Annotated in this window: 54 protein-coding genes and 2 pseudogenes (1 of these 56 cut by a window edge); 26 read left to right on the top strand and 30 right to left on the bottom strand. The window is 67.4% G+C overall.

The window, feature by feature from the left end; translation table 11 throughout:
- Together FFS62_RS22330 and FFS62_RS22325 are read right to left on the bottom strand one after the other, a co-directional pair.
- Nucleotides 1-812, bottom strand: the 5' portion of a protein-coding gene (locus FFS62_RS22330) for a glutamine synthetase family protein (protein WP_137975066.1). Its footprint begins 556 nt before the window's first position; 812 of the gene's 1,368 nt are visible here — the first part of the coding sequence; it begins with the start codon at nt 810-812; its stop codon lies beyond the left edge, outside the window.
- Between the two features lie 51 nt (nt 813-863).
- Nucleotides 864-2,351 (bottom strand): amino acid permease, encoded by a 1,488-nt coding sequence (locus FFS62_RS22325; protein ID WP_137975065.1) that lies wholly within the window; start codon nt 2,349-2,351, stop codon nt 864-866.
- A gap of 384 nt (nt 2,352-2,735) precedes the next feature.
- Here FFS62_RS22325 and mpl point away from each other — a divergent pair, with 384 nt between their 5' ends.
- The 3 genes from mpl to FFS62_RS22310 are packed head-to-tail and all read left to right on the top strand — an operon-like array spanning nt 2,736 to nt 5,070.
- A complete protein-coding gene (mpl, locus tag FFS62_RS22320; RefSeq protein ID WP_137975064.1) occupies nt 2,736-4,088 on the top strand; it encodes a UDP-N-acetylmuramate:L-alanyl-gamma-D-glutamyl-meso-diaminopimelate ligase in 1,353 nt (450 codons plus the stop codon).
- 56 nt (nt 4,089-4,144) lie between these two features.
- A complete protein-coding gene (ubiX, locus tag FFS62_RS22315; RefSeq protein WP_137975063.1) occupies nt 4,145-4,777 on the top strand; it encodes a flavin prenyltransferase UbiX in 633 nt (210 codons plus the stop codon).
- Complete coding sequence (locus tag FFS62_RS22310) at nt 4,777-5,070, top strand: YceK/YidQ family lipoprotein (protein ID WP_137975062.1); 294 nt, start codon at nt 4,777-4,779, stop codon at nt 5,068-5,070. The genes ubiX and FFS62_RS22310 overlap by 1 nt, the downstream gene beginning before the upstream one ends.
- Here the strand turns inward: FFS62_RS22310 and FFS62_RS22305 are convergent, their stop codons facing one another.
- From FFS62_RS22305 to FFS62_RS22290, 4 genes are all read right to left on the bottom strand, one after another.
- Nucleotides 5,071-5,682: a class I SAM-dependent methyltransferase gene (locus FFS62_RS22305; RefSeq protein ID WP_137975061.1), complete on the bottom strand. Its 612-nt coding sequence runs from the start codon at nt 5,680-5,682 to the stop codon at nt 5,071-5,073.
- Complete coding sequence (locus FFS62_RS22300; RefSeq protein ID WP_137975060.1) at nt 5,682-6,323, bottom strand: oxidoreductase; 642 nt, start codon at nt 6,321-6,323, stop codon at nt 5,682-5,684. The genes FFS62_RS22305 and FFS62_RS22300 overlap by 1 nt, the downstream gene beginning before the upstream one ends.
- Nucleotides 6,324-6,391: 68 nt before the next feature.
- Nucleotides 6,392-8,095 (bottom strand): C13 family peptidase, encoded by a 1,704-nt coding sequence (locus tag FFS62_RS22295; RefSeq protein WP_137975059.1) that lies wholly within the window; start codon nt 8,093-8,095, stop codon nt 6,392-6,394.
- Nucleotides 8,096-8,187: 92 nt separating this feature from the next.
- Nucleotides 8,188-8,643 carry a MaoC family dehydratase gene (locus FFS62_RS22290; protein WP_137975058.1) on the bottom strand — a complete coding sequence of 152 codons (456 nt, stop codon included), beginning with the start codon at nt 8,641-8,643 and terminating at the stop codon, nt 8,188-8,190.
- 162 nt (nt 8,644-8,805) lie between these two features.
- On the opposite strand from FFS62_RS22290, the gene FFS62_RS22285 reads away from it, so the two are divergent.
- Genes FFS62_RS22285 through FFS62_RS22275 form a run of 3 tightly spaced genes read left to right on the top strand, consistent with a single transcriptional unit; the run spans nt 8,806 to nt 10,482 of the window.
- Entirely contained in the window at nt 8,806-9,168 is a 363-nt protein-coding gene (locus FFS62_RS22285; protein WP_137975057.1) for a CidA/LrgA family protein, read from the top strand.
- A gap of 2 nt (nt 9,169-9,170) precedes the next feature.
- The gene (locus tag FFS62_RS22280) at nt 9,171-9,881 is read left to right on the top strand and encodes an LrgB family protein (protein ID WP_137975130.1); all 711 of its coding nucleotides are present in this window, start codon (nt 9,171-9,173) and stop codon (nt 9,879-9,881) included.
- A 10-nt stretch (nt 9,882-9,891) separates the two neighbouring features.
- Entirely contained in the window at nt 9,892-10,482 is a 591-nt protein-coding gene (locus FFS62_RS22275) for an LON peptidase substrate-binding domain-containing protein (protein ID WP_137975056.1), read from the top strand.
- 89 nt (nt 10,483-10,571) lie between these two features.
- On the opposite strand, the gene FFS62_RS22270 is transcribed toward FFS62_RS22275, so the two are convergent.
- Complete coding sequence (locus FFS62_RS22270) at nt 10,572-11,888, bottom strand: bifunctional DedA family/phosphatase PAP2 family protein (RefSeq protein WP_137975055.1); 1,317 nt, start codon at nt 11,886-11,888, stop codon at nt 10,572-10,574.
- A 2-nt stretch (nt 11,889-11,890) separates the two neighbouring features.
- The gene (locus FFS62_RS22265; protein ID WP_137975054.1) at nt 11,891-12,586 is read right to left on the bottom strand and encodes a DNA-3-methyladenine glycosylase; all 696 of its coding nucleotides are present in this window, start codon (nt 12,584-12,586) and stop codon (nt 11,891-11,893) included.
- 172 nt (nt 12,587-12,758) lie between these two features.
- Between FFS62_RS22265 and FFS62_RS22260 the strand changes: the two genes are divergently transcribed.
- The 11 genes from FFS62_RS22260 (at nt 12,759) to lipB (ending at nt 22,907) form a co-directional block, all read left to right on the top strand.
- Nucleotides 12,759-14,024, top strand: a complete 1,266-nt coding sequence (locus FFS62_RS22260) for a glutamate-5-semialdehyde dehydrogenase (RefSeq protein ID WP_137975053.1) — start codon at nt 12,759-12,761, stop codon at nt 14,022-14,024.
- Entirely contained in the window at nt 14,024-14,674 is a 651-nt protein-coding gene (nadD, locus tag FFS62_RS22255) for a nicotinate-nucleotide adenylyltransferase (RefSeq protein ID WP_137975052.1), read from the top strand. The genes FFS62_RS22260 and nadD overlap by 1 nt, the downstream gene beginning before the upstream one ends.
- Nucleotides 14,675-14,681: 7 nt before the next feature.
- On the top strand, nt 14,682-15,041 hold the full coding sequence (gene rsfS, locus FFS62_RS22250; RefSeq protein WP_137975051.1) for a ribosome silencing factor: 360 nt from the start codon (nt 14,682-14,684) through the stop codon (nt 15,039-15,041).
- 9 nt (nt 15,042-15,050) lie between these two features.
- Complete coding sequence (gene rlmH / locus FFS62_RS22245; protein ID WP_137975050.1) at nt 15,051-15,518, top strand: 23S rRNA (pseudouridine(1915)-N(3))-methyltransferase RlmH; 468 nt, start codon at nt 15,051-15,053, stop codon at nt 15,516-15,518.
- 10 nt (nt 15,519-15,528) lie between these two features.
- On the top strand, nt 15,529-17,454 hold the full coding sequence (gene mrdA / locus FFS62_RS22240; protein WP_137975049.1) for a penicillin-binding protein 2: 1,926 nt from the start codon (nt 15,529-15,531) through the stop codon (nt 17,452-17,454).
- On the top strand, nt 17,451-18,599 hold the full coding sequence (gene rodA / locus FFS62_RS22235; RefSeq protein WP_137975048.1) for a rod shape-determining protein RodA: 1,149 nt from the start codon (nt 17,451-17,453) through the stop codon (nt 18,597-18,599). The genes mrdA and rodA overlap by 4 nt, the downstream gene beginning before the upstream one ends.
- A complete protein-coding gene (gene mltB, locus FFS62_RS22230) occupies nt 18,596-19,612 on the top strand; it encodes a lytic murein transglycosylase B (protein ID WP_371920173.1) in 1,017 nt (338 codons plus the stop codon). The genes rodA and mltB overlap by 4 nt, the downstream gene beginning before the upstream one ends.
- A complete protein-coding gene (locus FFS62_RS22225) occupies nt 19,609-20,619 on the top strand; it encodes a septal ring lytic transglycosylase RlpA family protein (protein ID WP_137975046.1) in 1,011 nt (336 codons plus the stop codon). The genes mltB and FFS62_RS22225 overlap by 4 nt, the downstream gene beginning before the upstream one ends.
- A 91-nt stretch (nt 20,620-20,710) precedes the next feature.
- The gene (locus FFS62_RS22220) at nt 20,711-21,886 is read left to right on the top strand and encodes a D-alanyl-D-alanine carboxypeptidase family protein (RefSeq protein WP_137975045.1); all 1,176 of its coding nucleotides are present in this window, start codon (nt 20,711-20,713) and stop codon (nt 21,884-21,886) included.
- Between the two features lie 125 nt (nt 21,887-22,011).
- Complete coding sequence (locus tag FFS62_RS22215; protein WP_137975044.1) at nt 22,012-22,290, top strand: DUF493 domain-containing protein; 279 nt, start codon at nt 22,012-22,014, stop codon at nt 22,288-22,290.
- Nucleotides 22,290-22,907, top strand: a complete 618-nt coding sequence (gene lipB / locus FFS62_RS22210; protein ID WP_137975043.1) for a lipoyl(octanoyl) transferase LipB — start codon at nt 22,290-22,292, stop codon at nt 22,905-22,907. Before FFS62_RS22215 ends, lipB begins: the two co-directional genes overlap by 1 nt.
- 72 nt (nt 22,908-22,979) lie before the next feature.
- Here the strand turns inward: lipB and lipA are convergent, their stop codons facing one another.
- The 3 genes and pseudogenes from lipA to FFS62_RS23750 all read right to left on the bottom strand — a co-directional run.
- Nucleotides 22,980-24,032, bottom strand: coding sequence for a lipoyl synthase (gene lipA / locus FFS62_RS22205; RefSeq protein ID WP_137975042.1), 1,053 nt, complete (start codon nt 24,030-24,032; stop codon nt 22,980-22,982).
- 201 nt (nt 24,033-24,233) lie between these two features.
- A pseudogene (locus FFS62_RS23755) lies at nt 24,234-24,668 on the bottom strand (methyl-accepting chemotaxis protein); the annotation flags it as partial.
- 105 nt (nt 24,669-24,773) lie between these two features.
- Nucleotides 24,774-25,460, bottom strand: a pseudogene (locus tag FFS62_RS23750) (PAS domain-containing protein); the annotation flags it as partial.
- A gap of 227 nt (nt 25,461-25,687) precedes the next feature.
- Between FFS62_RS23750 and FFS62_RS22195 the strand changes: the two are divergent.
- Nucleotides 25,688-26,575 carry a DNA-3-methyladenine glycosylase gene (locus FFS62_RS22195; protein ID WP_137975040.1) on the top strand — a complete coding sequence of 296 codons (888 nt, stop codon included), beginning with the start codon at nt 25,688-25,690 and terminating at the stop codon, nt 26,573-26,575.
- 67 nt (nt 26,576-26,642) lie between these two features.
- Here the strand turns inward: FFS62_RS22195 and FFS62_RS22190 are convergent, their stop codons facing one another.
- From FFS62_RS22190 to leuS, 5 genes are all read right to left on the bottom strand, one after another.
- The gene (locus FFS62_RS22190; RefSeq protein WP_137975039.1) at nt 26,643-27,938 is read right to left on the bottom strand and encodes a lytic murein transglycosylase; all 1,296 of its coding nucleotides are present in this window, start codon (nt 27,936-27,938) and stop codon (nt 26,643-26,645) included.
- A gap of 96 nt (nt 27,939-28,034) precedes the next feature.
- Complete coding sequence (gene arfA / locus FFS62_RS22185; RefSeq protein ID WP_137975038.1) at nt 28,035-28,202, bottom strand: alternative ribosome rescue factor ArfA; 168 nt, start codon at nt 28,200-28,202, stop codon at nt 28,035-28,037.
- Nucleotides 28,203-28,359: 157 nt separating this feature from the next.
- On the bottom strand, nt 28,360-29,394 hold the full coding sequence (holA, locus tag FFS62_RS22180; protein ID WP_137975037.1) for a DNA polymerase III subunit delta: 1,035 nt from the start codon (nt 29,392-29,394) through the stop codon (nt 28,360-28,362).
- Between the two features lie 54 nt (nt 29,395-29,448).
- The gene (lptE, locus tag FFS62_RS22175) at nt 29,449-30,060 is read right to left on the bottom strand and encodes an LPS assembly lipoprotein LptE (RefSeq protein WP_137975036.1); all 612 of its coding nucleotides are present in this window, start codon (nt 30,058-30,060) and stop codon (nt 29,449-29,451) included.
- 73 nt (nt 30,061-30,133) lie between these two features.
- Nucleotides 30,134-32,746 (bottom strand): leucine--tRNA ligase, encoded by a 2,613-nt coding sequence (leuS, locus tag FFS62_RS22170; protein ID WP_137975035.1) that lies wholly within the window; start codon nt 32,744-32,746, stop codon nt 30,134-30,136.
- A gap of 192 nt (nt 32,747-32,938) precedes the next feature.
- Between leuS and FFS62_RS22165 the strand changes: the two genes are divergently transcribed.
- Both FFS62_RS22165 and FFS62_RS22160 read left to right on the top strand, forming a co-directional pair.
- On the top strand, nt 32,939-33,388 hold the full coding sequence (locus tag FFS62_RS22165; RefSeq protein WP_137975034.1) for a hypothetical protein: 450 nt from the start codon (nt 32,939-32,941) through the stop codon (nt 33,386-33,388).
- Nucleotides 33,389-33,412: 24 nt separating this feature from the next.
- Complete coding sequence (locus FFS62_RS22160) at nt 33,413-34,180, top strand: YdcF family protein (protein ID WP_137975033.1); 768 nt, start codon at nt 33,413-33,415, stop codon at nt 34,178-34,180.
- A gap of 105 nt (nt 34,181-34,285) precedes the next feature.
- Here FFS62_RS22160 and lnt read toward each other — a convergent pair whose 3' ends face one another.
- The 5 genes from lnt to miaB form a co-directional block, all read right to left on the bottom strand.
- Entirely contained in the window at nt 34,286-35,824 is a 1,539-nt protein-coding gene (lnt, locus tag FFS62_RS22155; RefSeq protein ID WP_137975032.1) for an apolipoprotein N-acyltransferase, read from the bottom strand.
- Between the two features lie 238 nt (nt 35,825-36,062).
- A complete protein-coding gene (locus tag FFS62_RS22150; RefSeq protein WP_137975031.1) occupies nt 36,063-36,899 on the bottom strand; it encodes an HlyC/CorC family transporter in 837 nt (278 codons plus the stop codon).
- 27 nt (nt 36,900-36,926) lie between these two features.
- Nucleotides 36,927-37,385: an rRNA maturation RNase YbeY gene (ybeY, locus tag FFS62_RS22145; protein WP_137975030.1), complete on the bottom strand. Its 459-nt coding sequence runs from the start codon at nt 37,383-37,385 to the stop codon at nt 36,927-36,929.
- Complete coding sequence (locus FFS62_RS22140; protein ID WP_137975029.1) at nt 37,378-38,379, bottom strand: PhoH family protein; 1,002 nt, start codon at nt 38,377-38,379, stop codon at nt 37,378-37,380. The genes ybeY and FFS62_RS22140 overlap by 8 nt, the downstream gene beginning before the upstream one ends.
- Before the next feature lie 96 nt (nt 38,380-38,475).
- Nucleotides 38,476-39,804: a tRNA (N6-isopentenyl adenosine(37)-C2)-methylthiotransferase MiaB gene (miaB, locus tag FFS62_RS22135; RefSeq protein WP_137975028.1), complete on the bottom strand. Its 1,329-nt coding sequence runs from the start codon at nt 39,802-39,804 to the stop codon at nt 38,476-38,478.
- A 130-nt stretch (nt 39,805-39,934) separates the two neighbouring features.
- On the opposite strand from miaB, the gene FFS62_RS22130 reads away from it, so the two are divergent.
- The gene (locus tag FFS62_RS22130; protein ID WP_137975027.1) at nt 39,935-40,258 is read left to right on the top strand and encodes a DUF1820 family protein; all 324 of its coding nucleotides are present in this window, start codon (nt 39,935-39,937) and stop codon (nt 40,256-40,258) included.
- A 10-nt stretch (nt 40,259-40,268) separates the two neighbouring features.
- Here FFS62_RS22130 and FFS62_RS22125 read toward each other — a convergent pair whose 3' ends face one another.
- The 5 genes from FFS62_RS22125 to FFS62_RS22105 all read right to left on the bottom strand — a co-directional run bounded on the left by FFS62_RS22125 (nt 40,269) and on the right by FFS62_RS22105 (nt 44,334).
- Complete coding sequence (locus tag FFS62_RS22125) at nt 40,269-40,871, bottom strand: tetratricopeptide repeat protein (RefSeq protein ID WP_137975026.1); 603 nt, start codon at nt 40,869-40,871, stop codon at nt 40,269-40,271.
- Nucleotides 40,872-40,962: 91 nt separating this feature from the next.
- Complete coding sequence (locus FFS62_RS22120) at nt 40,963-41,592, bottom strand: hypothetical protein (RefSeq protein WP_137975025.1); 630 nt, start codon at nt 41,590-41,592, stop codon at nt 40,963-40,965.
- Entirely contained in the window at nt 41,592-42,875 is a 1,284-nt protein-coding gene (hemL, locus tag FFS62_RS22115) for a glutamate-1-semialdehyde 2,1-aminomutase (protein WP_137975024.1), read from the bottom strand. The genes FFS62_RS22120 and hemL overlap by 1 nt, the downstream gene beginning before the upstream one ends.
- A gap of 15 nt (nt 42,876-42,890) precedes the next feature.
- On the bottom strand, nt 42,891-43,526 hold the full coding sequence (gene thiE, locus FFS62_RS22110; protein WP_137975023.1) for a thiamine phosphate synthase: 636 nt from the start codon (nt 43,524-43,526) through the stop codon (nt 42,891-42,893).
- Nucleotides 43,527-43,536: 10 nt separating this feature from the next.
- Entirely contained in the window at nt 43,537-44,334 is a 798-nt protein-coding gene (locus FFS62_RS22105) for a hydroxymethylpyrimidine/phosphomethylpyrimidine kinase (protein WP_137975022.1), read from the bottom strand.
- Between the two features lie 186 nt (nt 44,335-44,520).
- On the opposite strand from FFS62_RS22105, the gene FFS62_RS22100 reads away from it, so the two are divergent.
- The 4 genes from FFS62_RS22100 to FFS62_RS22085 all read left to right on the top strand — a co-directional run bounded on the left by FFS62_RS22100 (nt 44,521) and on the right by FFS62_RS22085 (nt 49,790).
- A complete protein-coding gene (locus tag FFS62_RS22100) occupies nt 44,521-46,908 on the top strand; it encodes a hybrid sensor histidine kinase/response regulator (RefSeq protein ID WP_137975021.1) in 2,388 nt (795 codons plus the stop codon).
- Between the two features lie 107 nt (nt 46,909-47,015).
- Nucleotides 47,016-47,651 (top strand): TetR/AcrR family transcriptional regulator, encoded by a 636-nt coding sequence (locus FFS62_RS22095; RefSeq protein WP_137975020.1) that lies wholly within the window; start codon nt 47,016-47,018, stop codon nt 47,649-47,651.
- Between the two features lies 1 nt (nt 47,652).
- The gene (locus FFS62_RS22090) at nt 47,653-49,302 is read left to right on the top strand and encodes an acyl-CoA dehydrogenase family protein (protein WP_137975019.1); all 1,650 of its coding nucleotides are present in this window, start codon (nt 47,653-47,655) and stop codon (nt 49,300-49,302) included.
- Nucleotides 49,303-49,358: 56 nt separating this feature from the next.
- Nucleotides 49,359-49,790: a PaaI family thioesterase gene (locus FFS62_RS22085; protein ID WP_137975018.1), complete on the top strand. Its 432-nt coding sequence runs from the start codon at nt 49,359-49,361 to the stop codon at nt 49,788-49,790.
- A 1-nt stretch (nt 49,791) separates the two neighbouring features.
- On the opposite strand, the gene FFS62_RS22080 is transcribed toward FFS62_RS22085, so the two are convergent.
- Both FFS62_RS22080 and FFS62_RS22075 read right to left on the bottom strand, forming a co-directional pair.
- Nucleotides 49,792-50,457 carry a YoaK family protein gene (locus tag FFS62_RS22080; protein ID WP_137975017.1) on the bottom strand — a complete coding sequence of 222 codons (666 nt, stop codon included), beginning with the start codon at nt 50,455-50,457 and terminating at the stop codon, nt 49,792-49,794.
- A gap of 213 nt (nt 50,458-50,670) precedes the next feature.
- Nucleotides 50,671-51,387 (bottom strand): hypothetical protein, encoded by a 717-nt coding sequence (locus FFS62_RS22075; protein WP_137975016.1) that lies wholly within the window; start codon nt 51,385-51,387, stop codon nt 50,671-50,673.
- Between the two features lie 154 nt (nt 51,388-51,541).
- On the opposite strand from FFS62_RS22075, the gene amn reads away from it, so the two are divergent.
- Nucleotides 51,542-53,008: an AMP nucleosidase gene (gene amn / locus FFS62_RS22070; protein ID WP_137975129.1), complete on the top strand. Its 1,467-nt coding sequence runs from the start codon at nt 51,542-51,544 to the stop codon at nt 53,006-53,008.
- Nucleotides 53,009-53,238: 230 nt separating this feature from the next.
- Here the strand turns inward: amn and FFS62_RS22065 are convergent, their stop codons facing one another.
- Entirely contained in the window at nt 53,239-53,718 is a 480-nt protein-coding gene (locus FFS62_RS22065) for a GNAT family N-acetyltransferase (protein WP_137975015.1), read from the bottom strand.
- The gene (locus FFS62_RS22060; RefSeq protein WP_137975014.1) at nt 53,715-54,740 is read right to left on the bottom strand and encodes an NAD(P)-dependent alcohol dehydrogenase; all 1,026 of its coding nucleotides are present in this window, start codon (nt 54,738-54,740) and stop codon (nt 53,715-53,717) included. Before FFS62_RS22060 ends, FFS62_RS22065 begins: the two co-directional genes overlap by 4 nt.
- Between the last annotated feature and the right edge of the window lie 149 nt (nt 54,741-54,889).

Genomic DNA, 54,889 nt, shown 5'->3' with positions numbered 1-54,889 from the left:
CCGTCGAGGCTGAACAGCGAGTTGTGGATGTGGCTGCTGGAGCCGGCCAGGTTGTAGTTCCACTTGGCCATGAAGGTGACGGCCTTGCCCTGCAGCAGGGCGATCTCCTTGCAGGCGTGCTTGATGATGCTGTGCCGGTCGGCCATCACCAGCGCCTCGGCGTAGCGCACGTTGATCTCTTCCTGGCCTGGCCCCCACTCGCCCTTGGAGTTCTCCACCGGGATGCCGGCGGCTTGCAGGTGCTTGCGGATGGCGCGCATCACCGGCTCCTCGCGGATGGTCTGCAGGATGCTGTAGTCCTCGATGTAGTAACCCGCGGTCTTGGGGTTCTGGTAGTGCTGGCTATGGATGTCCTCGTAGCTCTGGTCGAACAGGTAGAACTCCAGCTCCGAGGCGAACATGCCCTTGTAGCCGCGTTCGGTGAGGCGGGCGATCTGCCGCTTGAGGATGCCGCGCGGGCTGTGCGGCAGGTCGTGGTGGTGATGGTCCTGCACGTCGCACAGCACCAGAGCCGTGCCTTCCAGCCAGGGCAGCACGCGCATGGTGGACAGGTCGGGCTTGAACACGAAGTCGCCATAGCCCTGCTTCCAGCTGGCGGCGGCGTAGCCGGGCACCGGCTCCATGTCGATGTCGTCGGCCAGCAGGTAGTCGCAGCCGTGGGTCTCCTCGTAGGCGCTGTCGAGGAAGAACTCGACCTGGAAGCGCTTGCCGATCAGGCGGCCCTGCATGTCGACCATGCAGGCCAGGACGGTGTCGATCTTGCCGGCCACGGCGAGCTCGCGCAGGCCGGCCAGGGTGAGGTGGGCAGTCATCCGTTGGTCTCCGGAAAAAGTGGCCGCGCCTGCCGGCGCGGCCGGGGCTCATCAGTTATTGGTCTTGTCTTTTTCGCGCTGCTCCATGGCGAACTCCTCTTCTGGCGAGAGGATCAGGCGATGGCGGCCGACGATGGCGAAGTAGGTGATGCCGATGGCGAACCACACGGCCACCCAGAACACGCCGAGGGTGTAGGCCGGGTCGCCGGTGAGCTGGAAGTACAAGGTCACGGCGGCGATCAGCATGGTCAGCACCGCGCCGGGCACGCCCAGCGGGCTGCGGTAGGGGCGCTCGATGTCGGGCATCTTGCGCCGCAGCAGGATGAACGACAGGGCCTGCATGAAGTACGAGAACATGGCGCCGAACACCGCCATGTTGAGCAGGGTGCCGCCGATCACCGCGCCGCCCTTTTCCTCACCGAAGATGAACCACAGGGTCATCATCACCGCCAGCGCCATCAGGCTGCCGATCAGCATGGCCACGTGCGGCGTCTTGCGCTGGCCGTGGGTGATCGACAGTTGCGGCAGGAAGTAGCCGGCGCGGCTCAGCGAATAGATCTGCCGGCCCATGGCGAAGATGATGGTGTGGAAGCTGGCCACCAGGCCGAGCACCGCCACCAGGGCCAGCAGCTTGGCGATGTCGTCACCGTAGATGGCCTTGAAGCCGTCCAGCAGCGGCTCGCCGGAGGAGCCCAGGGCGTGCGAGCCGACGCCGCTCACCGCCGGGTTCAGCCAGAGGATCATGAAGGCCGAGAGGATCAGGGTGAACATGCCGAGGATGATGCCCTTGGGCATGTCGCGTTTCGGGTCGACCGACTCTTCCGCCGCCAGCGGCAGCTGCTCGATGGCGAGGAACAGCCAGACCGCGAAGGGCATGGCCGCCAGTACGCCGAGCAGGCCGTTGGGCAGGAACGGACCATTGCCTTCCGGCAGCTCGACGCCGCCCGGGCCGACGTTCATGGCGAAGCGGTTGAAGTCGATGTGCGGCAGGGCGCTGATCCAGAACACCACCAGGCAGGCCAGCGCCAGCAGGGTGACCACCAGGGTGACCTTGAACGACAGCTCCACGCCGATCACGTTGAGCCAGATGAACACCACGTAGAAGCCGATCCACCACAGCGGCTGATACTCGCTGGGCGTGCCGAAGATGCTGCCCATGTAGCTGCCGATGAAGAACACGATCACCGCCGGGGTGAGCACGTACTCGACGTTCTCCGCCAGGCCGGTGAGGAAGCCGCCCCAGGGGCCCATGGCGCTGCGGGCGAAGGAGTAGGCGCCGCCCGTGTGGGGCAGGGCCGGTGACATCTCCGCCAGGGAGAAGGTCAGGCCCAGGTACATGATGGCGATGATGATGGCGGCGATCAGCATGCTGCCCCAGCCATTGGCCAGGCCGAAGTTCCAGCCGGAGAAATGGCCGGAGATCACCGCGCCGACGCCCAGCGCCCACAGCGACCAGACGCCGGCATAGCGGCGCAGGCCGCGTTGTTCGAAGTAACTCTTGTCGACCGTGGTGTAGCTGACTCCCGATTGCTGCTTCATGGTCCTCTCCTGCATTTCGCGTTGGCTCGGGTTCTTGTAGGAATTGCGGCCTTGCTTGAAACGGGATGGAGCACAGCGGCTGACAGCGGGAGGATGCACGGAGGAGAAGCCCGGACGGGCTCGAGAGCCATGCGCGCATGGCGGGTTTGTTGCTCCCCCGGATGCCGGGAAAGTTTCCCGGCGATATCGAAGCGCAGACGGACATCCGGTCGCTGACAGCTTGCGGGCATGGACAACGAGGAACCTCATGCCGTCCCGGTGTTCCGAGACTCCTGACACTCTAGTCGAGATTTCGCGGGGCGGTGCGGCAGCCTGTCCGGTGCCGCCCTGTGCTACCCTGCGCCCAGTTCTGCCGGGGCTTCCCGGTTCTTTTCGAGGTCATCGATGCACATCCATATTCTCGGTATCTGCGGCACCTTCATGGGCTCCCTGGCGGTGCTGGCCAAGGAGCTGGGGCACCGCGTCACCGGCTCCGACGCCAGCGTCTATCCACCCATGAGTACCCAGCTCGAAGCCCAGGGTATCGAGCTGATGCAGGGCTATCTGCCCGAGCACCTGCAGCCGGCCCCCGACCTGGTGGTGATCGGCAACGCCCTGAGCCGCGGCAACCCGGCGGTGGAATACGTGCTGAACCAGGGCCTGCCCTACGTCTCCGGCCCGCAGTGGCTGGCCGACCATGTGCTGCAGGGGCGCTGGGTGCTGGGCGTGGCCGGCACCCACGGCAAGACCACCACCACCAGCATGCTGGCCTGGGTACTGGAGCATGCCGGCATGAGCCCGGGCTTTTTGATCGGTGGTGTGCCGCAGAACTTCGGCGTCTCGGCGCGCCTGGGCGGCACGCCGTTCTTCGTGGTCGAGGCCGACGAGTACGACAGCGCCTTCTTCGACAAGCGCAGCAAGTTCGTCCATTACCGCCCGCGCACGGCGATCCTCAATAACCTGGAGTTCGACCACGCGGATATCTTCCCCGACCTGGCCGCCATCGAACGGCAGTTCCACCACTTGGTACGCACCGTGCCGGGCGAGGGCCTGATCATCCATCCGCAGGCCGAAGAGGCCCTGGCGCGAGTGATCAAGATGGGCTGCTGGACCCCGGTGCAGACCACCGGTGCCGGTGGCCAGTGGCAGGCGCGCCTGCTCAGCGAGGACGGCTCGCGCTTCGAGGTGGTGTTCGACGGCAAGGTCGAAGGCACCGTGGAGTGGGAGCTGACCGGCCAGCACAACGTGGCCAACGCCCTGGCCACCCTGGTCGCCGCGCGGCATGTCGGCGTGGTGCCGGAACTGGGCATCGCCGGCCTGTCGAGCTTCAAGAGCGTCAAGCGGCGCATGGAGAAGGTCGCGGAAGTGAAGGGCGTGACCATCTACGACGACTTCGCCCACCACCCGACCGCCATCGCCACCACCCTCGACGGCCTGCGCAAGCGCGTCGGCGACGCGCCGGTGATCGCGGTGATCGAGCCGCGCTCCAACTCGATGAAGCTCGGCGCCCACCGCGACGGCCTGCCGGATTCCGTGGTGCAGGCCGACCAGGTGTTCTGGTACGCCCCGGCCAACCTGGGTTGGGACCTAGCCGCTACCGTGGCCGGCTCCAAGGTGCCGACCCAGGTCTGCGATTCGCTGGAGTCCATCATCGAAGGTGTGAAGGCGCACGCGGTGCCTGGCACCCAGGTGGTGATCATGAGCAATGGCGGCTTCGGCGGCCTGCATGGCAAGCTGGCGGAAGCGCTGGCTGAGTAGATGGTTGACTCCCTCTCCCAGGGGGAGAAGGGAAGCATGCACTCCGAGGAGACTTCATGAACGGCCCCGAACGCATCACCCTGGCCATGACCGGCGCCTCCGGCGCCCAGTACGGCCTGCGCCTGCTCGACTGCCTGGTGCAGGAAGACCGCGAGGTGCACTTCCTGATCTCCAAGGCCGCGCAGCTGGTGATGGCCACCGAGACCGACGTCACCCTGCCGGCCAAGCCCCAGGCCATGCAGCAGTTCCTCTCCGAATACACCGGTGCCGCGCCCGGGCAGATCCGCGTGTACGGCAAGGAAGACTGGATGGCCCCGCCGGCGTCTGGTTCCGGTGCGCCGAGTGCCATGGTGGTGGTGCCGTGCAGCACCGGCACCCTGTCGGCCATCGCCACCGGCGCCTGCAACAACCTGATCGAACGCGCCGCCGACGTGGTGCTCAAGGAGCGTCGCCAGCTGATCCTGGTGCCGCGCGAGGCGCCGTACTCCAGCATCCACCTGGAGAACATGCTCAAGCTGTCCAATCTCGGCGTGACCATACTGCCCGCGTCCCCCGGCTTCTATCACCAGCCGCAGACCCTGGACGACCTGATCGATTTCGTCGTCGCGCGCATCCTCAACTGCCTGGGCATTCCCCAGGACATGCTGCCGCGCTGGGGCGAGCATCACCTGATCAGCGGCGACGATTGATGAAAACCTATCTCTACGGCAGTGTGCTGCTGTTCTGCGCGCTGCTGCCCGGCTGCGCCAGCGTGCGCACCCTGGATGCGGCCAAGCCCGGCGCGCCGATCATCTATTCCGGCACCCGTCTGGACTGGTATTCGCTGCGGGGCGGTTGCTGCCCGGTGGATCGCTTCGGCGCCGAGGCGCCCAAGTACGCCGGTATCGACCTGCCGTTCGCCGCGTTGCTGGAGACCCTGCTGCTGCCCTTCGCCGTGGCTGCCGAGCTGGGGATTGGGCTCGGCGTCAGCGGCGGCAACTGATCAGCTGGCCCAGCCGCGCCAGACCCAGGTCATCGGTCGCGGGCCCGGCAGGTAGCTGCTCTGCACTTCCCTGATGTGGAAGCCGCCGGCGGCGAGCAGGGCGGGGATGTCGCGGTTGAGGTGGCAGCCACCGGCCAGCGGTTTCCACAGCGGGGTGATGCGGTCCTGCCACACACGCACCTTGGCATCCGGCGCACGACCATGTTCGCTGAACAGCAGCTTGCCGCCGGGCTTGAGCACCCGGCGCATTTCCTTCAGCGCGGCCAGCGGGTCGGGGATGGTGCACAGGGTGAAGGTGCAGACGATGCTGTCGAAGCTGGCATCGGCGGCCTGGATCTGCCCCAGTTCCAGGGCGACCATCTCCACCGGGATGCCGATGTCTGCGGCGCGCTGGCGGGCCAGGGTCTGCATCTGCGCGGCCGGGTCGACGCCGACTATGGCGCTGACCTTGGCACGGTCGTAGAAGCTCAGGTTGAGGCCGGTGCCGATGCCGATCTCCAGTACCCGGCCTTCGGCCAGCGGCACGACCTGGGCGCGGGTCTTCATCACCTGGCCCATGCCGCAGGCGAAGTCGATCAGACGCGGCAGGATCTTCTCGTCGTAGAACTTCATCAGCGCCCGAGGCGCCGTAGTTCGTCGGATTCGACGATGCGAATGCCGTCGTTCTCCTCCAGCGCCAGGCGCCACAAAGCGCGGGCCAGGGCGGCGACCTCGATGCCGCGATACTTGCCGGGGATCCAGCGCAGCAACGGCGCGGCCAGGCGCTCGCCGAGGCGGAACTCACGGCGTGGGCCGAGTAGCAGGGACGGCCGGACGATGGTCAGCTGCGGCCAGTCCATCGCCTTGAGCGCCTCCTCGGTCTCGCCCTTGACCCGGTTGTAGAACACCGAGGAGCTTGGGTCGGCGCCCAGGGCGCTGATCACCAGCAGGTGGCGGGTGCCCAGCTCGCGGGCGCGGCGGGCGAAGGCCAGCACCAGTTCCTGGTCGACGGCGCGGAAGGCCTCCTGCGAGCCGGCCTGGCGAATGGTGGTACCCAGGCAGCAGAAGGCCGCATCGATCTGCCCGTCGAGCTGCGGCAGCAGATCGCGCAGCTGGCCGACCGGGTTGTCCAGGTGCGGATGCTCGGCCAGCGGGCTGCGGCTGGGGGCCAGCACGCGGCTGATGGTCGGCTCGCTGAGCAGGCGGTCGAGCAGGTGTTCGCCGGTGAGGCCGGTGGCTCCGGCGAGCAGTATGTGCTGGGGCGTCAGGTACATGCTGGTCCTCCGCTGTTACTTATCAGCTTAGAGCGAATCGGCAGAAGCGTCCTGAAATTGATCGCCAATCACTGAGCTTTCGTCGCTGCGGTCAGCGCCTGCTCGGCTTGCTGCTTGCGCAGCCGTTTCCAGTGTTCCAGCACCGCCTGCGGTGCCCATAGCTGCGGCTCGGAAGGCTCGAAGTCGTCGGCCTCCTCGCGTTCGGCGACCTTGGCCTTGGCCAGTTCGAAGGCGCGGCTCAGGTCGTCGGTCTCGTTCAGCGCATCGGCGAACAGGGCGCGGCCGAAATAGGTGAAGTCGTTCTCCTCGGAGCAGCCGAAGGACACCCGATCGGCCCTGGCCGCCGTCATCACCAGGGTCTTGTCATTCTTCAGCGGTGGGATGAAGCCACCGGAGTAGCAGGCCGAAATCACCACCACCTTGTGGCGGTCGCGCAAGGGTTCGAGCAGCGCAGCGAACTCGCTGGCCGGTAGATCGGCCAGCTGCAGGCGCGGCTGGTCGATGCTCAGTTGATGGTCGCTCGAGCCATGGCTGGTCAGGTAGAGGAACACCAGGTCCTCCGGACCGCTGCGCTCGGCCAGCGCCTGTACGGCGCGGGTCAGGCTCTCGCGGGTGGCCAGCGGGCGATCGGCCAGGTGGTCACGATGGTTGGTCAGGGTGACGTTGCCGCGGGCGCCGAAGCGCTCGCGCAGCAGCTTGCTGACGTAATCGGCCTCGCGCAGGAACACGCTCTGCTTGCCATCGCCGGCCAGGGTCAGGCTATAAAGCTCGACGGCTGGGGTGGAGGCGGGCAGGGCATCCAGCGCCTGTTGCAACAATTGACCCTGCTGCAGCAGACCGAGTTCCAGCGGGTCCGGTCGGGCCGCGCCATCGGCCTGGCGGATCAGCTCGCCGCCGCGCCAGGTGCCCGAGGTGCGACTGCCGTCCAGCGCGGTCAGCTCGCCCGCGCCGGCGTACTGGCCGTTGGCGAACTGGCCCTGGTAGACACTGCCGTCGGCCAGGCTCAGCTTGCCCTTACCGTGGAACTGCCAGTGGCGGAACTCGCCCTCGTAATGGCGGCCGTCGGCGCCGCGGAATTCGCCCTTGCCGGTCAGCCCGCCGTTCTCGAAGCGCCCGCTCCAGACTTCGCCTTCGCCGTTCTGGTAGCGGCCCTTGCCATGGAACAGGTCGTTGCGGAAGCCGCCGCTGTAGCGCTCGCCGTCCTCACCCTGGTAGCTGCCTTCGCCTTGCAGCATGCCGTTCTTGAAGGTGCCGCTGAACTGGCCCTCGGCGTTCTTGCGCACGCCCTCGCCCTGCGGCTCGCCGCGCACGAAGCGGCCCTGGTAGCTGCTGCCATCCGGCCATTCGAGGGTGCCGAGGCCGTGGTAGAGATCGTCGCGAAACTCGCCGCGATAGCTGACGCCGCCCTGCTGCAGGTGGCCTTCGCCGTGCATGTTGCCTTGCTTGAATCCGCCCTGGTAACGGGTGCCGTCGCCGTAGACGAATTCGCCCTGGCCCTCGAACAGACCGAGATGAAAGTCGCCCTTGTAGCGCTCGCCGCTGGCGCCGTGCCATTCGCCGGGGCCTTCGAGCAGGCCATCCTTGAAGCGGCCCTGGTAGTAGGTGCCGTTGGCGTAGTCGATGCGGCCCTCGCCCTGCAGGCGGCCGTCGATCACCTCGCCGCGATAGCGGCCGCCATCGGGCAGCACGGCATCGGGTGGCAGCAGGGGTTCGCCATCGCCGCAGGCGGCGAGCAGCAGGGCGAGGGAGAGCGGGGCGAGGCGGCGGAGCATGGCGGACGTCCTGGTCGGGGCATGCGCCGAGTATGCCAGCGCACAATGCAAACGGGGCGCCTGAGCGCCCCGTTTCTGCGATGCCGGTCAGATCAGACGAAGCACAGCGACAGCGACTCGGCGATATAGGCGGGTTTTTCCTCGCCTTCGATCTCCAGGGTGGCCTCTACCTTGAACAGCCACTGGCCGGGACGCTTCTCGGTGATGTCGAGCACCTTGGCGGCCAGGCGTACCCGCGAGTCGACCTTGACCGGCTGGATGAAGCGCACGCTGTCCAGGCCGTAGTTGACCGCCATCTTCAGGCCTTCCGGCGCGAGCATGAGCTTTTCCATCAGTACCGGGATCAGCGACAGGCTGAGGAAGCCGTGGGCGATGGTGGTGCCAAACGGGGTGTGCTTGGCCTTGACCGGGTCGACGTGGATGAACTGGTGGTCGCCGGTGCATTCGGCGAACTGGTTGATGCGTTGCTGATCGATGGTCAGCCATTCGGAACGTCCGAGTTCCTTGCCTACATAGTCTTGCAGTTGTGCTACGGGTACGAGCGGCATAGATCCTCCTTGAGGATGCGCGGTTATTTGTTGTTTTTGATGAACCAGGCTGGCCCTAGAACAGCATGGGCTGCGGGGGTGGGTCAAGCCGAAAGTCGTGGTTTATGGCGCACCCTCAGGCGTGCCTATAATGGCCGTCTTTTTGCAGCCGGAGTCTCTTGCATGCTGCTTCGCGGCCTGACCTGGCTGGTGCTGTTCCAGTTGCTCGGCACCGCCCTCAATGCCCTGTTCCTGCCCATGTTGCCGGGGCCGATCATCGGCATGCTGCTGCTGTTCGGGTTCCTCCTGCTGCGCGGCGAGGTGGGCGAGCCGATGACCGAGGCGGCAGCCGGCCTGCTGCGCTACCTGCCGCTGCTGCTGGTGCCGCCGGCAGTAGGGGTGATGGTGTATGCCGAGCAGATCGCCGCAGACTTCTGGGCCCTGGCCGGTGCACTGGGCCTGTCCCTCTTGATCTCCATGCTGTTCGCCGGTTGGCTGATGCAGAAACTGATCGAGCGCCAGGCGCGCCGCGAGGAGCGCCCATGAGCCTGGACTGGCACGGCGCGCTGCAGGCGGTGGTGCACCATCCGCTGTTCGGCGTCGGCATCACCCTGGCCGTGTACCAACTGGCGCTGGCCGCCTACGAGCGCACCCGCTGGGTGTTCCTGCAGCCGGTGCTGGTGTCGATGACCGTGCTGATCGGCGTGCTGCTGGCGGCCGGGCTGACCTACCAGGAGTACCGCGAGAGCACCTTCCTGCTCAGCGTGCTGCTCGGCCCGACTACCGTGGCCCTGGCCGTGCCGCTGTTTCTCAACCTCAAGCGCATCCGCCAGCTGTTCTGGCCGACGCTGATCACCCTGCTGGTGGCCGGTGCCTTCGCCACCGCGCTGGGCGTGGCGCTGGCCTGGGCCTTCGGCGCCGAGCGCATGATGCTGATGACCCTGGCGCCGAAGTCGGTGACCTCGCCCATCGCCATGCTGGTGGCCGAGCAGATCGGCGGCGTGGCGGCCCTGGCCGCGGTGTTCGTGCTGATCACCGGTGTGCTGGGCGCCATGTGCGGGCCGGAGCTGCTGCGCCGCATCGGTGTGCGTCACCCGGCCGCCCAGGGCATGGCGCTGGGCATCACCGCGCATGCCGTGGGCACGGCGCGGGCCCTGCAGGAGAGCGAGGAAAGTGGCGCCTTCGCCGCCCTGGCCATGAGCCTGATGGGTATGCTGACCGCCGTGGTGCTGCCGCTGGTGGTGGTCCTGGTCGCCTGAGGAGTTGCCCATGAACTATCCGCTGTTTCCCCTCAACACCGTGCTGTTTCCCGGCTGCATCCTCGATTTGCAGATCTTCGAGGCGCGCTATCTGGACATGGTCAGCGCCTGCATGAAGCGCGGCGAGGGCTTCGGCGTGGTCACCATTCTCGAAGGTCAGGAAGTCGGCGAGGCGGCCAGCCGCTTCTCGGCGCTGGGCTGCGAGGCGCTGATCCGCGACTTCCAGCAGCGCTCCAATGGCCTGCTCGGCATCCGCGTCGAAGGTGGTCGGCGTTTTCGCGTGGGTGAGATCGAGGTGCAGGTGGACCAGCTGACCCTGGCCCAAGTGGATTGGCTCGACGAGCCGGACGATGCGCCACTGCTGGCCGAGCACGCCGACCTGGCCGCGCTGCTGGCGGCGCTGGCCGAACACCCGCTGGTGGCCGGTTTGGCCATGGGCGGCGTGGTCGCCGGCCAGCAGGCCCTGGCCAATCAGCTGGCCTACCTGCTGCCGTTCGCCACCGAGCAGAAGCTGCAGCTGTTGCAGCTGGACGACCCGCTGCGCCGCCTGGGGCAGGTCCAGGTGCTGCTCGACCAGCTGCAGGGCGAGATGACCGCGTAGGCACATCCCGTAGGGTGGATTCGGAGCGAAGCGACAATCCACCACGCCATGCCACATGGTCTACTGCCTGCGGCGAGTACACCCTACGTCTAGTAGCGATACTGCTGGATCGCCTCCGGCAGCGCCCAGGCGCTCACGCCGCCGAGCAGGGCCAGGGTAGCCGGCAGGACCAGCCACCAGACTCGCGCCCCCAGCGGGCGCATCGGCTCGCGGCGTTGCAGCCAGGCTAGGCTGGCGGCGCACACGCTGCCGGCGAGCAGGGCGCCGGCGAGGATATCGGTTGGCCAGTGCACGCCCAGGTAGACCCGCGAGGCGGCGATGCTCAGTGCCGGCAGGCTGGCCACCATCAGCCAGGTCAGGCGCGTGCGTGCCGAGGCGCCGCGGCCGGCCAGCACGCCCAGGGCGAGGAAGAAGGCGAAGGCCGCCGAACTGTGGCCGCTGGGCAGGCTGAAGGTTTCCAGGGGCTGGTGCAGCACGTCCGGGCGGGCGCGGGCGAACAGCTGCTTGAGGCCGGTGGTGGCCAGGGCGGTGAACAGGGTGCAGCTGCCCAGGAATATCGCCGCGTGGACTCTGCGCGACAGCAGCAGAAGCAGGGTCACCAGCACGCCGGCCGCCACCTGGGTACGGAAATCGCCGAGCCCGGTGATCAGCATGGCCAGGCCGTCGACGCTGGCGCTGCGGTGTTCCTGGACCAGGGCGATCAGGCCCTGGTCCAGCGCGTCGAGATGCGGAATACCGATCAGCAGGGCCAGCAGCAGGACGGCGCTGGAGACGGCCGCCGCCGGCACGGTCCAGCGCTGTTCGCGCAGGCTGCTGAGGATCAGCACCACCAGCATCAGGCCGACGCCGGCGGCGACTATGCCGGCGGCGCTCCAGAAGCCTTCCGGCAGTGGCAGGCGGATGGCGGCGCCGGTGGCCCAGCCCGGCAGGATGTAGGCGATGGCCCAGCCGGCGGCGGCCAGCATGCTGACCAGGAAGAAACGCACCACGGGCATGTCGAGCATGCCGGCCACCAGCGGCAGCATCGGCCGCAGCGGGCCGATGTAGCGACCGACCAGCAGGCTGGCCACGCCGTAGCGCTGGAAGTAGTGCTCGGCGCCGCCCAGCCACTCGGGATGGTCGCGCAGCACCGGCAGGCCGCGAATGCCCTGGTGGAAGCGCCGACCCAGGCCGTAGGAGATCGCATCGCCGAGTAGGCCGCCGGCATAGGCCAGCAGCAGGGTCTCGCTCAGGCCCAGGGCGCCGCTGCCGGCCAGCACGCTGAGGGTGAATAGCAGCACGGTGCCGGGAATCAGGATGCCGGCCACGGCCAGGCACTCCAGGCAGGCGGCCAGGAAGATGGTCAGGCCCAGCCATTCCGGATTGGCCTCCAGCCAGTGCGACAGGGTCGCGAACCATTCGCTCATGCTTACAGCTCCTCGGGGTTCAGCAGAAGGTAGTCGCGACCTTCGACCTGGCCGCGGCGCAATGGGTTGCGTGTGCAGTGGCGGGCGTAGCCGGCGTCGACGAAACGGTAGGGCAGCTGCTCGTCGCGGCCCTTGGGGATGCCCAGGCGGGTGGTCTGGATCACCTGCGCCGGGCGCTGGCCGACGTCCTCGACGAACAGCCGCTCGGGATCGAAGCGCTGCGCATCCCACTCCGGCACCCGCAGGCCGAGGGCCTTGCACAGCAGGGTCTGGCCGGCGCACAGGCGCTCCGGGTGACGATGGTCGCCGCCGGCGGCGGGGTTGTTGTGCTGCATGCGCTGCAGGGCATCATCGGCACAGTGCTGATCCAGCCAGGGCATGGCCGACTTGATCAGCACCGCATTGCCGGGGCCCTGGGCGCTGAAGTTCAGCGAGTCGCCGCCGCGGGCGTAGTACATGTAGATATGCCCGCCATCGAGGAACAGCGCGCGGCGCTTCTCGGTGTAGCCAAGGGAGGCGTGGCTGCCCTTCTCGGCCAGGTAGTAGGCCTCGGTCTCGATGATCCGCGCCGCCAGCCAATGGCCCCGGTGGCGATGGCGGATGACCTTGCCCAGCAGCGCGCGGGCCAGGACCTGGGCGTCGCGGTCGAAGAAGCTGTCGGGCAGCGCGGCGGCTGCGGGCCAGGGCAGGGCGGTCATCGCGGATCCGGGGTGGGAAAAGGCGCGATCTTAGCAATGCCCGCCGGCACTGGCCGTGAATCTTGTTCCGCGATGTTGCACGGGTTGCACCATCCGCCCGGCAGTGCTGGGCGCGGCGGGGTGCGCCCGCTATAATCAGCCACTTTTTCCAACTGCCAGACCTCCGCCGACCATGACCGAGTCCGTGCTCGACTACATGACCCGCCTGGGCCGCGCCGCGCGCGCCGCCTCGCGGGTGCTCGCCCGGGCCAGCACCGCGCAGAAGAATAGCGCCCTGCAGGCCGCCGCCAATGCCCTCGACGCCGCCCGCGCCGAGCTGACCGCCGCCAACGAGCTGGACCTGGCCGCCGCCCGCGCCAATGGCCTGGAGCCGGCCATGGTCGACCGCCTGGCGCTGACGCCGAAAGTGATCGACTCGATGATCGAAGGCCTGCGCCAGGTCGCCACCCTGCCGGACCCGATCGGCGAGATCCGCGACATGCGTTACCTGCCGTCTGGCATCCAGGTCGGCAAGATGCGCGTGCCGCTGGGTGTGATCGGCATCATCTACGAGTCGCGTCCCAACGTGACCATCGACGCCGCCAGCCTGTGCCTGAAGTCCGGCAACGCCACCATCCTGCGTGGCGGCTCCGAGGCCATCCATTCCAACCAGGCCATTGCCCGCTGCATCCAGCTCGGCCTGGCCGAGGCCGGCCTGCCGGCCAGCGCCGTGCAGGTGGTGGAAACCACCGACCGCGCCGCCGTCGGCGCGCTGATCACCATGCCCGAGTTCGTCGACGTCATCGTGCCGCGCGGCGGCAAGGGCCTGATCGAGCGCATCAGCCGCGACGCCAAGGTGCCGGTGATCAAGCACCTGGACGGCGTCTGCCACGTCTACGTGGACAGTGCCGCCGACCTCGACAAGGCCATCCGCGTCTGCGACAACGCCAAGACCCAGCGCTACTCGCCGTGCAACACCATGGAGACGCTGCTGGTGCATGCCGGCATCGCCGCCCGTGTGCTGCCGCCGCTGGCTGCCATCTACCGCGACAAGGGCGTGGAGCTGCGCGGCGACGCCGCCACCCGCGCGCTGCTCGGCGGCGATGTGCTGGAAGCGACCGAAGACGACTGGTACGCCGAGTACAACGCGCCGATCCTGGCGATCCGCATCGTCGAGTCGCTGGACGCGGCCATCGAGCACATCAACCAGTACGGCTCGCAGCATACCGACGCGATCATCACCGAGAACTTCAGCGATGCCCGGCGCTTCCTCACCGAGGTGGATTCCGCCTCGGTGATGGTCAACGCCTCGACCCGTTTCGCCGATGGCTTCGAGTACGGTCTGGGCGCGGAGATCGGCATCTCCACCGACAAGCTGCACGCCCGCGGCCCGGTCGGCCTGGATGGCCTGACCAGCGAGAAGTACGTGGTGTTCGGCGACGGGCACATCCGTACCTGATGGCGCGACGTATTGGCATCCTGGGCGGCACCTTCAACCCGGTGCATGTCGCCCACCTGCGCGGGGCGCTGGAAGTGGCCGAGTTCATGGCCCTGGACGAGCTGCGGCTGATCCCCAGCGCCCGTCCGCCGCACCGCGAGGCGCCGCAGGCCACGGCCGAGCAGCGTCTGGCCATGGTCGAGCTGGCGGTGGTCGGCGAGCCGAAGCTGACGGTCGACGACCGCGAGCTGAAGCGCGACAAGCCGTCGTTCACCTACGACACCCTGGAGTCGGTGCGGGGCGAGCTGGCGGCGGACGATCAGCTGTTTCTCCTGCTGGGCTGGGATGCCTTCTGCGGGTTGCCCACCTGGCATCGCTGGCAGGAGCTGCTGGGGCATTGCCACATCCTCGTGCTGCAGCGGCCGGATGCCGACAGCGAGCCGCCCGAGACGCTGCGCGACCTGCTCGCCGGGCGCAGCGTGACCGACCCGCACGACCTCTCGGGGCCGGGCGGGCAGATCAGTTTCATCTGGCAGACGCCCTTGGCGGTGTCTGCCACCCTGGTTCGCCAGTTGCTGGCACAAGGGCGTTCGGTGCGTTTTCTGGTGCCCGACGCCGTATTGGCCTATATCCATGCGCACGATCTGTACCGTGCGAAAAACGATTCATGAGGTAACGATGCAAAACGAAGAACTGGTCAAGGTCGCCGTCGCGGCCCTGGAAGACATGAAAGGCGCCGACATCACCACCATCGATGTGCGCGGCAAGACCAGCGTCACCGATTTCATGGTGATCGCCAGCGGTACCTCCAGCCGCCACGTCAAATCGATGGCCAACGAAGTGCTGGAGAAGGTCAAGGAGCAGGGCGTGCGCCCGATCGGCAACGAAGGCCTGGACGGCGGCGAGTGGGCCCTGCTCGACCTGGGCGACGTGGTGGTCCACGTGATGCAGGTCGCCACCCGCCAGTTCTACGACCTGGAGCGCCTGTGGCAGGGCGCCGAGCAGAGCCGCGCGCAGCACCAGGACCCGGCCGAGTAAGCCCGCCTCGTGCGTATCAAGCTGATCGCCGTCGGCTCGCGCATGCCGCGCTGGGTGGAGGAGGGCTGGCAGGAGTACGTCAAGCGCCTGCCATCCGAGCTGCCGCTGGAGCTGGTGGAGATTCCGCTGACCACCCGCGGCAAGAACGCCGACGTCACCCGCCTGATTCGTCAGGAGGGCGAGGCCATGCTGAGCAAGGTACAGGCCGGTGAACGCATCGTGACCCTGGAGGTCACAGGCAAGCCCTGGAGTACCGAGCAGCTGGCCGCCGAGCTGGAACGCTGGCGCCTGGATGCGCGCAACGTCAACCTGATGGTCGGCGGCCCCGAGGGGCTGGCGCCGGAAGTGTGCGCGCGCAGCGAGCAGCGCTGGTCGCTGTCGCCGCTGACCCTGCCGCACCCGCTGGTGCGCATCCTGGTCGGCGAGCAGATCTACCGGGCCTGGACCGTGTTGTCCGGCCACCCGTATCACAAGTAAGCAGTAGTCGATGCCGCAACCCATTCGCCTGAAGGACCACGAGAAGGACGCCCGCCTGGTGCGTCGGCGCGTGGTTGTGGGCGGCGTGGCGGTACTGCTGCTGACCTGCGTGCTGGTGGCGCGCATGTATTACCTGCAGGTGATCCAGTACGACCACCACACCACCCTGGCGGAAAACAACCGCATCCACGTGCAGCCGATTCCGCCGACCCGCGGGCTGATCTTCGACCGCAACGGGGTGATCATCGCCGACAACCGTCCCAGCTTCAGCCTGACCCTGACCCGCGAGCGCGCCGGCGACTGGCAGCAGGCCCTGGACGTGATAGTCGAAGTGCTGGAGCTGACCGCGGACGACCGCGCCCTGTTCGAGAAACGCATGCGCCAGGGGCGGCGACCGTTCGAGCCGGTGCCGGTGCTGTTCGAGCTGTCCGAGGAGCAGATCGCCCGTATCGCGGTGAACCAGTTCCGCCTGCCCGGGGTGGAGGTCAGCGCTCAGCTGGTGCGCCACTACCCGCAGAAGGAGCGCTTCGCCCATTCGGTCGGCTATGTCGGGCGGATCAACGAGAAGGAGCTCAAGGAGCTCGACCCCACCGACTACGCCGGCACCCACCATATCGGCAAGACCGGCATCGAGCGCTTCTACGAGGACCTGCTGCACGGCCAGGTCGGCTACGAGGAAGTCGAGACCAACGCTCGCGGCCGTGTGCTGCGCGTGCTCAAGCGTACCGACCCGACCCCGGGCATGGACCTGACCCTGAGCCTCGATGTGCGCCTGCAGGAGGCCGCCGAAAAGGCCCTGGCAGGCCGTCGCGGCGCGCTGGTGGCGATCGAGCCGGCCAGCGGCGACGTGCTGGCGATGGTCAGCCTGCCGAGCTTCGACCCCAACCCCTTCGTCACCGGCATCGGCTTCCAGGCCTATGCCGAGCTGCGCGACTCGATCGACCGGCCGCTGTACAACCGCGTGCTGCGCGGCCTGTACCCGCCGGGCTCGACCATCAAGCCGATGGTCGCGGTGGCCGGCCTGGACGCCGGGGTGGTCACTCCGCAGACCCGGGTGTTCGACCCCGGCTACTACCAGCTGCCGGGTCACAGCCACAAGTACCGCAACTGGAACCGCCTGGGTGACGGCTCGGTGAACATGGAGTTCGCCATCATGCGCTCCAACGACACCTACTTTTACGACCTCGCCCGCAAGATGGGCGTGGACCGCCTGCACGAATACATGACGCGCTTCGGCCTGGGCCAGAAGGTGGCCCTGGACATGTTCGAGGAGACCGCCGGGCTGATGCCCTCGCGCGAGTGGAAGCGCGCGCGCTACCGCCAGGCCTGGTACCCGGGCGAGACGCTGATCCTCGGCATCGGCCAGGGCTACATGCAGACCACGCCGCTGCAGTTGGCCCAGGCCACCTCGCTGATGGCCACCCGCGGCAAGTGGATCCGCCCGCACCTGCTGAAGACCGCCGAGGGGCAGACGCCGCAGCAGCTGATGGCCGATGGCGCCATGGACGGGGTGGAGACGCCGCCGGACATCCGGCTGCGCGACGACAAGTTCTGGGACTACGGCCGCCAGGGCATGGAGGCGGTGATGCACGGCCCGCGCGGTACCGCGGCCAAGGTCGGCGCCACTTCCGTCTACCGCATCGCCGGCAAGAGCGGTACGGCCCAGGTGGTGGCGATCAAGCAGGGTGAGAAGTACGACCGCAGCAAGGTCCACGAGCGCCACCGCGATCACGCTCTGTTCGTTGCCTTCGCCCCGGCCGAGGCGCCGAAGATCGCCGTGGCGGTGATGGTGGAGAACGGCGAGTCCGGCTCCGGCGTCGCCGCGCCGGTGGTCAAGCAGGTGATGGATGCCTGGCTGCTCGGCCCGGACGGCCAGCTCAAACCCGAGTACCGCCCGCCGGTACCGGTAACCGAAGAGGCCAGTGCGCAGCGATGAAACGCCAGGAATTCGACCGCAGCATCTCCGATGAGGACGTGTTCAAGCGCCGCGCCACTCTGCTGCAGCGCCTGCATATCGACGGCTGGCTGCTGCTGATCCTGCTGGTGCTGTGTGCCGGCAGCCTGTTCGTCCTCTATTCGGCCAGCGGCAAGAACTGGGATCTGGTGATCAAGCAGGGTACCTCCTTCGGCATCGGCCTGGTGGCGGCCATCGTCATCGCCCAGTTCGAGCCTCGCTTCATGGCGCGCTGGGTGCCGCTGGCCTACCTGGCCGGCGTCGGCCTGCTCACCGCGGTAGAGGTGATGGGCCATACGGCCATGGGCGCCACCCGCTGGATCAACATCCCCGGGGTGATCCGCTTCCAGCCTTCGGAATTCATGAAGATCATCATGCCGGCGACCATCGCCTGGTACCTGGCGCGGCACAACCTGCCGCCCAAGCTCAAGCACATCGCCATCAGCCTGGTGCTGATCCTGGTGCCGTTCGTGCTCATTCTGAAACAGCCGGACCTGGGCACCGCTCTGCTGATTCTCGCCTCCGGCGCCTTCGTGCTGTTCATGGCCGGCCTGCAGTGGCGCTGGATCATCGGCGCGGTGGCGGCGGTGGCGCCGATCGCGGTGGCCATGTGGTTCTTCGTCTTGCGCGAGTATCAGAAGCAGCGGGTGTTGACCTTCCTCGACCCGGAGAGCGATCCGCTGGGTACCGGCTGGAACATCATCCAGTCCAAGGCCGCCATCGGTTCGGGCGGAGTCTTCGGCAAGGGCTGGCTGCTCGGCACTCAGTCGCACCTGGATTTTTTGCCGGAAAGCCACACGGACTTTATCATTGCCGTGCTGAGCGAGGAGTTCGGCATGGTCGGGGTGTGTATCCTGCTGTTCGTCTACATGCTGCTGATCGCTCGGGGGCTGGTGATCACCGCACAGGCGCAGACGCTGTTCGGCAAGTTGCTGGCCGGCAGCCTGACCATGACGTTCTTCGTCTACGTATTCGTTAACATCGGCATGGTCAGTGGCCTGTTGCCGGTGGTGGGGGTGCCCCTGCCCTTTATTAGCTACGGCGGAACCCATCTGGTGACGCTACTGTCTGGGTTTGGGGTTTTGATGGCGATCCAGACACACCGCAAGTGGATCGCCCAGGCATGACAAGAGTGCAGAATTTGAAGCAAGCAATGCGCAGCTGGGGAGTGGCCATGGTGGCGCTGCTCGGCGTGGCCGGCCAGGTCCAGGCCGCCGGGGAATACCAGGGTTCGCCACAGGTCGCCGAGTTCATTGGCGAGATGACCCGCGACTACGGCTTCGCCGCCGAACAGCTGACCGGGCTGTTCGACCAGGTAGAGCGCAAGCAGGCGATCCTCGACGCCATCTCCCGCCCGGCCGAGAAGGTCAAGCCGTGGAAGGAATACCGGCCGATCTTCATCACCGAGGCGCGCATCAGCAAGGGCGTGGACTTCTGGAACAAGCACGCCGACGCCCTGGCCCGTGCCGAGCAGGAGTACGGCGTGCCGGCCCAGGTGATCGTCTCGATCATCGGTGTGGAAACCTTCTACGGCGGCAACACCGGCAGCTGGCGCGTGCTCGATGCGCTGTCCACCCTGTGCTTCGACTACCCGCCGCGCGCCGAATTCTTCTGCCAGCAGCTGCGCGAATTCCTCATCCTGGCCCGCGAGCAGCAGGTCGATCCGCTCACCCTCAAGGGCTCCTACGCAGGGGCGATGGGCCTGCCGCAATTCATGCCGAGCAGCTTCCGCGCCTACGCCGTGGACTTCGACGGCGACGGCCATATCGATATCTGGACCAACCCGGTGGATGCCATCGGCAGCGTCGCCAGCTACTTCAAGCGCCATGGCTGGACCACCGGCGAGCCGGTGGTCAGCCGCGCCCAGGTCAAGGGTGAGCAGGCCGACAGCGGCCTGACCCAGGGCCTCGATCCGGTGAAGAACGTCGGCGAGCTGCGCGCCCTGGGCTGGACCAGCGCCGACGTGCTGCGCGACGACATCCCGGTCACCGCCTTCCGCTTCGACGGCGCCGAAGGCCAGGAATACTGGATGGGCCTGCCCAACTTCTACGTGATCACCCGCTACAATCGCAGCGCCATGTACGCCATGGCCGTCCATCAACTGTCCGGCGAGCTGGTCGCCAAGCGGGGTCGTCCTTGAAGTCCGTCCTGCGTACCCTGACCGTCACCGCCCTCGGGCTGGCGCTGGTCAGCTGCTCCAACAACCGCGCGCCGCAGCCGGTTGCACCGGGCTCCCAGCCGATCTCCGGGCCAGGCGACTACAGTCGTCCGCACCGCGACGGCGCGCCCTGGTGGGACGTCGACGTGTCGCGCATCCCGGATGCAGTGCCGATGCCGCACTACGGCAACTACAAGGCCAACCCCTACACGGTGATGGGCAAGACCTACTACCCGATCCGTGACAGCCGCCGTTACCTGGCCACCGGCACCGCCTCCTGGTACGGCACCAAGTTCCACGGCCAGGCCACCGCCAACGGCGAGGCCTACGACCTCTACGGCATGACCGCGGCGCACAAGACCCTGCCGCTGCCGAGCTACGTGCGGGTGACCAACCTGGACAACGGCAAGACCGTGATCCTGCGGGTCAACGACCGTGGCCCGTTCTACTCCGACCGCATCATCGACCTGTCCTTCGCCGCCGCGAAGAAACTCGGCTATGCCGAGAGCGGCACCGCCCGGGTCAAGGTCGAGGGCATCGACCCCCACGAGTGGTGGGCCGCCCAGGGCCGTCCGGTGCCGATGGTGCTGGCGCAGCCGAAGATGGCCAGCCAGGGCGCTCCGGCCGTCGCCGAGCCGGTGGCGGTGGCCCAGAGCCAGCCGATCGAGCAGTACACTCCGCCGCCGGCGCAGCATGCAGCCGCCGTGCTGCCGGTGCAGATCGACGTAAAAAAAAACGCTTCGCCCGCAGCATCTGGCCTGTATCTCCAAGTGGCCGCCTTCGCCAATCCGGACGCTGCGGAGCTCCTCAGGGCCAAGCTGAGCCAAACGGTGCCTGCCAAGGTGTTTATCAGCTCGGTGGTGCGCAACCAGCAGACCTTGCACCGGGTACGCCTGGGGCCGGTCGAAACCCAGGCTGAGGCCCTGCAACTGCAGGACAGCGTGCGCCTGGCCAACCTAGGCGATCCCGCCCTGGTCAAGCCGGACTAGAACTTCGTGCGTCGCCCGCGAGGGCGGCGGTGAATGCAGGCGGGCCCCGGCCCGCCTGTGCCATTGTTGAATAGCTATTTCAGAGAGACGGATGAACATCGCCCGCTTTGCCCAACGCCTTTCCCTGCTCGTCACCCTGCTGGCCGCGCCTCTCGTCGCGTCCGCCGACTCGGCCATTCCCTCGCCGCCGCAGCTGGCCGCCAAGTCCTACGTGCTGATGGACGGCGCCAGCGGCAAGGTGCTGGTGGAGAACAACGGCGACCAGCGCCTGCCGCCGGCCAGCCTGACCAAGCTGATGACCGCCTACATCGCCACCCTGGAAATCCGCAAGGGCAAGATCGGCGAGCAGGACCTGGTCACCGTCAGCGAACACGCCTGGCGCACCGGTGGCGCCGCCTCCGGTGGCTCGACCATGTTCCTGCCGCTGAACAGCCAGGTGAAGGTGGATGACCTGCTGCACGGCATCATCATCCAGTCCGGCAACGACGCCAGCATCGCCATCGCCGAGTACATCGCCGGCAGCGAAGACGCCTTCGCCGACATGATGAACGAGACCGCCGAGAAGCTCGGCATGAAAAACTCGCACTTCATGAATGCCACCGGCCTGCCGCACCCGGAGCACTACTCCAGCGCCCACGACATGGCCATCCTGGCCCGCGCCATCATCAACGAAGACCAGCAGCACTACGCGATCTACTCGCAGAAGGAGTTCTACTGGAACAACATCAAGCAGGGTAACCGCAACCTGCTGCTGTGGCGTGACAGCACCGTCGACGGTCTGAAGACCGGCCACACCGAGGAAGCCGGCTTCTGCCTGGTGGCCTCCGCCGTGCGCGAAGGCGCGCGCATGATCACTTCGGTGTTCGGTACCGACAGCGAGAAGACCCGCGCCGCCGAGACCCAGAAGCTGCTGACCTACGGCTTCCGCTTCTTCGAGACCCAGACCTTCTACAAGGCGGGCCAGGAGCTGGCCCAGGCCCAGGTCTGGAAGGGCACCACCCGCCAGGTCAAGGCCGGCCTGGCCCAGGACCTCAGCCTGACCCTGCCCAAGGGCCAGGTGAAGCAGCTGCAAGCCAGCATGGTGCTGGAGCCGCAGCTGGTGGCTCCGCTCAAGACCGGCGACGTGATCGGCAAGGTCGAGGTCAAGCTCGGCGCCGAGGTGGTGCACAGCGCCGACCTGATCGCCCTGGAGCCGGTGGAGGAGGGTGGTTTCTTCCGCCGCCTGTGGGATAGCATCCGTCTGTTCTTCTACGGACTGTTCAACTAAAGAGTCGTCTTGGCGGCCTTGAAAGACCGCCGTCAGAGCCCAAGATTAGGGAGCTGAAGACTCACAAGGACGCCCCGGAATCGGGGCGTTCGCATTTCACGGGTGAGCAACCCGGAGTGACCGCGATGACCGATACCGAAGTACAAGCCCCGAAAATCGAATTCCCCTGCGAGCGCTACCCGATCAAGGTGATCGGCGAGGCCGGCGAAGGCTTCTCCGATCTGGTGGTCGAGATCATCCAGCGCCACGCGCCGGGCTTCGACGTCGACACCCTAGTGGTGCGCGACAGCCGCAACGGCCGTTTCCTCTCCGTGCAGGTGCTGATCACCGCCACCGGCGTGGAGCAGTTGCAGGCGATCCACCTCGACCTCAAGGCCACCGGCCGCGTGCACATGGTGCTCTAGTGGCAGAGCTCGTCGTGCGCCACCTGGGGCTGGCCGAATACCTGCCGACCCTGGAAGCCATGCGCAGCTTCACCGCCGAGCGTGACGAGCAGACTGCCGACGAGATCTGGCTGCTGCAGCATCCCCGGGTGTTCACCCAGGGGCAGGCCGGCAAGGCCGAGCATCTGTTGGCGCCTGGCGATATCCCGGTGGTTCAGGTCGAGCGCGGTGGCCAGGTCACCTACCATGGCCCCGGCCAGCTGGTGGCCTACCTGATGCTCAATCTGCGCCGCCAGAAGCTGGGCGTGCGCGAGCTGGTCACCGCCATGGAGAACGCGCTGGTCGACGTGCTGGCCGGCTATGGCATCGAGGCGGCGCCCAAGGCCGACGCCCCGGGCGTCTACGTCGCCGGCGACAAGATCGCCTCACTGGGCCTGCGGGTGCGCAATGGTTGCTCGTTCCACGGCCTTGCTCTGAACGTCGACATGGACATGTCGCCGTTCCAGCGCATCAACCCTTGCGGTTATGCCGGCCTGAAGATGATCCAGCTCAGGGACCTGCTGGAAACCCCGCCATCGCTGGACGAGGTGAGCGAGCGCCTGGAGCGCGCCCTGCGCGAGCGCCTGGGTTACCGCTGAGATTGAGATGGACACCAAGCAAAAGGCCCTGGGGCGGATGCCTCAGGGCCTTTTCTGTTTCCAGGCTGGAGCTCAGTTCAGGTTGAGCGCCGGAATCAGGCTGTCGTCCTGCTGCTGGCCGGGCACCGGTACGGGGGCGGCCAGGCCCAGGTTGTTCTTCTCGAACACCCGGTCGGCGCGGTAGCTGGAGCGCACCAGCGGGCCGGCGGCGACTTCCATGAAGCCCTTCTCCAGGCCGATATCGCGGAAGCGGTTGAATTCTTCCGGGCTGACCCAGCGCTGCACCTTCAGGTGGTTGCGCGTGGGCTGCAGGTACTGGCCGAGGGTCAGGATGTCCACGCCGATGGCGCGCAGGTCATCCATGGTCTCGATGATTTCCTCGTCGGTCTCGCCCAGGCCCAGCATCAGGCTGGTCTTGGTGATGACGGTGGGGCGATGGCGCTTGGCGTGCTCCAGCACCTTCAGGGTCTTCTCGTAGCCGGCACGCGGGTCGCGCACCACATGGGTCAGGCGCTTGACCGTCTCGACGTTCTGCGCGAACACCTCCAGGCCGGAGTCCACCACGCGGGCGATGGCCTCGTGGTCGCCGTCGAAGTCCGGGGTCAGAGCCTCCACCACCACTTGCGGCGTATTGGCCTTGATCGCCTGCACGCAGGCCGCGTAGTGCGCGGCGCCGCCGTCGGCCAGGTCATCGCGGTCCACCGAGGTCAGCACGATATAGCGCAGGCCCATCAGCTCCACCGACTTGGCGGTGTTCTGCGGCTCTTCCAGGTCCAGCCAGCCGTTCGGGTTGCCGGTGTCGACCGCGCAGAAGCGGCAGGCGCGGGTGCACACCGAGCCCATCAGCATGATGGTGGCGGTACCGTTGGACCAGCATTCGCCCATGTTCGGGCAGTGGGATTCCTGGCAGACAGTGCTCAGGCGATGTTCGCCGACATTGCGCTTGACCGCGTCGAAGCGGCTGCCGCTCGGAGCCTTGACCCGCAACCAGCTCGGCTTGGGCTCGACGACCTGTGGTTCGGCCGAGGCGCGGCGCTTCTGGCCATCCTTGATCGCGGTGATTCCCTGGGCGTTGCGGAATTTTTCGCCGCTGGATACGGGCTTGGGCGGGGCGGTGTCGGACATCGAGATCTCGGCTCCGGTAGGAGGCTTCGGTAGCGGGGCTTTTGGCCGGCTGGCAGTCTACCACGGATGGCTTGCCTGCGGCTTCCGGCCCTTGTCCGACGTGCTCTGCGGCCATAAAGGCACCAGTGCACGACAAGCTGTCAGTCAGCAGTTGCGACGGACTTTATCGTCCGCTCGGTCCGGCGCAGTACGGTGCCGTTGTCAGGTCTTCAGCTGGCTGGCGAACTGCTCGACCGCCTGCACCACCTGCTTGGCCCCGTCCTGGATCTCGACGATCACCGCGCCGGCCTCGTTGGCCAGGCTCAGCCCCTGTTCGGCCTGCTGGCGGCTGCTGGCCATGCTGTCCACGGCGCTCTGCGCCAGGTTCTGGTTCTTCTGCACCACCTCGACGATTTCCTCGGTGGCCTGGCTGGTGCGGCCGGCCAGCTGGCGCACCTCGTCGGCGACCACGGCGAAACCGCGGCCCTGATCGCCGGCCCGGGCCGCCTCGATGGCGGCGTTGAGCGCCAGCAGGTTGGTCTGGTCGGCGATGCCGCGGATGGTCTGCATGATGGTGCTGATCAACTGCGACTGTTTGCCCAGAGCCTCGATGCCATCGCTGGCCTCCTGCATCTGGCGGGCGATGCGCTGCATCACCTCGACCGTCTGGCGCACCACGGCGGCGCCCTTGTCCGCGCTGCCGTCGGTGTGCTGGGAAATGCTGTAGGCGATGTTCGCCGCCTCGGCTACCGCCTGTTCCTGGTTGACCTGGTCGGTGATCACGGTGGCGAACTTGACCACCTTGTACAGCTTGCCGTGGGGGTCGTGGATCGGGTTGTAGGAGGCTTCCAGCCAGACCACTCGGCCGTGGCTGTCGACCCGCTTGAAGCGCCCGGCGACGTACTCGCCGCGGTTCAGGCGTGCCCAGAATTCGCGATAGGCCTGGGAGTTGTACTCTTCCGGGTCGCAGAAGGTGCGATGGTGCTTGCCCCGGATCTGCTCCAGGCGATAGCCCATGCCGCCGAGGAAGCGTTCGTTGGCGGTCAGCACCTCGCCGGCCAGGTTGAACTCGATCACCGCCGTGGAGCGCAGCAGGGCGTCGATCAGGCCCTCGTGCTCGCGGGACGCGCTGATGGTGCGGGTCAGGTCGTTGGCGCACAGGGTGAAGAACGACAGCTTGCCCTGGGCGTTCAGCACCGGCTGCCAGATGGCCCGCAGCCAGGCCTCCTCGCCGTTGCCGCGCAGCAGGCGGTAGGCGCCGCTGAGGTGCTCGTTGTGACGCAGGGCCTGCTGCAGCTTCGGGTAGTTGGCCTCCTGGTGGAAGGACGGCGGGATCAGCGACTCCAGCGTGCGTCCGATCAGCGCCTCGCGCTGGTAGAGCATCTCGCCGAGGAAGTTGTCGTTGGCGTAGCGCACCCGGCCATCGGGCTCGAGTTCCAGTACCAGCATCTCGCTGTAGATGGAGTCCCTGATCTGACGCATGCTGGCGAGCTCCTCGCGTAGCTGCGCCACTTCTTCTCTCAGCTTGTTGTTGAACATCGGCAAGGCACCTTTGGACAGAGAACCTGATGGTCGCGTGGGACATCGTCTCTAGTGATCGACCGCCAGCAGGAAATCCACAGTCACCGCAGTGTAGTCTCCGACCAGCTGCCTTCCTTTTCCTCTGCGAGACCCCGATGTCGCGAATCGAACTTGCCCTGCCGCTGCCTGCCGACTATCGCGTCGGCGACCTGCTGAACTTTCATCGCCGCGATGCGCAGGCCGTGGCCGAGCGGGTGAGCGAGGCCGGTCTGGACAAGGGCATTCTCTGGCAGGGTGCGCCGGCGTGCCTGGGCATGCGCTTTGCGGCGGGGCAGGTGCGGGTGACGCTGGAAGTCGATGGCGTGGTGGCGGGCGACCCGGCACCGCTGCGCACCCTGGCCGAACGCATGCTGGGCCTGACCCAGCCGGTGGCCGCTTTCGAGGCGGCCCAGGCCGGACATCCGTTGCTCGGCGGCTTGATCGCCGCCAATCGTGGCCTGCGGGTGCCGCAGTCGGCCTCACCGTTCGAGGCGCTGAGCTGGGCCATCAGCGGCCAGCAGATCAGTCTGCCGGTGGCGATTTCCCTGCGGCGCAAGCTGGTCCAGCTGGCCGGTAGAGCGCATTCCTGCGGGCTGATCTGCTACCCGGACGCGGCCGCGGTGGCGGCGCTGGACGAGGATACGCTGGGGCGCTCGGGCTTCTCCCGGGCCAAGTCCCAGTGCCTGCTGTTGCTCGCCCGCGAGATAGTCGAGGGGCGCCTGCCGCTGGAGGACTGGCTGGAGGATGCACCGGCCGAGCTTATCGGCGAGCGTCTGCTGGCACTGAAGGGCATCGGCCCGTGGACGGTGGACTACGCCTTGCTGCGCGGCTTCGCCCGCCTGGATGGTTCGCTGCATGGCGATGCCGCCGTGCGCCGCCAGCTGCAGCGCCTGCTGGGGGCGGAGGACAAGCTCAGCCAGCCCTTCGTGCGCGACTGGTTGCTACCCTTCGCGCCCTGGCGCGCGCTGGTGGCGGCGCATCTATGGGCGATGCCGGGGAAATGATCCAGATGCCGCGAGGCGGGCTGCCGCTGCGCGGCGAGGCCCGCGCGCTAGCAAGCGCGCCTGTCATTTAGCGCAGCTGTTGCAGCAGTGCCGGTGTCGGATAGCCATCGGCCGGCAGGCCCAGGCTCTGCTGGAAGGCGCGCACGGCGCGGCGGGTGTTGGCGCCGATGATGCCGTCGGCCACGCCCGGCTCGTAGCCCTTGGCGGTCAGTCCCTCTTGCAGCTCGATGCGCTCGCTGCGGCCCAGCGGGCGCTCGTCCTTCGGCCAGTTGGCCAGCAGCGGTCCGCCGCCATTCAGGCGCTGGCCGAGCAGGCCCACGGCCAGGGCATAGGACGATGAGTTGTTGTACTTGAGGATGGCGCCGAAGTTGCGGAACACCAGGAAGGCCGGGCCGCGATGGCCGGCCGGCAGCAGCAGGTAGCCGGTGTCGTTCGGGTCGACATTGGTCGGTGTGCCCTTCACCCCGTAGCCGTACCACTCGCTGTAGGTCTTGCGGATCTCGGTATCGGCCAGGGCGTAGTCGAAGCCGCTGGGCAGGGCCACCTGGATGCCCCAGGCGCGGCCCTTCTGCCAGCCGGACGCCTGCAGGTAATGGGCGGCCGAGGCGAGGGCGTCGGCGCTGGAGTTCCAGATGTCGCGGCGGCCGTCGCCATCGAAGTCCACCGCGTGGGTCAGGTAGGTGGTGGGGATGAACTGGGTCTGGCCCATGGCGCCGGCCCAGGAGCCGCGCAGGCCGCCGACGCTTATATCGCCGCTCTGCAGGATCTGCAGCGCCGCCAGCAACTGGTCTTCGGCGAACTGCGGGCGACGCCCCTCGTAGGCCAGGGTGGCCAGGGAGCGGATCACCGATTGCTCGCCCATGAACTGGCCGAAGCTGCTCTCCATGCCCCAGATGGCGACCAGCGTCTCGCGGTCGACGCCGTAGCGCTGCTCGATGGCGTCCAGGGTGGCGGCGTGCTCGGCGAGCAGGGCCTGGCCCTTACGCACGCGCACCGGCGAGATGGCGCCGTCCAGGTATTCCCACACCGGCCGGGTGAATTCCGGCTGGGCGCCGTCTGCCTTGACCACGCTCAGGTCCGGGGCGATGCCGGCGAAGGCCTGGTCGAACAGCTGGGCGTCGATGCCGGCGCGCAGCGCCTTGATGCGGAAGCGGTCGCGCCAGTCCTCGAAGTTCAGTGCCGGAGCCGGTTGCACGGCGGCCTGGACCTGGGCGCTGCTCGGCTCGATGCGTTGCGGCTGCGCGCCTGGCTTGCTGGAGACCAGTTCGGGAGTGGGATTCGGGGTTTCGGCACAGGCGCCGAGGAACAGGACGGCGCCGGCGAGCAGGCAGCTCAGGCGACCGTTGGCGGAGAGGTGGAACATCGTGCGGTGTCTCGGTCTTGCCAAACAGACCGCGACCTTAACATGCCGGGCGGGTTTCAGAACCCTGGTGGGCGCTCGGCGTGGGTGCGAAGGCGCTCAGGCGGCAGATTTATGCGGGGCCATAAAACAGGAAGCCTCCCATTGGGAGGCTTCGCGGCGGTAGCTGCCTTTGCCCTTCTTCGGCTGTTCCTGGCGGCTGCGGAACAGGGGCTGGGCGACTATGGACTTGGCCTTGTTGGGCCGCTTGGGGGCTTTCTTGCTCATCGGAATGGTCCTCGTACGCCCGCGAGATTGCGAGCGGCGCGGACTATGCGCCGATGGTTAAAAAATGTCCAGAGATGTGGGGCGGGGGTGATCTGCCGAGCGGGCCTCTGGTGTACTGGCTGCGGCGAGTACAGCCTACGGGAGCGTTCGCGAGTGGCTATTCGCTCAGTGGCAGGCGCTGGCCGGCCATCAGCAGGGCCAGACGCGCCAGGCTGCTCCAGGGATCGCCGGCGGCCTGGCCCTTGACCTGGGCGTCGATGCGCTGGGCATCGATCAGCAACTGGTTCCAGCGTGCCGCGGTGTGGCGCTGCACGGCCTTGCTGATCAGCGGGCGGCGCTTGTCCCAGATCGGCGGGCGGGCGCTGGCGAAGGCCTTCTCCAGGGGAATGCCCTGGCTGAACTGCAGGGCGATACCGGCCAGCTGGCGCAGCTCGCGGGCCAGCATGACCACGATGAACAGCGACTCCACGCCCTCGCCACGCAGGCCTTCGAGCATGCGCAGGGCGTGGGCGGCCTCGCCGTTGAGTACGGCGTCGATCAGGCCGAACACGTCGTAGCGGGCGCTGTCGGCCACCGCCGCCTGCACGGTGCCGGCGTCGATCTGGTTGCCTTCGGCCAGCAGCTTGAGCTTCTCGATCTCCTGGGCGGCGGCCAGCAGGTTGCCTTCCACGCGGGCGGCGATCAGCTCCACCGCTTCCTGGGTGGCGGCCAGGCCGGCCTGGGACAGGCGCTGGCGAATCCAGCTGGGTAGCTGGCTGGTCTCGATCGGCCAGATCTGCAGGAACTGGCTGTGCTGGCCCTCGATCAGCGCCTTGGCCCACTTGGTCTTCTGCGTGCTACCGTCGAGCTTGGGCAGGCTGATCAGCAGCACGGTGTCTTCCGGCGGCCGCTCCAGGTATTCGAGGATGGCGGCGGTGCCCTTGTCGCCGGGTTTGCCGTTGGCGATGCGCAGTTCGATCAGGCGCTTCTCGGCGAACAGCGACAGGCTGGCGCCGGCCTCATAGAGCTGGCCCCAGTCGAAGCTGGCCTCGGCATGAAACACCGTGCGCTCGCTGAAACCCTGCTGGCGGGTGGCGGCGCGGATGGCGTCCTCGGCCTCCTGGCACAGCAGCGGCTCGTCGCCGCTGACCACGTAGACCGGGGCCAGGCCGCCTTGCAGGTGTTTGCCGAGTTGCGCGGGATTCAGTTTCATCTAAGGCTGGGCGTCGTCGCTTGTGAAAAGGGCCGGTTGCCCGGCCCTCTCGTGTTACTGCTTGATCGGCAGCTGGATCGGCGACTGCAGCGGCGCCGACTCCTGCTCGGCGCGGCGGGCGGCCGCGGCGGCTTCCGCCTCGGCCTGGGCGCGGGCCTCGGCCTCCTGCTGCAGCTGTTCCAGCTGGGCCGGGGTCAGCAGTTGCAGGCGCAGGGACATCTGCTGGATCAGCTCGCGGCGCATTTCCTGGCGCAGCTGGGCGGATTCCTGGCCGGAACCGATCAGGTTGTTCTCGTCATGCACGTAGACGCTCTGCACTTCCAGCTTGTCGCTGAGCAGCAGCAGGTTCTTCTCGCCGCGGATCTCGTAGTTCAGCTGGGTGGTCAGCTCGTACTCGGCGCTGCGCGCGCTGCTGGTGACGCTGGCGGTGCGCTGGGTTTCCTGCTCGTTGGCCAGGAACAGGCGGTAGGGCGCGCCGTTGTGCACCTTCACGCCGCTGTTCTCCAGCAGCTGCTTCAGTTGCTTGGCGGTTTCGCCGTAGGCGTTGCGTGCCTGCAGGTCGATTTCCTTGAGGGCGAACTCGGCGGTGCCGGTGCCGCGCAGCTGGAAGCCGCAGGCGCTGAGCAGAACGGCCAGACCGATTACCACCAGATTCCGTTTCATCATTCTCTTCTATCCCCTTGGAGAGTCACGGCGCCACGCAGGCATGGCGCCGAGCTTAATCAGTTGGCGAGCGTTTTCAATTGGCCACGATGTTGACCAGCTTGCCCGGCACCACGATGACCTTGCGAATGGTCACGCCCTCGGTGAAGCGCAGCACGTTCTCGTTGGCGCGGGCGGCGGCTTCGACCTCTTCGCGGCTGGCGCTGGCCGGCACTTCGATCTGGCCGCGCAGCTTGCCGTTGACCTGGATCACCAGGGTCAGGCTGTCCTGCACCAGGGCCGCTTCGTCGACCTGCGGCCACTGGGCGTCGATGATCGAACCGCTCTTGCCCAGCTGCTGCCACAGTTCATGGCAGATGTGCGGGGTGATCGGTGCCAGCAGCAGGGCCACGGCCTCCAGGCCTTCCTGCAGCAGGGCGCGGTCCTGGGCGCTGGCGCTCGCGGCTTTCTCCAGCACGTTCATCAGGGTCATCACCTGGGCGATGGCGGTGTTGAACTTGTGGTGCAGGCCGACATCGTTGCTGGCCTGCTTGATGGCCAGGTGGATGGCGCGGCGCACGGCTTTCTGCTCGTCGTTCAGGCTGTTCTTGTCGAGCTCGCCCGGCAGGCCGGCGCTGACATGGCTGTGGGCCAGGCGCCAGACGCGGCGCAGGAAGCGGTTGGCGCCTTCGATGCCGGCGTCGGACCACTCGCAGCTCATGTCGGGCGGCGAGGCGAACATCATGAACAGGCGGCAGGTGTCGGCGCCGTAGGCATCGATCATGGCCTGCGGGTCCACGCCGTTGTTCTTCGACTTGGACATCTTTTCGGTGCCGCCGATTTCTACCGGCAGGCCGTCGGACTTCAGCTTGGCGCCGATGACCTTGGCCTTGGCGTCACGCTCGACTTCCACGTCGGCCGGGTTGAACCAGTCCTTGCCGCCATTTTCCAGGGTGCGGTAGTAGGTCTCGGCGACCACCATGCCCTGGGTCAGCAGGTTCTTGAACGGCTCGTTCGAGCTGACCAAGCCTTCGTCGCGCATCAGCTTGTGGAAGAAGCGCGCGTACAGCAGGTGCAGGATGGCGTGCTCGATGCCGCCGATGTACTGGTCGACCGGCAGCCAGTGGTTGGCCGCGGCCGGGTCGACCATGCCGCCGGTGTATTGCGGCGAGGCGTAGCGGGCGTAGTACCAGGACGACTCGACGAAGGTGTCCATGGTGTCGGTTTCGCGCTTGGCCGCGCTGCCGCATTTCGGGCAGGTGCAGCTGTAGAACTCGGGCATCTTGGCCAGCGGCGAGCCGGCGCCATCCGGCACCACGTCTTCCGGCAGCACCACCGGCAGCTGGTCGTCCGGTACCGGTACGTCGCCACAGCTGGCGCAGTGGATGATCGGGATCGGGCAGCCCCAGTAGCGCTGGCGGCTGATGCCCCAGTCGCGCAGGCGGAACTGGGTTTTGCGCGCGCCGTGGGCGCTGGCTTCCAGGTCGCCGACGATGGCGTCGAAGGCCTCGGTGAAGCCCTTGCCGTCGTACTTGCCGGAATTGATGGTGACCAGGCCTTCCTTGTCACCGTACCAGGCCTGCCATTGGGCGGCGTCGTAGGCCTTGTCCGCGCCGGCGTAGACCTGCTTGATCGGCAGGCCGTACTTGTTGGCGAACTCGAAGTCGCGCTCGTCATGGGCCGGCACGGCCATTACCGCACCTTCGCCGTAGCCCCACAGCACGTAGTTGGCGACGAACACCGGCAGCTTGTCGCCGGTCAGCGGGTGGAGGACGAACTGGCCGGTGGCCACGCCCTTCTTCTCCATGGTCGCCATATCGGCCTCGGCCACGGAGCCGGCCTTGCACTCGGCGATAAAGGCGGCGATGGCCGGATTGCTCTCGGCGGCGCGCTGGGCCAGCGGGTGCTCGGCGGCCACGGCCACGTAGGTGGCGCCCATCAGAGTGTCGGGGCGGGTCGAATAGACCTTGAGCTGGCCGTCGATGCCGATGCTGGCGACGTCGTAGTCGAACACGATGTCGGCGCCGAAGCTCTTGCCGATCCAGTTGCGCTGCATGGTCTTGACCTGTTCCGGCCAGCCCGTCAGCTCGTCCAGGCTACTCAGCAGCTCATCCGCGTAGGCGGTGATCTTGAAGTAGTACATGGGGATCTCGCGCTTCTCGATTAGCGCGCCGGAACGCCAGCCGCGGCCGTCGATGACCTGCTCGTTGGCCAGTACGGTCTGGTCCACCGGGTCCCAGTTGACGGTGCCGTTCTTGCGGTAGATCACGCCCTTCTCGAACAGCTTGGTGAACAGCCACTGCTCCCAGCGGTAGTAGTCCGGCTTGCAGGTGGTGACTTCGCGGGTCCAGTCCACCGCCAGACCCAGGCTCTGCAGCTGGCTCTTCATGTAGGCGATGTTTTCGTAGGTCCACTTGGCGGGCGCCACCTGGTTCTTCATCGCGGCGTTTTCCGCCGGCATGCCGAAGGCGTCCCAGCCCATCGGTTGCAGCACGTTCTTGCCCTGCATGCGCTGGTAGCGGGCGATCACGTCACCGATGGTGTAGTTGCGCACGTGGCCCATGTGCAGCTTGCCGCTCGGGTAGGGGAACATCGACAGGCAATAGAAGGTTTCCTTGCCCGGCTGTTCACTCACGACAAAGGATTTCTGCGCGTCCCAGTGGGACTGCGCGGCGGCTTCGATTTCACGGGGCGAATACTGTTCGTGCATGGGCTTTCGGCGCTGAAAATGAGGGCTTTCGAGAAACGCCGTAGCATACATGACCCCCCTCGATTCAGGGAAACCCTGATTGCGCGCCTCGCCCGGCCGCTCCGCCGTTTGTCGCGGCGTGCGGCCTCGGCTGCGGCCGGCGCTAAGCTTTGCAGAGAGAGGCGCGAGGTTGGTGCCCGGTCGAGGTGATGGATGGCTGAGTTGCGGCGTGCGGAGGTGGGGGGCGGGCTCTATGAGCGGCTGCTACAGCGCCTGGCGCTGGCCCTGGAGGAAGCGGATACCGCGACCCGCCTGCACGAGGCGCCACCGGATGAACTGGAGCTGCGCGGCCTGACCCCGGCGGAGCTGGAGCTGATCCGCGCCTATCTCGATCGCGATCTCAACTGGCTGCGCGGCTGGCATGCCGCCGCCGAAGAGCTGGCGCTGATCGAGCAGCAACCGGCGAGCGTCAGCAAGCCGGCCGGCAAGCTGCCGGGACGGGTGGCGAGCAAGTCTCTGCCGCGCGGCAAACCGGTGATCAAGAAACGCCAGCAACTCTGCTGCGCCCTGTGCGGTGCCGCCGCCCAGATGCAGCGCGGCGAGGGTGTGCTGCCGTGCAACTCCTGCGGTTCCAAGCTGTTCCGGGCGGGGCAACCCCGCTAGTCTTCGCGGGCACTGGAGGTGCCCATGGAACTGCGCTTTATCCTCAAACAACTGATCCTTCCCCCTGGCGGCCTGATGCTGCTGATCCTGCTGGCCTGGCTGCTATGGGCCTGGGCGGGGCGGCCGCGGCTGGCGGCGTTGTGTCTGCTGTTCGGCCTGGGCGGGTTGTGGCTACTGAGCCTGCCGGTGGTGATGGAGTGGTCGGCGCGCCTGCTCGAGCGCGAGCCCGCGTTGGCCGAGGCGCAGTGGGCCGGGCTGGCGCAGCGCGCCGAGGCGATCGTGGTGCTGGGTTCCGGGCGCGAGGAGGCCGATCCGGCCTGGGGCAGCGACCAGCCTAGTGGCACGGCCATAGAGCGTCTGCGCTACGCGGCGCGGCTGCATCGGGCCTCCGGCTTGCCGGTGCTGATCAGCGGCGGCCTGCACTACGGCCAGCTGCCCAGCGAGGCGGCGATGATGGCCGAGGTGCTGCAGCGCGACTTCGCCGTGCCGACCCGCTGGCAGGAGGAGCGCAGCCGCACCACCTGGGAGAACGCCCAGTTCAGTGCCGAGTTGCTCAAGGCTCAGGGCGTGAGTCGAGTGGTGCTGGTGACCCAGGCGGCGCACATGCCGCGCTCGCGCTGGTGCTTCGAGCGCGCCGGGCTGGAAGTGGTAACGGCGCCGTTGGGTTTCCTCGGTGTGCCCAACGAGCGCCCGCTGGGTGGCTGGCTGCCGGAGGGCAAGGCGCTGTGGCAGAACACTCGGTTGCTCAACGAGGCGATGGGGCTGGCGGTCTATCCGCTGCTGTATCGCTGAGGCGCAGTGGGTGGATTGTCGCTGCGCTCCGCATCCACCCTACGAAACGGCGGGCTTGCCAGTAGGGTGTACGCCCCCTCGGGCGTACACCGTGGGCCAATGGGTTCAGGCAGTCTGCATGGCGATACCGCGGCTCGCGCGGCGACGACTGACGAACGCCCAGCCCAGCAGCAGGCTGCACAGTACGGCTAGCGGCCAGCCGCGCCAGATCAGATAGGGCGTGAGGCCCTGCATCGGCTGCACGTCGCCATAAAGAACGGCCTGCTGGAACTGCGGGATCTGCGTGGTGATGCGGCCCTGTGGGTCGATCAGCGCGGTGACGCCGTTGTTGGTGGCGCGGATCATCCAGCGTCCGGCCTCCAGGGCGCGCATCTGTGCCATCTGCAGGTGCTGCAGCGGGCCGATGGAGGTGCCGAACCAGGTGTCGTTGCTCACCGTCAGCAGCAGGTCGCTCTGCGCGGCCAGGCCGGCGGCGAACTCCGGATACACCACTTCGTAACAGATGAACGGCGCGATCTTCAGGCCCTTGGCCTGCAGTGGACCCTGGTCGGACGGGCCGCGGGCGAAGTCGGACATGGGCAGGTCGAAGAAGGCGATCAGCCCGCGCAGCACTTCCTGCAGCGGCACGTATTCGCCGAACGGCACCAGTTTCTGCTTGAGGTAGGTGCCTTCGCCCCAGCCGGTCACGGTGATCGCGTTGTAGTAGCGCTTCTCGCCATGCTCGTTGCTCTGGCGCACCGGCACGCCGGTGATCAGGGCGGCATCACGGTCGACGGCGACCCGGCCCATCACCTTCAGGTAGCCCTCGGCGAATTCCTTGAGCACCGGTACGGCGGTTTCCGGCCAGACGATCAGGTCGGCCGGTCGGCTGGCCAGGGTCATGTCGCGGTACAGCGCCAGCTGGGCGTCGAGCTGGGCCGGGTCCCACTTCATGTTCTGCTGCACATTGCCCTGGATCGCCGCGACCTTCAGCGGCTCACCCTTGCTGGCGGTCCAGGCATGGTCCTGCAGCGCCAGACCGGCGATCCAGGGGGCCAGCAGCAGAGCCAGGCCGGCGGCCAGGCGCGGCTTGTCGGTCAGCAGGCGCGGCAGGTTGACCAGCAGCGCGGCGCTCAGGGCCAGGGTCAGCGACAGCAGCCACATGCCACCGACCGGCGCCAGACCGGCCAGCGGGCCGTGCAGCTGGCTGTAGCCGGAGAACAGCCAGGGGAAGCCGGTGAGGAACCAGCCGCGGAAGGCTTCTTGGGCCAGCCACAGGGCGGCGAAGGCCAGGGTGTCGGCCAGCGGCGCATCGTTGCGCCGCAGCCAGCGCGCCCAGAGCCAGGCGGGCAGGGCGAAGAACAGGGCGACGCCGGCGCAGAAGCCGAAGGTGAGGAAACCGGCCAGGGCCGGTGAGGCGGCACCGTAGTCGTGGATGCTGACGTAGATCCAGCTGGTGCCGGCGAGGAACAGGCCGAGGCCGTAGCACCAACCGCGCAGCAGGGCCTGGCGCGGATTCAGCTCGCGCAGGCCGAGGTAGAAGATGGCGATGGCCAGCAGGGCCAGCGGCCAGATATCGAAGGGGGCCAGGGCCAGGGTGGTGCAGGCGCCGCCGGCGATGGCCAGCAGATTGCCCGGCCAGCCGGGTTGGGTGATCCAGCGCATCGTGCGTCCTTGATCGGGAATTCTGGCGGGCAAGGGTACTGGAAGCTGGGGAGGGTAGAAACTCCCAATCCCTCTGGGAGAGGGCTGGGGTGAGGGGCCATGTGCGGCGTGGAGTTGCCTGGAAGACCCTCACCCCCTACGCGGGCCGCCCCTGCCCCTCTCCCGGGAGGAGAGGGGAGGTATGGTTCCGTGTTGCTCATCCGCACAACAACGCGGCAGGCCTACCAGTTCTGCGGGTTCAGCGCTCCAGCGGCGTCAGGCGCAGCAGGTGCACGCGGCGGCTGTCGGCGTTGAGCACGCGGAAGCGGTACTCGCCGATCTCGGTCACTTCGTTGCGCTTGGGCAGGTGGCCGAAAGCGTTCATCACCAGGCCGCCGACGGTGTCGAATTCGCTGTCGGGGAACTCGGTGTCGAAGGTCTGGTTGAAGTTGTCGATCGGGGTCAGTGCCTTGATCAGGAAGTCGCCGGACGGCAGCGGCTTGATGTAGCTGTCCTCCTCGACGTCATGTTCGTCCTCGATGTCGCCGACGATCTGCTCCAGCACGTCCTCGATGGTCACCAGGCCGGCGACGCCGCCGTACTCGTCGATGACCACGGCCATATGGTTGTGGTTGGCGCGAAACTCGCGCAGCAACACGTTGAGGCGCTTGGATTCGGGCACGAAGGTGGCCGGGCGCAGCAGGTCCCGGATGTTGAACGGTTTGTCGCCGTTGATGATCAGCGGCAGCAGGTCCTTGGCCAGAAGGATGCCGATGACTTCGTCGACGCTCTCGCCGATCACCGGGTAGCGCGAGTGGGCGGAGTCGATGATCGCCGGGAGGAACTCGGCCGGGCTCTGGCTGGCCTTGATGCTGATCATCTGCGAGCGCGGCACCATGATGTCGCGCACCTGCAGGTCGGCGACCTGGATGGCGCCCTCGACTATGGTCAGGGCTTCGCTGTCGAGTAGCTTGTTCTGGTGCGCTTCGCGCAGGACTTCCAGCAGTTCCTGGCGGTTTCTCGGCTCATGAGCAAAAGCCTGGGTCAGCTTGTTGAACCAGGACTTCTGCTCGTTGCTCGATCGGTCTTCGCTCATGGTGTTTCTCGGGGCCTTCTATGGCAGTTATTCGTCGGCTGCGTATGGATCGGGGTGGCCCAGTTCGGCCAGCAATTCCCGTTCCAGTGCTTCCATTTCCTCGGCTTCCTCATCTTCGAGATGATCGTAGCCGAGCAGATGCAGGCAGCCGTGGATGACCAGGTGCGCCCAGTGCGCCTCCGGCGTCTTGCCCTGTTCACGGGCTTCGCGCTCGACCACCGGCACACAGATCACCAGATCGCCGAGCAGCGGTATATCCAGAAATTCGTCCGGCACATCGGCCGGGAAGGACAGCACGTTGGTGGCGTAGTCCTTGTGCCGCCAGGTGTGGTTCAGCTCGCGGCCTTCGGCCTCGTCGACCAGGCGGATGGTCATCTCCGAGTCGGCCGTGCGCTGGCGCAGGGCCAGTTCGCACCAGCGGCGCAGCTGCGCCTCGCTGGGCAGGTCGGTGGCGCTGGAGGCGTTCTGCAGGTCCAGTTCAAGCATCGCTGTGGCCTTTGCCTTCGTCCCTGCGCTCGCCCTGCTCCTCGAAGCGCTCGTAGGCCTCGACGATGCGCTGCACCAGCGGGTGGCGCACCACGTCCTTGGGCTTGAAGTGAGTGAAGCTGATGCCCGGTACGTCCTTCAGCACGTTCATCACGTGGGCCAGGCCGGACTTGGTGCCGCGCGGCAGGTCGACCTGGGTGACGTCGCCGGTGATCACGGCGGTGGAGCCGAAACCGATACGGGTGAGGAACATCTTCATCTGCTCAAGGGTGGTGTTCTGACTCTCGTCGAGGATGATGAAGCTGTTGTTAAGGGTGCGACCGCGCATGTAGGCCAGCGGGGCGATCTCGATCACCTGTTTCTCGATCAGCTTGGCCACGTTGTCGAAGCCGAGCATCTCGTACAGCGCGTCATAGAGCGGGCGCAGATAGGGGTCGATCTTCTGGGCGAGGTCGCCGGGGAGGAAGCCGAGCTTCTCGCCGGCCTCGACCGCCGGGCGCACCAGAAGGATGCGTCGCACCTGCTCGCGCTCCAGGGCGTCCACTGCGCAGGCCACGGCCAGGTAGGTCTTGCCGGTACCGGCCGGGCCGATGCCGAAGTTGATGTCGTTGTCGAGAATGGCCTTGACGTAGCGCTGCTGGTTGGCGCCGCGCGGCTTGATCGCACCCTTCTTGGTGCGCAGGGTCACGCCGGCGTCGGCCTTGCCGCTGTCCAGCGCTTCCAGGCCGGACTCCTGCAGGTACAGGTGGACCATCTCCGGCGACAATTCGGCGCTCTTGGTCTCGCGGTACAGGCGGCGCAGCAGGTTCTCGGCGGACTGGGTGTGCTTGGCTTGGCCGACCAGCTCGAACTGGTTGCCGCGGTTGCGGATCTCGATGGCCAGGCGTTGTTCGATCAGGCGCAGGTGCTCGTCGAATTGCCCGCAGAGGTTGGCGAAGCGGCGTGCTTCGTAGGGTTCGAGGGTGAAGCGATGCGGTTCTATGGAGGCGTTCAATGGGGTCCGGTTGCCGTTGTGCGGCGGAGTGATGGTCGAAGGATAACCCCAGGCGCCCGAGGGTGAAAGTTCGAGCGCCCGGCAATGGGCTAGGCGTTAGTCGATAAGGGTGCCGCGCAGGGAGTTGGGCAGTGCCTCGTAGATTTCCACGTCGACGAACTGGCCGATCAGGCTCGGGTTGTCGCAGCGGAAGTTGACCACGCGGTTGTTCTCGGTGCGGCCCTGCAGTTGGCCCGGGTCGCGCTTGGCGTAGTCGGTGACGAGGATGCGCTGGACGGTGCCGACCATCCGTCGGCTGATCTCGAAGCCCTGCTGGCTGAGGCGGCCGTTGAGAATCTGCAGGCGCTGCTTCTTCACCTCGTCCGGGGTGTCGTCGACCAGGTCCGCCGCCGGGGTGCCCGGGCGCGAGCTGTAGATGAAGGAGAAAGAGAAGTCGAAGCCGACGTCCTCGATCAGCTTCATGGTCTGCTCGAAGTCCTTCTCGGTCTCACCGGGGAAGCCGACGATGAAGTCCGAGCTGATGCAGATGTCCGGCACCGCCGCCTTCAGCTTGCGGATGCGCGACTTGTACTCCAGCGCCGTGTGGTTGCGCTTCATTGCCGCCAGCACGCGGTCCGAGCCGGACTGCACCGGCAGGTGGAGGAACTTCACCAGCTGCGGGATATCGGCGTGGGCCTGGATGATGGCGTCGGAGAACTCCAGCGGGTGGCTGGTGGTGTAGCGGATGCGTTCGATGCCGTCGATGGTCGCCACCGCGTAGAGCAGGTCGGCGAAATCGGCCACGTCGCCGTCCGGGGTCGCACCGCGGAAGCCGTTGACGTTCTGCCCGAGCAGGGTGACTTCCTTGACGCCTTTCTCGGCCAGCTGGGTGATCTCCAGCAGCACGTCGCCGAGCGGGCGGCTGACTTCCTCGCCGCGGGTGTAGGGCACCACGCAGAAGGTGCAGTACTTGCTGCAGCCTTCCATCACCGAGACGAAGGCGCTGGGGCCGTCGACACGCGGCTCGGGCAGGCGGTCGAACTTCTCGATCTCGGGGAAGCTGATGTCGATCTGCGCCTTCTTGGTCGTGCGGGCGGCGTCGATCATCTCCGGCAGGCGGTGCAGGGTCTGCGGGCCGAACACCACGTCGACATAGGGCGCGCGCTCGCGGATGGCGGCGCCTTCCTGGCTGGCCACACAGCCGCCGACGCCGATCACCAGATTGGGGTTCTGCTGCTTCAGGGCGCGCCAGCCGCCCAGCTTGGAAAACACCTTTTCCTGGGCTTTTTCGCGAATCGAGCAGGTATTGAGCAGGATCACGTCGGCTTCCGCCGGATTCTCCGTGACTTCAAGGGCCTGGTGTTCACCCAGCAGGTCGACCATGCGCGAGCTGTCGTACTCGTTCATCTGGCAACCGTGGGTCTCGATATAAAGCTTCTTGGCCATCTGCGTGCGTCGGGTATTCGGATAGGACCGCGCATTATAGGGGGCGACCTGCGGCGTTCCTAGCGTTGCCTGTCCGGGCGCTGGTAAGATTCGCGCCCCCGATTTCCAGCCGTCCTCTATCCTCCTTCCTATGAGCAAGCGCGAACCCATCTACAAGGTGATTTTCCTCAACCAGGGCCAGGTGTACGAGATGTACGCCAAGCAGATCTACCAGAGCGATCTGTGGGGCTTCCTGGAAGTGGAGGAGTTTGTCTTCGGCGAGCGCACCCAGGTGGTGGTCGACCCCAGCGAGGAAAAGCTCAAGGCGCAGTTCGAAGGCGTGGTGCGCAGCTTCGTGCCCATGCATTCCATCGTGCGCATCGACGAGGTGGAGCGTCTGGGTACGCCGAAGATCAGCGAGGCTCGGGGCGGCGGCAACGTGATGCCGTTCCCCATGCCGATGCCGGAGAAATAGGCGAGCTGTCTTAAGGGGCGAAGGCCGGCGCCTGCGGGCCGATGCTGGTGCCCGGTGCGCTGGGGGCGGGGCTGAAGCCGGACGGCGCGCCGCTGTCGATGTGCTGCAGCTCCAGCAGGTAGCTGCGGAATATCTGCCCCAGCACCTGGCTGGCGGCCTGCAACTCTTCCCGCTGCATGCGCTCGGCCACCTGGTCGGCGCTGTCCATCGCTTCGTCCGAGCCATTCACCGCCGCCATTTTCAGCACGATGTAGGCCTGCACGTTGTTGGCCGGGACGCCTTCGCCATGGAAGAACATGTTGCCCAGGCGCAGCTGGGCCTGGGCGTTGCCCTGCAGCGAGGATTGCTCGAACCAGTGCAGGGCCTGGGGCAGGTCGCGCGGGGTGCGCTGACCGTCGTAGAAGAATTCGCCGAGTTCGAACTGCGCCTGGGTGTCGCCCTGCTTGGCCATTTCCTGGCAGGCGGCGAGGGCCTGGGGCAGTTCTTCGGGGGAGGCGTTCAGCGAGCAGCGCCCGATGGCGGGCACCAGCAGGGAGTTGTCGCCCGCGCTGGCCAGCAGCGGAGCAACGAGCGACAGGCAGCCCAGGATAAGGGTGCGGCCGGTGCGATTCATGGAAATCCAAGCGCCTCGCGAAACAGACGGGCCTCATGCCCGGCCGGCGAAACGCGCCGGCCATCACATTATGTGATAAGCCGGGGCGTCCTTACAAAGTCTTTACCGGGATTTCCTCTCGAGCCGGCATGCGCAGCGTCAGCAGCAGCCAGGCCAGCAGCGGGTAAGCGAGGGTCAGCAGGGCGTGATACAGGTCGACGCGGCGTAGCGGCCCGATAAAGCCTTCGGTGCCGACGGCCAGGCCGGCCACCAGGAACAGTGCAACAACTCCGATCGCCATCAGCCCCGGTTGACGCTGGGGCCACTCGCTCAGGCCGGCGTAGAGGATCAGCAGTAAGGTCACTAGATTGAGTCCTAACCGATAGGGCTGGCCCAGCTTCAAATGCTCCGCACCGATCAACAATGCCACCAGTCCTACCACCCAGACGGTCCAGATGCCTGGGCTCCAGGTTCGGTTTCGGCTAAGGCTCAGTGCTGCCAATCCCAGCAGTGGCAGTCCGAGCAGGCCGCTGAGTTGGCTGAATGCACGATGAATCTCTACCCAGTCTGGTGCCAGACCGTAACGCACCGTGCCGCAGAATGCGGCGACGGCAGGCAGACCAAAACCGAACAGTAAGGCGCGGCGCACCGGTAGGCCGGCAAAGGTCGGGCGCAGCCACAGCATACTGGCCAGGCACGCCAGCGCCAGGACTCCATCGCTGAGCGCGGTGCTGTATTGCATCACTTGAGCCTGGCGAAGGCGCGCTCGGCGGCGGCGAAGGTGATTTCCAGTTCTTTGTCGCCGTGGGCGATGGAGGTGAAGCCGGCCTCGAAGGCGCTCGGGGCCAGGTACACGCCGCCTTCCAGCATCAGGTGGAAGAACTTGTTGAAGCGCGCCGCGTCGCTGGCCATCACATCACTGAAGGTGACGATATCGTCGGCGCCGCTAAAATACAGGCCGAACATGGCGCCGGCCTGGGTGGTGACGAAGGGGATGCCGGCGGCATCCGCGCGCTCCTGCAGGCCGGCCAGCATGCGGCTGGTGAACTCGCTGAGCTCGGCGTGGAAGCCCGGGCGGCTGATCAGCTTGAGGGTGGTCAGGCCGGCGGCCATGGCCAGCGGGTTACCCGACAGGGTGCCGGCCTGGTAGACCGGGCCGAGCGGGGCGATGCACTCCATGATCGCGCGCTTGCCGCCGAAGCAGCCGACCGGCATGCCGCCGCCGACGATCTTGCCGAAGGTCGACAGGTCCGGCACCACGCCGTAGTGGGCCTGGGCGCCGCCGAGGGCGACGCGGAAACCGGTCATCACCTCGTCGAAGATCAGCACCACGCCGTGCTTGTCGCACTGCTCGCGCAGGCCTTCGAGGAAGCCCGGCGCCGGCGGCACGCAGTTCATGTTGCCGGCCACCGGCTCGACGATGATGCAGGCGACGGTCGAACCGACCTCGGCCAGGGTCTTCTCGACGGCGGCCAGGTCGTTGAAGGGCAGGGTCAGGGTGTGCTTGGCGAAGTCCGCCGGTACGCCGGCCGAGCTCGGTACGCCCTGGGTCAGCAGGCCGGAGCCGGCCTTCACCAGCAGGCTGTCGGAGTGGCCGTGGTAGCAGCCCTCGAACTTGATGATCGCGTCGCGGCCGGTATAACCACGGGCCAGGCGGATGGCGCTCATGGTCGCCTCGGTGCCGGAGCTGACCATGCGCGCCAGCTCCATGGACGGCACGATGGAGCAGACCAGATCGGCCATCTCCACTTCCAGCGCGGTCGGCGCGCCGTAGGACAGGCCGTGTTCCAGCTGCTTGCGCACCGCGTCCAGCACCTGCGGGTGGGCGTGGCCGAGGATCATCGGGCCCCAGGAGCCGACATAGTCGACGTAGCGTTTGTCGTCTTCGTCGACCACATAGGCGCCTTCGGCATGCTTGAAGAACAGCGGCGTGCCGCCGACGCTGCGGAAGGCGCGTACCGGCGAGTTGACGCCGCCTGGGATGTGTTTCTGGGCGTTGGCGAACAGGGCTTCGGAACGGGACATGGCGGTCTCTCTAAATCAGGAGTTGGCGAACAGCGCGCTGAAGGCGCGGGCGCGAGCCTCCACCTCGGTGGCGGAGGGCGCGGAGAACAGGGCGTGGATCACCGCCAGCAGGTCGGCGCCACGGGCAATCAGCTCGGCGCCGTTGTCCAGGCTGACGCCGCCGATGGCGGTGATCGGCAGGCTGAAGCGGGCGCGGGCCTGCTCCAGCAGCTCGGGCGTGGCGCTCGGCGCGCCGGGCTTGGTCTGCGAAGTGAAGAAGCGGCCAAAGGCGATGTAGCTGGCGCCTTCGCTGGCAGCCTGCTCGGCCAGCTGAAGGCTGGCGTGACAGGTGCCGCCGATGATCGCCTGGCGCCCCAGCAGGGCGCGCGCGGCGGACAGCGAGCCATCGCCCTGGCCCAGGTGCAGGCCTACACCCAACCTGGCCGCCAGTTCGGCGTCGTCGTTGATGATCAGGCTAGCGCCATAGCGCGCGCAGAGTTCGGCCAGTTGCGAGGCCTCGCGCAGGCGGCGGGCCTGGTCGTCGGACTTGTCGCGGTACTGCAGCAGGCGCGCGCCGCCTTTAAGAGCGGCTTCGACATAAGGCAGCAACTTGCCGTCAGCCAGCAGCTGACTGTCGGTGATGGCATACAGGCCGCTCAGCTTGGCAGTCACGAGCGGCCCGTCACAGGGAGAAGTCCAGCGGCAGGCGGCGCGGCACGAACTGGCCGCGGCCGGGCTGTTCGGCGTCGCGCAGGGTGCGCCAAGTGTAGTCCAGCGCCGAGCGCACGGCGCTGACCACTTCCTCGCCCAAGGCCAGGCGGCCGGCCAGGGTGCTGGCCAGGGTGCAACCGGAGCCGTGGTAGCTGCCCGGCAGGCGCGCGCAGGTGAAGGTGTGGCGATCGCCGCCGCGCACGTAGAGGCGGTTGTGCACTTCGGCCTCGTCGCCGTGGCCGCCGGTGATCAGCAGGTTCTGGCAGAAGGGCGAGAGCTTCTCGGCGCATTCGTCCGGCGTGCCGTCGGGCAGTTCGGCGAGGATGCGCGCTTCCGGCAGGTTCGGCGTGGCGGCTGCGGCGATCGGCAGCAGACGCTCGCGCATGGCGTAACCGACATCGTCCTTGCCCAGCGAGCCGCCACCGCCGGCGCGCAGCACCGGGTCGCAGACCAGGGGCACGCCGGGGAGCAGCTGCATGATCTCGACCACGGTGTCGACCATCTCCACCGAGCCGAGCATGCCCAGCTTGACGGCGGCCACCGGCAGGTCGGCGATGATGGCGTGGGCCTGGGCCAGCACCCAGTCGCGGTCGAGTACGCGGAAGTCGCTGACGTTGACCGTGTCCTGCACGGTCAGCGCGGTGACCGCCGGAGCGGCGTGGCAACCCTGGGCGAGCAGGGCTTCGATGTCCGCCTGCAGGCCGGCACCACCAGATGGATCGTGGCCGGACAGGCAGAGGACGACGGGGCGGGAGTTGTGTCTGTTCATGGCCGGCGAGCTTACCACCTGGCGGCGGGAGGCCCAATCGCCGGGGCGTGACATCTTGTCCGGGGCGGCGGTTTTTTACCCGCCTGTGATAGAGTTTTGCCCCATATAAATCACAAGGACTCTGTGCGCCGTCCGCAACGGGGAGAGGGCTCCGGGATGGCTGCGCACGAGTTCATGCGGGGCTGCATGCGTTACTGGGTTTTACTTCTCCTGTTGGGCTGGTCCTGGCTGGCGCAGGCCGTCGAGTTCGACGAGCACGCCCGCTACCTGACGCTCGGCTCGAAGATGCAGGTATTCGAGGACGTACGCGGCGACGCCAGCATCGAGCAGGTCAGCTCCGCCGCGCTGGACGCCAGCTTCCGCGACAACGGCAAGGCGGTGCTCAACGCCGGCTACTCGCGCTCGGTGTTCTGGCTGCGGGTCGACCTGCTGTACAACCCTGTGCAGTCCAGCAAGCCGAAGAACTGGCTGCTGGAGCTGGCCTACCCGCCGCTCGACCACCTAGAACTGTACCTGCCCGATGGCGAGGGCGGCTATCGCCTGGCCGCCCGCACCGGCGACTCGCTGCCGTTCTCCTCCCGGCAGATCAAGCAGAACAACTACCTGTTCAACCTCGAACTGACGCCGGGCCAGCCCAAGCGCGTCTACCTGCGCGCGCAGAGCCAGGGCTCGATGCAGATGCCGCTGGGCCTGTGGGCGCCGGACGCCTTCATCGAGGCGCAGCCGGCGCGCATCTACACCTTCGGCCTGATCTACGGCGTGCTGTTGGTGATGCTGATCTACAACCTGTTCATCTTCCTCGCCGTCCGCGACACCAGCTATCTCTACTACATCCTCTATATCGCCTCGTTCGGCCTGTACCAGGTCTCGGTCAACGGCGCCGGCATCCAGTACTTCTGGCCGGACGATCCCTGGTGGGCCAACGCCTCCACGCCGTTCCTGATCGGCTCGGCGGCGCTGTTCGGCTGCCAGTTCGCCCGCAGTTTCCTGCACACCGCGGACCACAGCCCCTGGGTCGATCGCCTGCTGCGCCTGCTGATGGCGGTGGGCGGGCTGGTGATGGTGCTGGCGCTGACCACCAGCTACGCCAGCGCCCTGCGCCTGGCCACCCTGCTGGCCCTGGCCTTCACCGTGGTGATCTTCAGCGCCGGCGTGCTGGCCTGGCTGCGCGGCATGCGCGTGGCGCGCTACTTCATCATCGCCTGGTCGGCCTTCCTCGCCGGCGGGGTGATCAACACCCTGATGGTGCTGGGCTATCTGCCCTATACCTTCTTCACCATGTACGCCAGCCAGTTCGGCTCGGCGCTGGAGGTGGGCCTGCTGTCCCTGGCCCTGGCCGACCGCATCAACGCGATGAAGGAAGAGCGTGCGCGTATCCTTCAGGAGGCCGGCCGCGAGCTGGAGGTGCTCAACCGCGAGCTGGCCGACAGCAACCGCCTGAAGGACGAGTTCCTCGCCACCGTCACCCACGAGCTGCGCACGCCGATGAACGGGGTGATCGGCTCCCTGGAGCTGATGCAGACGGTCAAGCTGGACGTCGAGCTGGAGCAGTACCAGCGCACCGCCGCCAGCTCGGCGCGCGACATGATGCGCATGGTCAACGACATCCTCGCCCTCACCGAACTGCAGGCCGGCAAGCTCTACCCGCGGCGCGAGCCGTTCAGCCTGCGTGGCCTGGTCGACGGCCTGCGTGCCCAGTACGGCGGCAAGGCGGCGGAGAAGGGCCTGCAGTTCGCCGTCGAGCTGGAAGACAGCCTGCCCGATACCCTGGAGGGCGACGCCGCCAAGCTGGCCCAGGCCCTGGGCTACCTGCTGGACAACGCGGTGAAGTTCACCCACCAGGGCCAAGTCACCCTGCGCATCGGCGCCGCCGGGCCGCTGGCCGGCAGCATGCCGCTGCGCCTGGAGGTGCTGGATACCGGCATCGGCTTCATCGCCCCGCAGGACGGCAACCTTTACCAGCGCTTCCATCAGCTGGACGGCTCCATGACCCGCCAGTACGGCGGCCTGGGCATCGGCCTGGCGATCTGTCGGCAACTGGTGGAGCTGCTCGGCGGCAGCCTGCAGCACCAGTCGCAACCCGGTCGTGGCAGCACTTTCGCCATCACCCTGCAGCTCGATCTGCCGGCCCAGCGCCAGGACGTCGTGCCGGTCCCGCGCCGGGTCGGCGGCCAGCCACAGCGCCGCGCGGAGCAATGCACCGTGCTGATCGTCGAGGACAACGCGATCAACCAACTGGTGACTCGCGGCATGCTGCTTAAGCTCGGCTATCGGGTGCGCACCGCCGACAACGGCGTGGAGGCCCTGGAAGTGCTGCGCAGCGAGCCGATCGACGCGGTGCTGCTCGACTGCCAGATGCCGATGATGGACGGCTTCGCCACCTGCCGCGCGCTGCGCAACCTGCCCGGTTGCGCCGAGACCCCGGTGCTGGCGATCACCGCCCACAGCCACAGCGGCGACCGCGAGCGCTGCCTGGCCGCCGGCATGAGCGACTACATGGCCAAGCCGGTGAAGTTCCTCGAACTGCAGGCCCTGCTGCACGACTGGGTGCTGTGCCGCGCGCCGAGCGCCTGACCCTGCTTCGCTGACGACGATAGGGCTGTAATTTGGCCGAATCGTCGTTTTCCTCAAGAAGTGAATCGTGATTCACTGATCTGAATTCGTGAACATGGATTCAGCTCATGGTCTATCGCACCACCGCCGCCCGTATCGACCGCGCCCAGGAACTGCGCGAACGCATCCTCGCCTGCGCCCACGACCGGGTCGCCGAGGGCGGTTTCGCCAGCCTGACCATGCAGGCCCTGGCCGAGGATGTGGGCATCGCCACCGGCAGCCTCTATCGCCATTTCAGCGGCAAGGGCGAACTGGCCGCGGAAGTGTTCAGCGATGCCTGCCGCATCGAGGTGGACGCCCTGGCCGAGATCCTGCGCGGCCCCGGTAGCGCCACTCGGCGCCTGGCCGCCGGCCTGGAGCAGTTCGCCGCCCGCGCCTGGCACAGCCGACAGCTGGCCTTCGCCCTGATCGCCGAGCCGGTGGAACCGGAAGTGGACGAGCAGCGCCTGCTGTTCCGCGAGGCCTACGCCGAGCTGTTCGTCGACCTGCTCGAAGAGGGCGTGCGCAGCGGCGAGTTCCGCGTGGCGCAGGTCAACCTGGTGGCCGCCTGCCTGGTCGGCGCCATCGCCGAGGCCCTGGTCGGCCCGCTCTCGCCACCGGCCCGTGCGGCCCGCGACGCCGGCCTGCCGGCGGCGGACCTGGCCACCGTCAGCCAAACCCTGGTCACCTTCTGCCTGCGCGCCGTCGGCGCCTCGGAGTCCTGAAATGTCCCTGCACGAATTCGCCGAAACCCACGAGGTGTTCAACCAAGTGCCATCGCTGGATGGCGCCAACCTGTACCGCGTCGACTTGCCGTTGCAGGAGTGGACGCGGCGCTTCGGCGGCGGCTGGGCCGAGGATCGCCTGGATACCTACGGCGCCCTGGCCGGCGGTCCGCTGATGCAGGCCGGCTTCCTGGCCAACGAGAACAAACCGGTGTTCAAGAGCCATGACCGCTACGGCAACCGCGTCGACCTGGTGGAATTCCACCCGGCCTACCACGAGCTGATGCGCACGGCGGTCGAGCACGGCATCCCGTCGCTGCCCTGGACCGACCCGCGCGATGGCGCCCAGGTGGCCCGCGCCGCGCTCAACTACCTGCACAACCAGCCGGAGGCGGGTAACGCCTGCCCGCTGACCATGACCTACGCCGCCGTGCCGGCGCTCAAGCTGCAACCGGAGCTGGCCGAGATCTGGCTGCCGAAGATCCTCGCCACCGAGTACGACCCGCGCAACGTCGGCATCGAACACAAGGCCGGCGCCACCATCGGCATGGCGATGACCGAGAAGCAGGGCGGTACGGATGTGCGCGCCAACACCACCAAGGCCCACCCGGTCGGTATCCCCGGCCCGGGTCAGGCCTACGAGCTGGTCGGCCACAAGTGGTTCTGCTCGGCGCCGATGTGCGACGCCTTCCTCACCCTGGCCTACACCGACAAGGGCCTGTCCTGCTTCCTGCTGCCGCGCCACCGCCCGGACGGCACGCGCAACCAGTTCTACATCCAGCGCCTGAAGAACAAGCTGGGCAACTGGGCCAACGCCTCCAGCGAAGTGGAGTTCCGTGGCGCCCTGGCCTGGATGATCGGCGAGGAGGGCCGTGGCGTGCCGACCATCATCGAGATGGTCTCGCTGACCCGCTTCGACTGCATGATCGGCTCCAGCAGCCTGATGCGTCAGGCTCTGACCCAGGCCGCTCACCACTGTGCGCACCGCAAGGTCGGCGGCCGGGTGCTGGCCGAGCAGCCGCTGATGCAGAACGTGCTGGCCGATCTGGCCCTGGAGAGCGAGGCGGCCCTGGCCCTGACCATGCGCATGGGCAAGGCCCTGGACAACCCGCACGACGAGCAGGAAGACAAGTTCGCCCGCCTGGTCACCGCCATCGGCAAGTACTGGATCTGCAAACGCGCCCCCGCGATGATCAACGAGGCCCAGGAATGCATGGGCGGCGCCGGCTACGTCGAGGAAACCATCCTCCCAAGGCTGTACCGCGAGGCGCCGGTCAACTCGATCTGGGAAGGCTCGGGCAACGTGCAGTGCCTGGACGTGCTGCGCGCCCTGTCCAAGGAGGCCGGCGTGCTCGACGCACTGTTCGCCGAGCTGGGCGACGGCCACGGCGATGCGCGCCTGAAGGCGCATATCCAGCGGCTGCAGGCGGATTTCCGCGACACCGCCGACATCCAGTACCGCGCTCGCCAGCTGACCGAGGACGTGGCCGTGGCCCTGCAGGCCAAGCTGCTGCTGGAAGCCGGCAATGCCACCGTCTCCGACGCCTTTATCGCCAGCCGCCTGGGTGGCCATGGCCGCGTCTACGGCACTCTGCCGCGTGGCGCCGATGCCGAGGCGCTGGTCGCGCGCAGCACGCCACACTTGGTCTGACCGTGCATTGCCCCGCGGCCAGCCGGCCGCGGGCGTCCCTTGAAAAGGAATCCTCCATGCAGGCCCATCCGCGCTACCGCGAGCTGGTCGAACAGGGCTTCGCCGCCGCCAACTTTATCCAGGACCTGGGTATCCGCCTGCTCGACTGTGGCCCGGGCTGGGTCGAGGCCGAGCTGGACATCCTGCCGCGCCACCTGCAGCAGAACGGCTTTATCCACGCCGGGGTGCAGACCACCCTGGCCGACCACGCCGCCGGTGGCGCGGCCGCCACCGTGCTGGTGGACGGCAGCACCGTGCTGACCCTGGAGTTCAAGGTCAACCTGCTGCGCCCGGCGCGCAGCGAACGCCTGCTGTGCCGCGCCGAAGTGCTCAAGGCCGGGCGCCAGGCCACGGTGGTCGAGGCCGAGGTGTTCGGCTACGAGAAGGGTGAGCGGCGCCTGTACAGCAAGGCCAGCGTGACCATGGCCGTGGTCGATTTGCCCGCCTGATTCAGCGGGCCTGCTGGCGCCGCCAGTAGATCAGATAGATCAGCGCCAGCAGTGCGGCCAGCGCCGCCGGGCCGAGCAGGGCGCGGTAGTGCCAGCCGGCATAACCGAGGGCGCCGAGCACGCCACCGCCGATGAAGCCGGCGATCAGGATCAGGTACAGCAGGATGCGTCGGCGGTCCGCCGGCTGCCCGCGCAGCTTGAGGCCGAGCATGATGCCGAGGTCGGTGAACAACCCGGTGACGTGGGTGGTGCGCACCACTGCGCCGCTGTAGGTGCTGGTCATGGCGTTCTGCAGGCCGCAGGCGGCCGAGGCCAGGTAGTGGCCGAGGTCGCTGCCGCGCTCCAGCATCAGCATCGCCAGCAGCAGGGCCAGGCTCTCGGCCAGCAGGGCGACGCTGTAGCGGCGGCCGAGCTTGAGCGACTGGTTGCCGATCACGCAGCCACTGATGGCGGCGCCGAGCACGAAACTGAGCAGGATCAGCAGCAGGTGCAGGGCTTCGCCCGGCGCGCCCTGGGCCAGCTCTACGCCGAGCAGGCTGGAGCTGCCGGACAGGTGCGACACACCCTGGTGGTTGAAGCCGAGCAGGGCGATGGCATTGACGCTGCCGGCAATCAGGGCCAGGCAGAAGCCGCCGATTTCCACCCAGCGTGGTAGCTGATTGATCATGCTGCGACGTCCCCCCGGCCGTCATCCCAGTTATGCCCTAAATCACCGCAGGCTGGCCATTGGTCCTTGGCATGGAGGGTGGAGCGCAGGCCGTCGCGCCACGACCAGATGCCGGGCATGACGCGGTGTTCGCCCGGAGGCGCGTGAGCGGTCTGACGTCATCTCGCGGGGCGGCGGGTTCCATGCTGGCGGCGCAGTCGTTTGGGCGCGCGCCTAGCGGCGCTGCCAGATCATCTTGCCGGTGTTGCTCTCGGTCACCAGGTACGGCGTGCTGAAGTGATAGCGTGCCGCCGGCTGGTAGTCGGTGGCTCCTTTCAGCTGCACCAGCAGCAGGCCCTTGTCGCTGCGCCAGCGCCCGCTGTACTGCAGCTCGCCGGGGCGGTCGTAGCTCCACTCGCTGCCGCCGGCCACGCTGCGGCGCCACTGGTCGATGCTGCCGTCGGCGCGAATGCGCAGGGTGGTGACGGTGGTCATCGAGGCGAATTCCAGGCCCTCGCTGTTGGTCATCTGCTCGTAGATCCAGGTGCCGACCAGGGCGGCGTCCTGGTTCGGGTCGGGCGGCGCGGGCGCCGGTCCCACGCGCTGGAACATGGCCTCGCGCACCAGCGTCTCGCCGCTGCGCGGGTCACGTGCGGCCAGGCTGGTGGCGAGCATGCCGTTGGCATAGTTGCCGTTCATGTTGGCCAGCGCCTGGCCGGAAGTCGGGTCGCTGATCTGCGCCTGCAATGCCTGGCCGTCGAAGCTGCCGCTGAGCTTGAGGCGCAGGTGCGGTCCCTCCCGGTATTCGCCCTCGACCTGCTGGCCCTGGCTGCGCAGGACCAGTTCGGTGGGCTGGTTGTCGACGGTGGCCTGGTACAGGCCATCCAGCTCGGCGGCCAGGCTGTGGCCGGCTACGCAGATGAGCAGACAGCAGATCGACAGGGCGCGCACTGTGGCTCTCCTCGGGGTGGATGAGAAGAGCCTAGATGGTTCTCGGTGGCCTTGCCCTGCCGCCGGGCGTCGACCAAGCGAGGCTGGCGAGGCGACCGTCGCAAGGCGCAAGATAGGGCGGTGATCCCAGCCAGGAAGCTGACCCGTGACTGCCATGCCGCATACCGATTTCGTCGTCGCCGCCACCGCCGAGGAGGCCGTCGAGCGCCTCGCCGACCTGCATCGCCAGGCCACCGGCGGGCTGAGCCAGGCGCTGAGGAACTACCTCAAGGAGCGCAGCGTGCCGAGCCAGGCCGAGCGCGCGCTGTTCCGCTACCCGGAGCTGCGCCTGACCTACCTGTGCCAGGGCGAAGTGCCGAGCACCGTGCGCGCCTACGCCAAGGTCCAGGTGCCGGGCACCTACCGCGCCACCGTGACCCAGCCGGAGGCCTTCCGCGGCTACCTGCTGGACCAGCTGCGGCCGCTGATGGAGGACTTCTCGGTCACCGTCGAAGTGGGCTTCAGTCAGCAGAACATCCCCTATCCCTACGTGGTCGAGCAGGGCGACGAGCTGGCCGGCACCGGGGTCAGCGCCGCCGAACTGGCGCGGGTGTTCCCCAGCACCGACCTGTCCGCCGCCACCGACTCGGTGGCCGACGGCCTGTATGGCTGGGGCGACAGCAGCGACCTGCCGCTGGCGCTGTTCGACGCCGCGCGCACCGACTTCTCGCTCAAGCGCATCCACCACTACACCGGCAGCGACTGGCGCCATGTGCAGCCGTGGATCCTGCTGACCAACTACCACCGCTACGTCGACCAGTTCATCCGCCACGGCCTGGAACAGCTGCGCGACAACCCGCGCTTCCAGCGCATGGTGCTGCCGGGCAACGTGATCATCGAGCGCGGCACCTCCGAGGAGGATGCCCAGGCCGTGGCCGACGCGGTGGTCTGGCACCGCTACCAGATGCCGGCCTACCACCTGATCGCCAACGACGGCCACGGTATCACCCTGGTCAACATCGGCGTCGGCCCGTCCAACGCCAAGAACATCACCGACCACCTGGCCGTGCTGCGTCCGCACTGCTGGCTGATGATCGGCCACTGCGGCGGCCTGCGGCAGTCGCAGACCATCGGCGACTACGTGCTGGCCCACGCCTATATGCGTCGCGACGGCATCCTCGACCGGGTGCTGCCGCCGCATATCCCGATCCCGGCCCTGGCCGAGGTGCAGCAGGCCCTGCAGGAGGCGGCCGCGACCGTTACCGGGGAGAAGGGCGAGACCCTGAAGAAGCGTCTGCGCACCGGCACCGTGCTGACCTACGACGACCGCAACTGGGAGCTGCACTGGGCCCACGAACGGCCGCTGATCAACCTGGCCCGCGCGGTGGCGGTGGACATGGAGAGCGGCACCATCGCCGCCCAGGGTTATCGCCTGCGGGTGCCCTACGGCACCCTGCTGTGCGTGTCGGACAAACCGCTGCACAGCGAGATCAAGCTGCCCGGCTCGGCCACCGGCTTCTACCAGCGCGCGGTCAGCCAGCACCTGTCGATCGGCATCGCCGCCCTCGATCTGTTGCGCTGCCAGCTCGACTCGCTGCACTCGCGCAAGCTGCGCAGCTTCGACGAGCCGCCGTTCCGCTAGCAGCGTGGAGGCGCGGGTTGCACCCGCGTCAGTCGTAGCCCGGATGCAATCCGGGAGGCAGGCAACTCAGCCCCGGATTGCATCCGGGCTACAAAACTGATCGAGCTGGTTGAGCGCGCGGGTTCTACCCGCGCCGATGCGGTGATAAATGCATGGGAGCTTGCCCGCCCGGCTTGCTCTGGGCGCCATGGTGTACTGCCTGCAGCGAGTACACCCTACGAGGGTGCCGGTTAGACGCTTTCGCGCAGGCGCAGATGAAGCAGCGGGAAGGGCCGGTCGGCGCCGTCCAGGGGTGAGCGGCCGATCTGCTCGAAGCCCTGGCTGAGGTAGAAGGCCACGGCGCCGGGGTTCTGCTCGTTGACGTCGACCAGGCGCACGCCGTCGTGGTCGATGGCGTGGTGCAGCAGCGCCTTGCCGAAGCCGCGGCCATGGGCGGTCGGGTCGACGAAGAGCATTTCCAGGCGGTCCTCGGCGGTGCCGGCAAAGCCCTGCACGCGGCCCTGGTCGTCGCGCAGGCAGGTCAGGCGCACCAGATCGAAATATTGCTCGCCGAGCATGCGCCGGTAGAACTGGATGTCCTCCTCGGCGAGGAAGTGGTGGGTGGCGCGTACCGCCGCCTCCCACACTTCCAGCAGGCGCGGACGGTCGGTGCCGTCCACCGCGCCCAGGTGCCAGGCGGCGTTACGCCGCCAATGAAACAGGTCGGTCATTTGCTGGCGTCCAGCACCACCCGGTAGCGCGCCTTGCCGGCGCGCAGGTGGTCGAGCGCGGCGTTCACCTGGCTCATGGGGAAGTGCTCCACCTGCGGCAGGATCTGATGACGGGCACAGAATTCGAGCATGGTCGCCATGGTCTTCGGCGAGCCCACCGGCGAGCCGGACAGGCTCTTCTGCTGCGGAATCAGGCTGAACACGTGCACCGGGATGGCGCTCGGCACTATGCCGACGAAGTGCAGCCGGCCCTTGCCGCGCAGGGTGGCGAGCAGGGCGTTCCAGTCCAGATCGGCGCTGGCGGTGACCAGCAGGAAGTCGAGGGTGCCGGCGATGGCCTTCATCGCGGCGCTGTCGGTGGAGGCCACCACCTTGTGCGCGCCCAGGCGCTTGGCCTCGTCCTGCTTGCTCAGAGACGAGGTGAAGGCGGTGACGTCGCAACCCCAGGCGTTGAGGAAGCCCAGGGCCAGATGGCCGAGGCCGCCGATGCCGACCACGCCGACGCGGTCGGTGGGCTTCACATCGAAGTCCAGCAACGGCGAGAACACCGTGGAGCCGGCGCAGAACAGCGGGCCGACCAGCGCCGGGTCGAGACCTTCCGGCAGCGGCACGGCCCAGGCCCAGTGCGAGCGCAGGCGATCGGCGAAGCCGCCGTGGCTGCCGACGATGGTCGGCTTCACCGTGCGGCACAGCTGGTGCGAGCCCTCCATGCACGAGCCGCAGTGCATGCAGCTGCCCTTGTACCAGCCGATGCCCACGCGCTGGCCAAGCTTGAGGCCGCGCACTTGGTCGCCGACACGAACCACGGTGCCGACCACTTCATGGCCGGGGATAAAGGGGTAGCGGGCGTTGCCCCACTCGTTGTCGATCATCGACTGATCCGAGTGGCAGATGCCGCAGTACTCCACCGCCACTTCGACTTCCTCGGCGCCCAGCGGGCCCGGGTCGTAGCTGTGACGCTCCAGCGGCGCGCCCGGCGCGGTGGCGGCCCAGCCGGTGAAGGTGGCGAGTTCGTTGCTCATGGCGGCATCCTCTGCAGTCGATTCGATGGGAGCAGCTTAGCCCGACGAGCGGCCGATTGGACCATCATCAGCGATCCTGATGATGCTCGGTTACACTGCGCGCTCTGCAACCGCCCCGGAACCCGCATGCCGCGCCCGCCCCGTTCTCC

It is taken from the genome of Pseudomonas sp. F(2018), from assembly GCF_005508865.1.
Lineage (GTDB): Bacteria > Pseudomonadota > Gammaproteobacteria > Pseudomonadales > Pseudomonadaceae > Aquipseudomonas.
The sequence above is the reverse complement of the archived record's forward strand: the minus strand, read 5'-3'. Positions and strand labels throughout refer to the sequence as shown.

What these genes read in the sequence shown, in the direction of transcription:
- FFS62_RS22325 (WP_137975065.1), bottom strand. Translation starts at nt 2,351, where the DNA reads ATGAAGCAGCAATCGGGAGTCAGCTACACCACGGTCGACAAGAGTTAC.
- mpl (WP_137975064.1), top strand. Translation starts at nt 2,736, where the DNA reads ATGCACATCCATATTCTCGGTATCTGCGGCACCTTCATGGGCTCCCTG.
- ubiX (WP_137975063.1), top strand. Translation starts at nt 4,145, where the DNA reads ATGAACGGCCCCGAACGCATCACCCTGGCCATGACCGGCGCCTCCGGC.
- FFS62_RS22310 (WP_137975062.1), top strand. Translation starts at nt 4,777, where the DNA reads ATGAAAACCTATCTCTACGGCAGTGTGCTGCTGTTCTGCGCGCTGCTG.
- FFS62_RS22305 (WP_137975061.1), bottom strand. Translation starts at nt 5,682, where the DNA reads ATGAAGTTCTACGACGAGAAGATCCTGCCGCGTCTGATCGACTTCGCC.
- FFS62_RS22300 (WP_137975060.1), bottom strand. Translation starts at nt 6,323, where the DNA reads ATGTACCTGACGCCCCAGCACATACTGCTCGCCGGAGCCACCGGCCTC.
- FFS62_RS22295 (WP_137975059.1), bottom strand. Translation starts at nt 8,095, where the DNA reads ATGCTCCGCCGCCTCGCCCCGCTCTCCCTCGCCCTGCTGCTCGCCGCC.
- FFS62_RS22290 (WP_137975058.1), bottom strand. Translation starts at nt 8,643, where the DNA reads ATGCCGCTCGTACCCGTAGCACAACTGCAAGACTATGTAGGCAAGGAA.
- FFS62_RS22285 (WP_137975057.1), top strand. Translation starts at nt 8,806, where the DNA reads ATGCTGCTTCGCGGCCTGACCTGGCTGGTGCTGTTCCAGTTGCTCGGC.
- FFS62_RS22275 (WP_137975056.1), top strand. Translation starts at nt 9,892, where the DNA reads ATGAACTATCCGCTGTTTCCCCTCAACACCGTGCTGTTTCCCGGCTGC.
- FFS62_RS22270 (WP_137975055.1), bottom strand. Translation starts at nt 11,888, where the DNA reads ATGAGCGAATGGTTCGCGACCCTGTCGCACTGGCTGGAGGCCAATCCG.
- FFS62_RS22265 (WP_137975054.1), bottom strand. Translation starts at nt 12,586, where the DNA reads ATGACCGCCCTGCCCTGGCCCGCAGCCGCCGCGCTGCCCGACAGCTTC.
- FFS62_RS22260 (WP_137975053.1), top strand. Translation starts at nt 12,759, where the DNA reads ATGACCGAGTCCGTGCTCGACTACATGACCCGCCTGGGCCGCGCCGCG.
- nadD (WP_137975052.1), top strand. Translation starts at nt 14,024, where the DNA reads ATGGCGCGACGTATTGGCATCCTGGGCGGCACCTTCAACCCGGTGCAT.
- rsfS (WP_137975051.1), top strand. Translation starts at nt 14,682, where the DNA reads ATGCAAAACGAAGAACTGGTCAAGGTCGCCGTCGCGGCCCTGGAAGAC.
- mrdA (WP_137975049.1), top strand. Translation starts at nt 15,529, where the DNA reads ATGCCGCAACCCATTCGCCTGAAGGACCACGAGAAGGACGCCCGCCTG.
- rodA (WP_137975048.1), top strand. Translation starts at nt 17,451, where the DNA reads ATGAAACGCCAGGAATTCGACCGCAGCATCTCCGATGAGGACGTGTTC.
- mltB (WP_371920173.1), top strand. Translation starts at nt 18,596, where the DNA reads ATGACAAGAGTGCAGAATTTGAAGCAAGCAATGCGCAGCTGGGGAGTG.
- FFS62_RS22220 (WP_137975045.1), top strand. Translation starts at nt 20,711, where the DNA reads ATGAACATCGCCCGCTTTGCCCAACGCCTTTCCCTGCTCGTCACCCTG.
- FFS62_RS22215 (WP_137975044.1), top strand. Translation starts at nt 22,012, where the DNA reads ATGACCGATACCGAAGTACAAGCCCCGAAAATCGAATTCCCCTGCGAG.
- lipA (WP_137975042.1), bottom strand. Translation starts at nt 24,032, where the DNA reads ATGTCCGACACCGCCCCGCCCAAGCCCGTATCCAGCGGCGAAAAATTC.
- FFS62_RS22195 (WP_137975040.1), top strand. Translation starts at nt 25,688, where the DNA reads ATGTCGCGAATCGAACTTGCCCTGCCGCTGCCTGCCGACTATCGCGTC.
- FFS62_RS22190 (WP_137975039.1), bottom strand. Translation starts at nt 27,938, where the DNA reads ATGTTCCACCTCTCCGCCAACGGTCGCCTGAGCTGCCTGCTCGCCGGC.
- arfA (WP_137975038.1), bottom strand. Translation starts at nt 28,202, where the DNA reads ATGAGCAAGAAAGCCCCCAAGCGGCCCAACAAGGCCAAGTCCATAGTC.
- holA (WP_137975037.1), bottom strand. Translation starts at nt 29,394, where the DNA reads ATGAAACTGAATCCCGCGCAACTCGGCAAACACCTGCAAGGCGGCCTG.
- lptE (WP_137975036.1), bottom strand. Translation starts at nt 30,060, where the DNA reads ATGATGAAACGGAATCTGGTGGTAATCGGTCTGGCCGTTCTGCTCAGC.
- leuS (WP_137975035.1), bottom strand. Translation starts at nt 32,746, where the DNA reads ATGCACGAACAGTATTCGCCCCGTGAAATCGAAGCCGCCGCGCAGTCC.
- FFS62_RS22165 (WP_137975034.1), top strand. Translation starts at nt 32,939, where the DNA reads ATGGCTGAGTTGCGGCGTGCGGAGGTGGGGGGCGGGCTCTATGAGCGG.
- FFS62_RS22160 (WP_137975033.1), top strand. Translation starts at nt 33,413, where the DNA reads ATGGAACTGCGCTTTATCCTCAAACAACTGATCCTTCCCCCTGGCGGC.
- lnt (WP_137975032.1), bottom strand. Translation starts at nt 35,824, where the DNA reads ATGCGCTGGATCACCCAACCCGGCTGGCCGGGCAATCTGCTGGCCATC.
- FFS62_RS22150 (WP_137975031.1), bottom strand. Translation starts at nt 36,899, where the DNA reads ATGAGCGAAGACCGATCGAGCAACGAGCAGAAGTCCTGGTTCAACAAG.
- ybeY (WP_137975030.1), bottom strand. Translation starts at nt 37,385, where the DNA reads ATGCTTGAACTGGACCTGCAGAACGCCTCCAGCGCCACCGACCTGCCC.
- miaB (WP_137975028.1), bottom strand. Translation starts at nt 39,804, where the DNA reads ATGGCCAAGAAGCTTTATATCGAGACCCACGGTTGCCAGATGAACGAG.
- FFS62_RS22130 (WP_137975027.1), top strand. Translation starts at nt 39,935, where the DNA reads ATGAGCAAGCGCGAACCCATCTACAAGGTGATTTTCCTCAACCAGGGC.
- FFS62_RS22125 (WP_137975026.1), bottom strand. Translation starts at nt 40,871, where the DNA reads ATGAATCGCACCGGCCGCACCCTTATCCTGGGCTGCCTGTCGCTCGTT.
- FFS62_RS22120 (WP_137975025.1), bottom strand. Translation starts at nt 41,592, where the DNA reads ATGCAATACAGCACCGCGCTCAGCGATGGAGTCCTGGCGCTGGCGTGC.
- hemL (WP_137975024.1), bottom strand. Translation starts at nt 42,875, where the DNA reads ATGTCCCGTTCCGAAGCCCTGTTCGCCAACGCCCAGAAACACATCCCA.
- FFS62_RS22105 (WP_137975022.1), bottom strand. Translation starts at nt 44,334, where the DNA reads ATGAACAGACACAACTCCCGCCCCGTCGTCCTCTGCCTGTCCGGCCAC.
- FFS62_RS22100 (WP_137975021.1), top strand. Translation starts at nt 44,521, where the DNA reads ATGCGTTACTGGGTTTTACTTCTCCTGTTGGGCTGGTCCTGGCTGGCG.
- FFS62_RS22095 (WP_137975020.1), top strand. Translation starts at nt 47,016, where the DNA reads ATGGTCTATCGCACCACCGCCGCCCGTATCGACCGCGCCCAGGAACTG.
- FFS62_RS22090 (WP_137975019.1), top strand. Translation starts at nt 47,653, where the DNA reads ATGTCCCTGCACGAATTCGCCGAAACCCACGAGGTGTTCAACCAAGTG.
- FFS62_RS22085 (WP_137975018.1), top strand. Translation starts at nt 49,359, where the DNA reads ATGCAGGCCCATCCGCGCTACCGCGAGCTGGTCGAACAGGGCTTCGCC.
- FFS62_RS22080 (WP_137975017.1), bottom strand. Translation starts at nt 50,457, where the DNA reads ATGATCAATCAGCTACCACGCTGGGTGGAAATCGGCGGCTTCTGCCTG.
- amn (WP_137975129.1), top strand. Translation starts at nt 51,542, where the DNA reads ATGCCGCATACCGATTTCGTCGTCGCCGCCACCGCCGAGGAGGCCGTC.
- FFS62_RS22065 (WP_137975015.1), bottom strand. Translation starts at nt 53,718, where the DNA reads ATGACCGACCTGTTTCATTGGCGGCGTAACGCCGCCTGGCACCTGGGC.
- FFS62_RS22060 (WP_137975014.1), bottom strand. Translation starts at nt 54,740, where the DNA reads ATGAGCAACGAACTCGCCACCTTCACCGGCTGGGCCGCCACCGCGCCG.